The organism is Kitasatospora viridis, from assembly GCF_007829815.1.
Lineage (GTDB): Bacteria > Actinomycetota > Actinomycetes > Streptomycetales > Streptomycetaceae > Kitasatospora > Kitasatospora viridis.
In genome coordinates this window covers 4636815-4693756 of the sequence record NZ_VIWT01000001.1, presented here as the reverse complement: position 1 = coordinate 4693756, position 56942 = coordinate 4636815, and the positions used below count along the sequence as shown (strand labels likewise).

Genomic DNA, 56942 nt, shown 5'->3' with positions numbered 1-56942 from the left:
CGGTGCCGATCACCCGAGCGCCGAGCGCGACCGCGATCTGGGTGGCGAAGCTGCCCACCCCGCCGGCCGCCGCGTGGATCAGCACCGTCTCGCCGGGCTTGACCGCGAGCGCGTCGCGCAGCCCCTGGTAGGCGGTCAGCCCGGCCAGCGGCAGGCCGCCGGCCTGCGCCCAGTCGAGCGAGGCGGGCTTGTGCGCCAGGGTCCGGACGGGAGCGGCGACCAGCTCGGCGTAGGTGCCGTGCTGCACGGAGTCCTTGCGGACGTAGCCCATCACCTTGTCGCCCACCTGGTACTCGGTGACGCCGGGGCCGACCCGCTCCACCACCCCGGCCGCGTCCCAGCCCAGGACCAGCGGGAAGTGCACGTCCAGGACGGCGTCCACCAGGCCCTCGCGGACCTGCCGGTCCACCGGGTTGACGCCGGCCGCCCGGACCCGCACCAGCACCGCGTCGGGGGCCAGTTTGGGGTCCGGCAGGTCGAGGTACTCGACGACCTCCGGGCCACCGTAGCGATTGATCGCGATTGCCTTCATTGCTCCAGCAAACACGCTCCCAGGGCACCCCGCACCGGCTGCGCGGGGCCACTACAGACCGCACAGACGATCGCGTCACATCGACACGATGTCCATCGTCAGAGTGACGCGAACGGGTTATCATAGATAACGTCAGATAGACGAGAAGGCTGGGAGCGTCCGGCCGCACAGGAGGGCACCCGCCCGTGACCACCACCGTTGACACCAGCTTCGCCGAGCCCGCCGCCACGCCGCTCGCCCTGCTCCTGCTCGGCCGCCAGGCCGACCCGAACAGCGAGCGCGGCGTGGAGTGCCCCGGCGACCTGCCTCCGGCCTCCGACCCGGACCTGGTCGAGCGCGCCCGCGCCGCCAAGGCCAAGCTCGGTGACCGCGTCTTCATCCTGGGCCACCACTACCAGCGCGACGAGGTCATCGAGTTCGCCGACGTCACCGGTGACTCCTTCAAGCTCGCCCGCGACGCCGCGGCCCGCCCGGAGGCCGAGTACATCGTCTTCTGCGGCGTGCACTTCATGGCCGAGTCCGCGGACATCCTCACCACCGCCGCCCAGCAGGTCGTGCTGCCCGACCTGGCGGCCGGCTGCTCGATGGCCGACATGGCCACCGCCGAGCAGGTCGCCGAGTGCTGGGACGTGCTGACCGAGGCCGGGATCGCCGACACCGTGGTGCCGGTCTCCTACATGAACTCCTCCGCCGACATCAAGGCCTTCACCGGCAAGCACGGCGGCACCATCTGCACCTCCTCCAACGCCAAGCGCGCCCTGGAGTGGGCCTTCGAGCAGGGCGAGAAGGTGCTCTTCCTGCCGGACCAGCACCTGGGCCGCAACACCGCGGTGCGGGACATGGGCTTCTCGCTGGACGACTGCGTGCTCTACAACCCGCACAAGCCGAACGGCGGCCTGACCGTCGAGCAGCTGCGCGACGCCAAGATGATCCTCTGGCGCGGCCACTGCTCGGTGCACGGCCGGTTCACCGTGGACTCGGTGCGCGAGGTCCGCGAGCGGATCCCGGGCGTGACCGTGATGGTGCACCCGGAGTGCCGCCACGAGGTGGTCGCCGCCGCCGACGAGGTCGGCTCGACCGAGTACATCATCAAGGCCCTGGACGCCGCCGAGCCCGGCTCCAAGTGGGCGATCGGCACCGAGCTGAACCTGGTCCGCCGGCTGGCCAACGCCCACCCGGACAAGGAGATCGTCTTCCTGGACCGCTCGGTCTGCTTCTGCTCCACGATGAACCGGATCGACCTGCCGCACCTGGTCTGGGCGCTGGAGTCGCTGGTCGAGGGCCGGGTGCCGAACGTGATCACGGTGGAGCCGGAGACCGAGAAGTACGCCAAGGCAGCGCTGGACCGGATGCTGGCCCTGCCGTAGGCGCCGCCCGCGCACGCCGAGAGGGGCGGCACACCGTTCGGTGTGCCGCCCCTCTCGTTCGGTACGTGCTCGGACCTACTCCGGGATGCCCGGGATCAGCCCGTCGCCCTCGGCCCGGAGCAGTTCGCGGACCTCCTCGATGGTGGCGCCGTCCTGCGGCAGGATCGAGTCGGACGGGCCCAGGTAGTCGGCCGCCACCGGGGTGGCGACCTCCCGGATCGCGCCGAGCAGGTTGTCCAGGGTGCTGCGGAACACCGTCTCGTTACCCGAGTCCAGCGCCGCGAGCAGCTCGTCGTCGAGCTGGTTCAGCCGGTTGAGGTGCTCGTCGGCGACCTCGAACTGGCCCTCCCCCATGATCCGCATGATCATGCCGGTCTATCTCCCTGCGTTCGGAGCTGGCTGGACGTCACTTCTGGTAGTTGATGGTGCCGGGCGGGGTGTCCTGCTGCCCGTGGCCCGGCTGCTGCTGGTGCTGCGAACCGCCGTTGCCCTGCTCGATCGCGGCCGGGCCGGACGGCCCGCCGCCCAGCTCGGCCTTCATCCGGGCGAGCTCCAGCTCGACGTCGCTGCCGCCGGCCACCCGCTCCAGCTCGGCCTCGATGTCGTCCTTGCGGCCGAGGCCGGAGGAGTCGTCCAGCGCGCCGGAGGCGAGCAGCTCGTCGATCGCGCCGGCCCGGGCCTGCATCTGCGCCGTCTTGTCCTCGGCCCGCTGGATCGCCAGGCCCACGTCGCCCATCTCCTCCGAGATGCCGGAGAACGACTCGGCGATCCGGGTCTGCGCCTGGGCGGCGGTGTAGGTCGCCTTGATGGTCTCCTTCTTGGTGCGGAAGGCGTCCACCTTGGCCTGCAGGCGCTGGGAGGCGAGCGTGAGCTTCTCCTCCTCGGCCTGCAGCTGCTGGTACTGCACCTGGAGGTCGTTGATCTGGGACTGCATCGACGACTTGCGGGTCAGCGCCTCACGGGCCAGGTCCTCCCGGCCCAGCGAGAGCGCCTTGCGGCCCTGGTCCTCGTACTTGGCCGACTGCTGCTGCAGCTGGGTCAGCTGGAGCTCCAGGCGCTTGCGCGAGGTGGCCACGTCGGCGACCCCGCGGCGGACCTTCTGCAGCAGTTCGAGCTGCTTCTGGTACGAGTAGTCGAGCGTCTCGCGGGGATCCTCCGCCCGGTCCAGGGCCTTGTTGGCCTTGGAGCGGAAGATCAACCCCATACGCTTCATGATTCCGTCGCTCATGGGCCTCGGGTGCCCCCTTCTCCGGGCTGCGGATTGCTATCTCGTACCGAATTATCTACTGCGAGTGTAGGTGCAGCGTGGCAATGACCGCAGTACACCTACCTGCAACAAGACTGCTACGACGGGACCGGTCCCGGCGTCCTCCCCGAGGTGGATCCGGACCCTCACCCGTGGTCGGGCCGCCCCTGGGGTCCGTCGTCCGGGACGGCCACCCCGTACCCTGGTCGTGTGTTCCGACGCCGTTCAGATGAAGCCCCCTCCTCCGCCACCGCACTGGCCGAGCAGGACGCCGCGCCCCAGTCCCGCGATCCGCAGGCGAAGAAGGGCCGCCCCACCCCGAAGCGCAGCGACGCCGAGGCCAATCGCCGCCAGCGGGTGACCGTGCCCAAGGACCGCAAGGAGGCGGCCCGCCAGTCGCGCGAGCGCCTGCGGGTGCAGCGCGAGAAGCAGCGCGAGGCGCTGCTGAACGGCGACGAGCGGGCGCTGCCGGCCCGCGACAAGGGCCCGGTGCGCCGGTTCGCCCGCGACTACATGGACTCCCGCTGGTCCGTCGCCGAGTTCTTCCTGCCGTTCGCGGTGCTGATCCTGGTGCTCAGCGTGCTCCGGGTGCCGCTGCTGCAGCTGCTCTCCACGCTGCTCTTCCTGCTCTTCCTGATCCTGGTCGTGATCGACTTCGCCCGGCTCAGCTTCGGCCTGCGCCGCGCGCTCGCCAACCGCTTCCCGGAGGAGAACGCCCGCGGCGCCGTGATGTACGCGCTGATGCGCAACCTCCAGCTGCGCCGGCTGCGGCTGCCCAAGCCGCAGGTGAAGCGGGGCGAGCACCCCTGACCGCGGAACCGCTGCCGTACGACCGGCCGCCCGCCAGCCCGGTCAACGGCGGTGGGCCCGGTCCGTACGCGCTGCCCGGGCAGGCCGGCGGGGGGCACGACCGCGGCCACCAGCAGGCCGGCCACGCCGCCCACGGGTACGCCGGGCAGCACGGCCTGCCGGCCCGCAGCGGCTCCTTCGCCGGCGGTGCCGGCGCCTGGCTCGACCGGCAGGGCGGCCTGCACAACCTGGTCCGCCAGGAGATGGTCGGCCGCCAGCTGGCCGAGCAGCTGACCGGGCACTTCGGCGAGCGGGCCACCAGGGCCCCGCTGCGGGTGCTGGACGTCGGCTGCGGCCAGGGCACCCAGGCGGTCCGGCTGGCCCGGGCCGGCCACTGGATCACCGGCCTGGACTCCGACCCGGTCACCCTGGGCGCCGCCCAGGCGATGCTCGGCGCCGAGCCGCCGCAGGTGCGCGAGCGGGTCCGGCTGCTCAGCGGGGACGGCCACCACTGCGGGCGCTGGTTCGCGCCCGGCAGCTTCGACGTGGTGCTCTGCCACGGCGTGCTGATGTACCTGCCCGACCCGGGCCCGCTGATCGCCTCGCTGGCCCGGATGGTCGCGCCCGCCGGCCTGCTCTCGCTGCTCGCCCGCAACCGGGACGCGCTGGCCATGCGGGCCGGCCTCACCGGTGACTGGCGGGCCGCCCTGCAGGCCTTCGACTCGGACCACTACACCAACCGGCTGGGCCTGACCGCCCGCGCCGACCGGCTGGCCGACCTGGCCACCACGCTGCGCGAGGTCTCGGTGCCGCTGCGGCACTGGTACGGCGTGCGGGTCTTCACCGACGCGATGCCGGACCACGCGGCCCCGGTGGACGGGCGCCAGCTCGGCCAGCTGCTGGACGCCGAGGACCGGGCCGGCCGGGCGGACCCGTACCGGCAGGTGGCCGCGCTGATGCACCTGGTCGGCACCAAGTAGCCGACCGGCACGGCACGCCCCGGTGACGCCCCGTCAGGACTCCTGCAGGCTCATCGTGTAGATCTCGGCGCCATCCTCCAGCAGCACCACGCGGTCCACGCCGTCCGCCTTGAGGGTCTTCCACTCCTCGCCGATCCAGCTCTCGGCGTCGCCCTGGCTGCCGAAGTCCTCGGCCGGCTCGGCCGGACCGGCCACCGCGCCGTCCGCCGCCAGGTACTTCCAGGTCCACGCCATGGTCCGCTCCTTCTGTCGACTGCTCAGCAGGCAGGCTGCCCGCCCTGCCACCGCTCAACCCCGGTGGGCCAGGATGGAGCGTATGACACGCACCCTGATCCTCGGCGGGGCCCGCTCCGGCAAGTCGACGAGGGCCGAGCAGCTGCTCCTGGACCACCCCGACGTGCTCTACGTGGCCACCGGCGGAACCCGGGCGGACGACGCGGACTGGGCCCGGCGGGTCGAGCTGCACCGGGCCCGCCGACCGGACGGCTGGCGCACCGCCGAGACCTGGGAGCTGGAGCGGGTGCTGGCCGACGCCGCCGACCCGGCACCGGTGCTGATCGACTGCCTGGGCCTGTGGCTGACCCACGTGATGGACGGCGCCAACGCCTGGGACGACGACGAGTGGGCCCGCTGGGCGGAGACCTCCGTGACGATGCGCTGCGCCGAGCTGGCCGAGGCCGTCCGGCTGACCCGGCGCCGGGTGGTGCTGGTCAGCAACGAGGTCGGGCTGGGCGTGGTGCCGGCCACCGCGGCCGGGCGACGGTTCCGGGACACCCTGGGCCGGCTCAACATGGCGGTCGCCGAGTCGGCCGACCAGGTGCTGCTGGTGGTCGCCGGTCAGGCGCTCACCATCAAGAACGCCGCCTCCTGACCCCCCTGCGGGGCGGAGCCGATTGGTAAGGTTCCCCGCGATGGACACCACCGTGGATCTCGATATGTTCGCCTCCCGCGTCGAGCGCCCCGACGACGGCGCCCGCCGCACCGCCGAGGAGCGCTGGCAGGAGCTGGACCAGCCGCGCGGCGGCTTCGGCCGGCTGGAGGAACTGGGCAGCTGGCTCGCCTCCGTGCAGGGGGCCTCGCCGGTCCGCCCGGTCGGCGCGGCCAAGGTGCTGCTGTTCGCCGCCGACCACGGCATCGCCGAGCTCGGCGTCTCCCGGCTGCCGGCGGCCGGCGGCACCGCCCGCCGGGTGCGCGAAGTGCTGGAGGGCACCGCGCCGGTGGCCAAGCTGGCCCGCCGGTACGGCGCCGAACTGCGGGTGGTCGACCTCGCGGTGGACGCGCCCGAGGACGAGTTCCCCGAGGAGGTCACCCGGTTCCGGGTGCGCCGCGGCTCCGGGCGGATCGACCGGACCGACGCGCTCACCCCGGACGAGGCCGCCCGGGCCTTCGCCGCCGGCGTCGAACTGGCCGACGAGGAGGCCGACCTGGGCACCGACCTGGTGCTGCTCGGCGACCTCGGGGTCGGCTCCACCACCGTGGCCGCGGTGCTGATCGGCGCGCTCTGCGGCACCGACGCGGCCGCCGTCTGCGGGCGCGGCTCCGGCATCGACGACCGGGTCTGGATGGTCAAGTGCGCGGCGATCCGCGACTCGCTGCGCCGGGCCCGGCCCGTGCTCGGCGACCAGCTGGCGCTGCTCGCGGCCACCGGCGGCGCCGACTTCGCGGCGATCACCGGCTTCCTGCTGCAGGCCGCGGTGCGCCGGCTGCCCGTGGTGCTGGACGGCGTGGTCTCCGCCGCCTGCGCGCTGGTCGCCCAGCGGATCGCGTTCCGGGCACCGGAGTGGTGGCGGGCCGCCGCGCTGACCGGCGAGCCGGCCCTGGCCAAGGCCTACGACCGGCTCACCCTGACCCCGCTGCACGAGCAGCAGGTCACCACCGGCGAGGGCGTCGCCGCGGTGCTGGCGCTGCCGCTGCTGCAGGCCGCCTCCGACACCCTGGCCGAGGAGCTGTTCGAGCCCGCCCACCCGGCCGCGAAGCGCACCCCGCCCCGGCTGCCCACCGCCGCCGAACTGCTGGGCAAGCTCTGAGCGGGTCCGCCCTGCGGCTGCCCGGCCTGCGCTTCGCCTTCGGCACCCTGACGGTCTTCCGGGTCCGGGTCGAGCGCTGGGACCGGGAGGCCGGCGGCCGGGCGATGCTGGCCGCACCGCTGGTCGGCCTGGTGCTCGGCGCCCTGGCCGGCGGGCTCGGCGCGCTGGTCGCGCCGCGCGGCGGGCCGCTGCTGGCGGCCGTCGCGGTGCTCGCCGTGCTGGCCGGGCTGACCCGGGGTCTGCACCTGGACGGGCTGGCCGACGTGGCCGACGGGCTGGGCAGCGGCAAGCCCGCCGAGGACGCCCTGCGGATCATGAAGCAGTCCGACATCGGCCCGTTCGGCGTGCTCACCCTGGTGCTCCTGATCGTCGGTCAACTGGCCGCACTGGAAGAGCAGTTCGCCCACTCGGCGGAGCGTGGCCTAGTGGCCGCGGTGACCTGCGCGGTGGCCGGGCGGTGCGCACTGGCCTGGGGCTGCCTGCGCCCGGTGCCGGCCGCCCGGCCGGGCGGACTGGGCGCCATGGTCGCCGCCACCGTGACGCCCCGGGCCGCGCTGGCCGGCACCGCGCTGGCGGCCCTCGCGGTGGCGCTGATCGGCCGTCACCCCCGGTACGCGCTGGCCCTGATCCTCGGTCAACTGGCCGCCGCCGCACTGCTGCGGCGCTGCGTGCGGCGGTTCGGCGGGGTCACCGGCGACGTGCTCGGCGCACTGGTGGAGACCGCGGGCACCGCGGCACTGCTGGCGATCACGCTCGGTCCCTGACCGGATCGCCAGCGCAGTCACCGGTTTTCGGGACCGCTCCCACGGGGCACACCATCCCAACATGCGGACTACCATGCCTGGAGCACCGTAGCCCTGCGCCGTCACCACGGAGCATGCTGGGGCTTGTAGCCATCTGCCGCACATCCGGCCGTGGACCGCGAAAGAACAGGACGCAATTACGTGACTGCACTGTCTGTGAGCACCTCCTCCCCCACCGCGCTGCGCGCGGACGCCCTGGTGGTCGGCGTGGCGAAGGGCCCCAAGGGCCTGGTGGTCGCCGCCGGCGCGGAGGCCGTGACCGAGGCGTTCGAGGGCCGGCTGGCCGACCTGCTCAGCACCCTGGGCGCCACCGGCGCCGAGGGTGAGGCCGTGAAGCTGCCGGCGCCCAGCGGTGCCAAGGCGGGCTTCGTGCTGGCCGTCGGCCTGGGCGAGGCCGCCGAGTCCTACTCGGCCGAGACGCTGCGCCGGGCCGCCGGTGTGGCCGGCCGCACCCTGGCCGGGGCGAAGAAGGCCGGTCTGGCGCTGCCCGCCGAGACCGCCGAGGAGGTCGAGGCGGTCGCGCTCGGCGCCCTGCTGGGTGCCTACGACTTCTCCGCCTACCGCACCGGCGAGGGCGGCAAGGAGCCGGTCGGCGAGCTCACCGTGCTGACCAGCCGCAAGGGCAGCAAGGACGCCAAGGCCGCGATCGAGCGCGCCACCGTGCTGGGCGAGGAGATGAACCGGGCCCGCGACCTGGTCAACACCCCGCCGAACGACCTGAACCCGAAGTCCTTCGCGAGCATCGCCCAGTCGGTCGGCAAGGAGCACGGCCTCAAGGTCGAGGTGCTGGACGAGAAGGCGCTGACCAAGGGCGGCTTCGGCGGCATCCTGGGCGTCGGCAACGGCTCGGCCAACCCGCCCCGGCTGGTCAAGATCGCCTACACCCACCCGAAGGCCAAGAGCACCCTGGCGTTCATCGGCAAGGGCATCACCTACGACTCGGGCGGCATCTCGCTGAAGCCGGCCGGCCACAACGAGACCATGAAGTGCGACATGGCCGGCGCCGCCGCCGTGTTCGCCGCCGTGGTCGCGGCCAAGCGCCTGGGCCTCGCGGTCAACGTCACCGGCTGGCTGGCGCTGGCCGAGAACATGCCGTCCGGCACCGCCACCCGCCCGGGTGACGTGCTGCGGATGTACGGCGGCAAGACCGTCGAGGTGCTGAACACCGACGCCGAGGGCCGCCTGGTGCTGGCCGACGCGATCGTCCGGGCCGGCGAGGAGGGCCCCGACGCGATCGTCGACGTGGCCACCCTGACCGGCGCGATGGTGCTGGCCCTGGGCGACCGCACCTTCGGTGTGATGGGCGGCACCGACGAGTACCGCGACAAGCTGCACGCGGTGGCCGGCCGGGCCGGCGAGCAGTCCTGGCCGATGCCGATGCCCGCCGAGATGCGCAAGGGCATGGACTCGCCGATCGCCGACATCGCCAACATGGGCAACCGGATGGGCGGCGGCCTGGTGGCCGGCCTGTTCCTGAAGGAGTTCGTGGCCGAGGGCATCGACTGGGCCCACCTGGACATCGCGGGTCCGGCGTTCCACGAGAGCGCGCCGTTCGGCTACACCCCGAAGGGCGGCACCGGCAGCGCGGTGCGGACCCTGGTGCAGCTGGCGGCGGAGACCGCGCAGGGCTGATCCCGGCGTGCGCCCCACAGGGCCCGGTGCGGTTTCCGCACCGGGCCCTGCCGTTCTCCCCCTTGACTTTTCGCCCCGGTTACCGATCGGTAGGCCACTGGCGCCGTACAGACGTCTGTTCGCCTCCGGCGAAACTTTGTTCCACTGAGTGGAAGAACCATCCGTCACACGCGGCCCGGGCGAGCCCGAAGGCCCCCGATTCCAGGCCTGTGACCTGCGCTGACGGGCCCCGCAGCGGGTCCCGCCGGGGTGCGGGTCCACCAGCTGGACCCCCCGGGGAGTGGACCCGGACACCAGTCGCGTTGAACAAGTGCGAAGATGTATTTCCGGCACGGCTGGGGCGCCCCACAAGGGCTTTCCGAAAGCTGGACGATCCAGCACAGGCGGAAACCAGCACCGGCCCGGACGATCCACACCCATTGCATGGAGGACGTGACGTGGCGAACGACGCCAGCACCGTTTTCGACGTAGTCATCCTCGGAGGCGGAAGCGGCGGTTACGCCGCGGCGCTCCGTGCCGCTCAGCTGGGCCTGAGCGTGGCCCTGGTCGAGAAGGGCGAGCTGGGCGGTACCTGCCTGCACCGGGGTTGCATCCCCACCAAGGCGCTGCTGCACGCCGCCGAGATCGCCGACGAGACTCGCGAGGCCGCCGAGTTCGGCGTGCTGGCGACCTTCCAGGGCATCGACATCAACGGCGTCCACAAGTACAAGGACGACGTGGTCAGCGGCCTGTACAAGGGCCTGCAGGGCCTGGTCGCCTCCCGCAAGGTCACCTTCATCCAGGGCGAGGGCCGCCTCTCCTCGCCGACCTCGGTGGACGTCGACGGCCAGCGGGTCGAGGGCCGCCACATCGTGCTGGCCACCGGCTCGGTGCCGAAGTCGCTCCCCGGCCTGACCATCGACGGCGACCGGGTGATCTCCTCGGACCACGCCCTCAAGCTCGACCGGATCCCGAAGTCGGCCGTCATCCTCGGCGGCGGCGTGATCGGCGTCGAGTTCGCCTCCGTCTGGAAGTCCTTCGGCGTCGACGTCACCATCGTCGAGGCGCTGCCGCACCTGGTGCCGCTGGAGGACGAGAACTCCTCCAAGCTGCTGGAGCGCGCCTTCCGCAAGCGGGGCATCAAGTTCGAGCTCAAGGCCCGCTTCTCGGGTGTCGAGTACACCGAGACCGGTGTCCGGGTCTCCACCGAGAACGGCAAGCAGATCGACGCCGACCTGCTGCTGGTCGCGATCGGCCGCGGCCCGGTCTCGCAGGGCCTGGGCTACGAGGAGGCCGGGGTCGCGATGGACCGCGGCTACGTCCTGGTCGACGAGTACATGCGCACCAACGTGCCCACCGTCTCCGCGGTCGGCGACCTGGTCCCGACCCTGCAGCTGGCCCACGTGGGCTTCGCCGAGGGCATCCTGGTCGCCGAGCGGCTGGCCGGCCTGAAGGCCGTGCCGATCGACTACGACGGCGTGCCGCGGGTCACCTACTCCAACCCCGAGGTCGCCTCGGTGGGCATCAGCGAGGCCAAGGCGGTCGAGCTGTACGGCAAGGAGAAGGTCGTCACCGTCAAGTACAACCTGGCCGGCAACGGCAAGAGCAAGATCCTCAAGACCGCCGGTGAGATCAAGCTGGTCCAGGTCAAGGACGGTGCCGTGGTCGGCGTCCACATGGTCGGCGCCCGGATGGGTGAGCAGGTCGGCGAGGCCCAGCTCATCTACAACTGGGAGGCGCTGCCCGCCGAGGTCGCGCAGCTGATCCACGCGCACCCGACGCAGTCCGAGGCGCTCGGCGAGGCGCACCTGGCGCTGGCCGGCAAGCCGCTGCACGCGCACGACTGATCCGCTCTCGCCCCCCACTTGTCCGAGAATTCCTGAACGCAAGACTTGATAGGAGTCGCTGAAACCATGGCGGTCTCAGTAACGCTGCCCGCGCTGGGCGAGAGCGTGTCCGAAGGTACCGTCACCCGCTGGCTGAAGGCCGAGGGTGACCGAGTGGAGGCCGACGAGCCGCTGCTTGAGGTGTCGACCGACAAGGTCGACACGGAGATCCCCGCGCCGGCCTCCGGCATCCTCGCCTCGATCAAGGTCGCCGAGGACGAGACCGTCGAGGTCGGCGCCGAGCTGGCGATCATCGACGACGGCTCGGGCGCCCCGGTGGCCGCTCCGGCGCCGGTCGTCGAGGCCGCGCCGGTCGCCGCCCCGGCCCCGGTCGCCGAGGCCCCCGCCGCCCCCGCTGCTCCGGCCACCCCCGCGCCGGTCGCCGCCCCGGTCGCGCCCGCCGCCCCGGCCGGCGACGCCACCCCGGTGCTGCTGCCCGCGCTCGGCGAGTCGGTCACCGAGGGCACCGTCACCCGCTGGCTGAAGGCCGAGGGCGACACCATCGAGGTCGACGAGCCGCTGCTTGAGGTCTCCACCGACAAGGTCGACACCGAGATCCCCTCGCCGGTCGCGGGCACCCTGGTGAAGATCCTGGTCGGCGAGGACGAGACCGCCGAGGTCGGCGCCCAGCTCGCGCTGATCGGCGCCGCCGGTGCCGTCGCCGCCCCGGCTGCTCCGGCCGCTCCCGCCCCCGCGCCGGTCGCCGCCGCTCCGGCCCCGGTTGCCGCGCCCGCCGCCCCGGCTGCCCCGGCCCCCGCGCCGGTCGCCGCCGCGCCGGCTCCGGTTGCTCCGGCCGCCCCGGTCGCCGCCCCGGCCCCGGTGGCGCCCGCCGCCCCGGTCGCCGCGCCGGCTGCTCCGGTCGCCGCCGCGCCGGTCGCCGACTCGGGTGACGCCTACGTGACCCCGCTGGTCCGCAAGCTCGCCGCCGAGCAGGGCATCGCGCTCTCCTCGGTCGCCGGCTCGGGCGTCGGCGGTCGGATCCGCAAGCAGGACGTGCTCGCCGCGGCCGAGGCCGCCAAGGCTGCGGCCGCCGCCGCTCCGGCCCCGGTCGCCGCCGCTGCCCCGGCCGCCGCGCCGAAGGCCGCCGCCGCCCCGTCCCCGCTGCGCGGCCAGACGGTCAAGATGACCCGCATGCGCAAGGTCATCGGCGACAACATGATGAAGGCGCTGCACGAGCAGGCCCAGCTGACCAGCGTGGTCGAGGTGGACATCACCAAGATCATGTCGCTGCGCGGCAAGGCCAAGGAGGGCTTCGCCGCCCGCGAGGGCGTCAAGCTCTCCCCGATGCCGTTCTTCGTCAAGGCCGCGGCCCAGGCGCTGAAGACCAACCCGGTCGTCAACGCCCGGATCAACGACGCCGAGGGCACCATCACCTACTTCGACACCGAGAACATCGGTATCGCGGTGGACTCGGAGAAGGGCCTGATGACCCCGGTCATCAAGGGCGCGGGCGACCTGAACATCGCCGGCATCGCCAAGAAGACCGCCGAGCTGGCCGGCAAGGTGCGCGAGAGCAAGATCACCCCGGACGAGCTGTCCGGCGCCACCTTCACCATCAGCAACACGGGCTCGCGCGGCGCGCTGTTCGACACCGTGATCGTCCCGCCGAACCAGGCCGCGATCCTGGGCATCGGCGCGACCGTCAAGCGCCCGGTGGTCATCGAGTCCGACGGCGGCACCGCCATCGGCATCCGTGACATGACCTACCTCTCGCTCTCCTACGACCACCGCCTGGTGGACGGTGCCGACGCGGCCCGTTACCTGGTCGCCGTCAAGGAGATCCTTGAGGCGGGCGAGTTCGAGGTCGAGCTCGGCCTGTAAGGCTGTACGAACGCCGTCGGCCGGCGCCCCGTCAGGGGGCGCCGGCCGACGGCGTTCCGGCACCCGATTGCCCCGTTCCGGCGAGCGTGCGGGTGGCGGGTACGGCGCGTGGGCATGCGTCCGCGCGCCCCAGCGACGATGCTTGGGGGCGTGATGTACGAGACCGACTTCTGGCAGATCATCGACGAGGCACGGGACGCCGCGGACGGTGATCCGGAGGAGCAGGCCGACCTGCTGGTGGAGCGCCTGGTCCAGCTGACGCCCGATGAGGTGATCGACTTCGCCCGGCTGTTCGAGGCCCGCTTCCAGCGGGCGTACACCCGGGAGCTCTGGGGCGCCGCCCACCTGCTGCTCGGCGGAGCCTCCGAGGACACCTTCGACTACTTCCGGTGCTGGCTGATCGCGCAGGGCCGGGAGGTCTTCGAGGGCGCGGTGCACCAGCCGGACGACCTGGCCGACCTGGTGCCCGACTTCGACGAGGAGGAGGACGGCGACGCCGAGGAGATCGGCTTCGCCGCCGACGAGGCGCACGAGCAGCTCACCGGCCTGCCGCTGCCGGACCTGGGCACCGCGCAGCCCCGCGAACCCGCCGGCCCCCGCTTCGACTTCGACGACCCGGGCGCGATGGCCGAGCACTACCCGCGGCTCTGGGACCTCTACGGCCGCTGACGGCCCGTCCGCTCCGCTCCGGCGCTCACGAGGCGTTCGGCGGCAGCGAGGCCCGGCCCGCCGGCTGGATCGCGGCGACCAGGTCGTCCAGCGCGCCCGGGCGGGGCGCCCGGGGGTCGTCGTCGGCCGACGCGACCATGGTGGTGAAGCCGCCGCTCGGGGCCGGCACCGCGACCAGCAGCAGGAAGCCCTGGGCGCCCTGCTGCGGGGTGACGTGCCAGCGCACCGCGAAACCGGCCAGGCCGGCCACCGCCGTCGGGCCGCTGCTCAGCTCCTGGTGGTCGTCGAGGGTGCCGAAGAGCTGCGGCGCGTAGAGCGCCATGGTCTGCCGGGCCACCGTCTCCGCGTCCGGCCCGGCCGTCGGGCGGGCGTCGATGGAGAAGTTGCCGCGCACGCAGCCGCCCTGGTTGGCGCACGGGTACTGGCCGGTGACCAGCAGCACGGTCGTGTTGGCGTCGTGGTAGGCGGTGTCCCAGCCGGCCGGCACCGGGACGGTCCAGCCGTGCACCTGGTCCTGCACGGCCGAGCCGGCGGCCGGCGGCTGGGTGTCCGGGGTGCCCGGCAGCGGCGTCGTGGGCGTCGGGGCCGGCGTGGGCGCGGCGGTGGGCGGCTGGCTGGGCGCGGGCGCGGCGCCGACCGGCGGGGAGGCCGCCGGCGCGGGGGCGCCCATGGCCGGTGCCCGGGAGGAGGAGCCCTGCAGCGCCACCGTGACGAGCCCGCCGGCCAGCACCACCAGCGCCAGCGTGCCCACCAGCACCGCGGCCAGCAGCCCGGGGCGCCGGCCCGGCGGGGGCAGCGGCGGTGCCAGCGGCGGCGGTCCCGGGGGCGGGAGTTGCGGCGGGAGTTGCGGCTGCTCCGGCGCGGGATAGGGGTAGTTGAAGGAGGAGTGCCCCTGGTAGCCGTACCCCGCCGGCTCCACCCTGACCAGTTCCTCCGGCACCGCCGGGTGCCCGTAGGCGGGCGAGGCGTCCGAGACCACCGAGCCGGTCGGCGCGGGCGCCGGCGGCGCGGTGGGCGGCAGTGGCCTGGCCCCGCTGCTCCATCCGCGCCCGTCCCAGAAGCGCTCGTGCCCGGGGGCCTGCGGGTCCGGGTACCAACCGGGTGGAGTGGAGTGGGTCACCCCCGTACCGTATCGGGCCGAGCCGCCGGCCAGACAGGCCGGGCGACCTGAGCTGGGGCCCCGGCCGAGGGTTGAGGGCGGGTCAAGGGCGCTCCGGCCCGTACCGGCTGCCAGGATGGGCCCATGCGCATCGCTGTCACCGGTTCCTCGGGCCTGATCGGCTCCGCCCTGGTCCGTTCGCTGCTCGCCGACGACCACGAAGTGGTGCGGCTGGTGCGCCGTCACAGCGCGCTCGGCGTGCAGCCGGACGGCTCGATCGGGGTGGGCTGGAACCCGGACCGCGGCGAGCTGGACCTGGCGGGGCTGGCCGGCGTCGAGGCGGTGGTGCACCTGGCCGGCGCCGGGGTGGCCGAGCACCGCTGGACGGACGCCTACAAGGAGCGGATCCGGGAGAGCCGGGTGCGCGGCACCCGCACCCTGGCCGAGGGGCTGACCCGGCTGGACACCCCGCCGTCGGTGCTGGTCAGCGCGTCCGCGATGGGCTTCTACGGGCAGACCGGCGACCGGGTGATCGAGGAGTCGGCGCCGGCCGGCCAGGACTTCCTGGCCGAGGTCTGCGTGGCCTGGGAGGGCGCGGCCCGGCCGGCCGCCGAGGCCGGGATCCGGGTGGTGCACCCGCGCACCGGCCTGGTGCTGAGCGCCGCGGGCGGGGCCGGCGGGCGGCTGTTCCCGCTCTTCCGGCTGGGCCTGGGCGGCCGGCTGGGCGACGGCGGGCAGTACTGGAGCTTCATCTCGCTGGCCGACGAGCTGGCCGCGCTGCGCTTCCTGATCGACCGTCCGGAGCTGAGCGGTCCGGTGAACCTGACGGCCCCGCACCCGGTGACCAATGCCGAGCTGACCGCCGCGCTGGGCCGGGTGCTGCGCCGGCCGACGCCGTTCCCGGTGCCGGAGGCGGTGCTGCGGCTGGTGCTGGGCGAGATGGCGATCGAGGTGGTGGGCAGTCACCGGGTGCTGCCGGCCAAGCTGCTGGCGGCCGGCTTCGAGTTCGCCCACCCGGAGGTGGAGGCGGCGGTGCGCGCCGCGCTCTGAGGCGAGCCGGAGCACGCGCACGAGGGGCGCACGCGACGGCGCACGACGCCGGTGCATGCCCCCAGGGCGTGCCACCGGCGGGACGCGGCGCTCGCCGATCCAGGCCGGTACGACAGCCTGATCAAGCTACTGACGGGGCATCACCCCCTGGACCGTCCCGGGCACGCCCGCAGCCGTCCGCCGGCCGGAGCTCCGGGACCAGGGAGGGAGCTCGCCCGTGACCCCTAACGAATTCACCCGCCGGATCCGACCGGAGGACCCCGACGTGGTCGTGGTCGGCGCCGGACTGGCCGGACTCGCCGCCGCCCGGGCACTCAGCGCCGCGGGGCTGCACGTCCAGGTGCTGGAGGCGACCGACCGGATCGGCGGCCGACTGGCCGGCCACCGGCTGGACGGCTACCTGCTGGACCACGGCGGCCAGTTGCTCGGCACCGGATTCCCCGGCCTGATCCGCCGGCTCGACCTGCCCGACCTGCCGCTCAGCCCGCTGGCCCCCGGCGTGCTGGTGCACAGCGGCGGCCGGCGCCACCGGGTCGGCGCCGACCGCGCCCAGGGCGCCCGGCCGCCCGCCCGGTCACCGCTCGGCAGCCCGCTGGAGAAGGCCCGGCTGGGCGCCACCCTCAGCCGGCTCGCCGCCACCCCGGTGCCCAAGCTGCTGGCCCGGCCGGAGACCACCACCGCCCGCGCGCTGACCGAACGCGGCCTGCCGGGCCGGGTGGTGGAGGGCTTCCTGCGCCCGCTGCTCACCGCGCTGCTCAGCGATCCGGCCCTGGGCACCAGCAGCCGGATCGCCGACCTGGCGCTGCGCGGCTACGCCCGGGGGCGGCTCGCGCTGCCCTCGGCCGGCACCGGCGAGGTGCCCGCGCGCCTGGCCGCCGCGCTGCCGCCCGGCACCGTGCGCCTGGACACCCGGGTGACGGCCGTCGGCGCGGACGGCGTGCGCACCGCCGGGCACGGGTGGATCGCCGCCCGGGCGGTGGTGCTGGCCACCGACGCCCGGGCCGCCGCCGAGCTGCTGCCGGGACTGCGACTGCCGGACTTCCACCCGGTGACCACCTACTACCACACCTGCGCGGACAGCCCGTTGGCCGAGCCGGTGCTGCTGCTGGACGGCGACCGGACCCTGGGGCCGGCGCCGATCTCGCACTCGCTGGTGCTCAGTCAGGTGCACGAGTCCTACGCCCCGGCCGGGCGCACCCTGGTCGCCACCACCGTGCTGGGGCGGCGGGCCTTCCCGGGCGGACCGGCGGCCGCCGAGCCGGCGGTCCGGGAGCGGCTGGCCGAGCTGTACCAGGGCTCGACCCGGGACTGGGACTTCCTGAGCGTGCGTCACCTGCCGGACGCGGTACCGGCGATGCCGCCGCCCCACAACTTCCGCCGCCCGGTGCGGCTGCTGGCCGGCCTCTACGTCTGCGGGGACCACCGGGACACCAGCAGCGCCCAGGGGGCCCTGGTCTCCGGCCGCCGGGCCGCCGCCGCGGTGCTGCGCGACCTCGACGTGGCCCCGGCGCAGCCGCGGCAGGACCAGGCGGCGGCCTGAGCCGGCGTCACCGTGCGGGCGACCGCCACGAGGTCGCCCGGCGTCGGTCCCGGGCCCCACACCGGGACCGTGCAAATATGACGAAATGTCCACTGCCTCCGCTCTCCTCGACCAGCCCGAGACCCTGGTGCTGATCCCGGCAGCCGCGCTCGCCGCGCCGCTGCTGGCCGACCGGGTGCAGCGCTGGCTGGCGGTGCCGAGCCTGGTCTTCGAGCTCGCGCTCGGGGTGCTGATCGGACCCGACGTGCTCGGCTGGGCCAGGACCGGCGGCCTCTCCGAGGTGTTCTCCCAGTTCGGCCTGGCCATGCTGATGTTCATGGCCGGCTACGAGGTCGAGTTCGTCCGGCTGCGCGGCACCCCGCTGCGCCGGGCGCTCACCGCCTGGGGGGTCAGCGTGGCGCTGGCGCTCGGGATCGGCGCGCTGGTCAACCACTCGGCGCTGACCGGCGTGTTCACCGGGCTGGTGCTGACCACCACCGCGCTGGGCACCGTGCTGCCGATCATCCGCGACTCCGGCGAACTGCCCACCCCGTTCGGCTCGCTGGTGATGGCCACCGGGGCGGTCGGCGAGTTCGGCCCGATCATCGCGGTGGCGCTGCTGCTCAGCGGCGACTCCCCCGGCAGGGCGGCGGTGGTCCTGCTCGTCTTCGGCGTGATGGCCGGCGTGGCGCTGGCCTACGCCCGGCTGCACCGCCCGCCCTGGATGATCCGGCTGATCCGGGCCACCCTGCGCACCTCGGGCCAGTTCGCGGTGCGCGGGCTGATCCTGGTGCTGGCCGCGATGGTGGCCGCCGCGGTCTGGCTGGACCTGGACATGCTGCTCGGCGCCTTCACCGCCGGGATCGTCGCCAACCTGATGCTCTCCGACGTGTCGGAGCCGACCGCGGAGGTGATCGACGCCAAGCTGGAGGGCATCGGCTTCGGCTTCCTGGTGCCGGTCTTCTTCGTCTACAGCGGCATCACCTTCGACCTGAAGTCCCTGCTGAACGATCCCGGCACGCTGCTGCTGGTGCCGCTCTTCCTGCTGCTGCTGGCCGCCGTCCGGGGCGGGCCGGCCGGACTGCTCGCCCCGCCCGGGCTCTCCCGGCGGGACCGCACCGCACTCGGCCTGTACGCCGCCACCGCGCTGCCGCTGATCGTGGTGATCACCACCATCGAGGAGCAGGACGGCCACCTGAAGTCCTCCACCGCGGCCGCCCTGGTCGGCGCCGGCATGCTCTCCGTGCTGCTCTTCCCGCTGCTCGCCGGCCGGCTGCGCGGTGCGGCCCGCCCGCCCGGCGCGCGACCCGACGAGCCCCGGGTCCGGGCCGAGAGCTGGTGAACCGGCGGCCCCTATGATCACCGCGTGCAGACCTCCTGGATATCCCGTGGCGCCCGGGCGCGCACCGGCGCCGGCCTCCTGTGCGCGGCCGCCGCGCTGAGCGGCTGCGGCACCAGCGGCGGCCCGGCCTCCGACATGCCGCCGCCCTCGCCGGTCTCCTCCGCCCAGGCCGCCCAGGCCGGGCAGCAGCTGCTCGGCGAACTGCTGCCGGTGCCGCCGGGCGCCCAGCCCTGGAGCCGGAACCCGACCGGCCTGCTGGACCAACTGACCGTGGTGCACAACTACTTCGGCCAGCAGGACTGGGACCGGGTGAACGCCGAGACCACCCGGCGCGGCTTCGTCGCCGCCGCCCGGCACGGCTGGAGCAACCCGGACGGCAGCGCGAGCGACGTGCTGCTGATCGAGTTCGCCACCCGGGGCGGCGCCAACAGCATGGCCCAGAGCATGAGCGAGGGCTGGAAGCTGGCCGAGGACGGCACCCAGGACGAGGACCAGGAGGTGCACGGCACGGAGTTCACCGAGGCACGCCCGGGCCCCGACGGCCTGACCGCCAGCGAGGTGGTCGCCATCCACGGCTCGGTGCTGGTCTACGTCGCGTTCCTGGCCGACGGGAAGCCGGACCGGACCGCCGCCGAGAAGCTGATCAAGGATCAGGTCGATACCCTCGGCGGCGTCTGACCGGCCGTCGGACCCCAGGACCTCAGGGCCCCAGGGCCTCAGACCACCCCCGCCTGCCGGGCCGCCTCCTCGAAGGCGCGGGCCGCCGGGCTGCCCCGGTAGGGGGCGAGCCGGCGGTGGAAGTCCCGCAGGTACTCGACGCTGCGGGCGGAGCGCATCTCGCCGGCCGCCCGCAGCGCCTCGGTGGCCAGGCCGCAGGCCTCGTCCACCTCGCCCAGGCCCAGCCGGGCGGCGGCCAGCACCATCCGGCAGAACACCCGGCTGCGGGCGTAGCCCGCCGAGCGCAGCCGCAGCGACTTCTCCGCGTGCTGGACCGCCGGACGCCACTGCTGCAGGTCGCGGTAGCAGTGCGCGAAGTCGTCGGCCAGCTGGGCCTCGTCGAAGAACCGGGCCCAGGACGGCAGGTCGTCGCCGGTGCGGGCGAGCGCCAGCGAGCGCTCGGCCCGGACCAGGGCGGTGGTGCAGGACCGCACGTCGCCCAGCACCCCGTGCCCGCGCGCCTCCGCCGCGTGCAGCAGCGCCTGGATGGTGGCCGGCGCGGAGGTGCCCACGCCCTGCTGGGCCACCCGGGCCAGCTGCACCGCCTCCCGGCCGTGCCCCAGGTGCACCGCCTGCTGGCTCATGGTGATCAGCACGTAGCCGCCGAGCACCCGGTCGCCGGCCGCCTGGGAGAGCCGCAGCGCCTGCACGAAGTAGCGCTGGGCCAGGCCGTGCGCGGCGATGTCGAAGCTGGTCCAGCCGGCCAGCCGGGTCAGGTCGGCGACCGCGCCGAACAGCGCCCGGCCGATCTGCTCGCCGTACCGGCCGCGCAGCATCGGCTCGGCCTCGCTCTCCAGGTAGCGGACCAGCGCCTGCCGGGCGTGGCCGCCGCCGTAGGCGTTGTCCAGCGCGCGGAACAGGTCGCCGACCGCGCGCACCGCCGCGATGTCGCCGCGCCCCACCCGCAGGCCGGCCCGGGCCGGCCGCGCGCGCTCCTCGGCCCCGCCCTGGCCCGGACCGGGCAGCGGCACCGTCCGGGTGCCGGAGACCAGCGGGCGGCGGGCCTGCGAGGGCACCCGGCCGGCCGGCGTGCCGCGCGGGACCTGGCCCGGGCGGGCGGCGGCGGGCTCGGTGCGGTCGCCGTGGTCCAGCCCCGGGTCGACCCGGGCCAGCGGTCCGTCCGGGCCGGCCACGTAGATGCCGGCCGAGCCGTCCCGGGCCACCTGCTCGTCGGCCCGGCCGATCAGCCAGTCGCGGCTGGGCACCACCAGGCCGGCCGGGGTGAAGGCGATCCGGCGCAGCTCCGACTGCGGGCCGGTGTCCTTGCGCCACATGCTGGCGACGATGTCCACGGCCTCCTGCGGGGTCTCGGCGAACTCCAGCCCGGCGTAGACCGGGGCGCAGGCGTCCAGGCCGATGTCCTGGGCGGAGAGCCGGCGGCCCAGCCGGCGGGTGAACACCTCGGCGATCAACGCCGGGGTGGCGCCGCGCGGCTGCTGACCGCGCAGCCAGCGGGTCACCGAGGTCTTGTCGTAGCGCAGGTCCAGCCCGTGCTCCAGGCCGAGCTGGTCGACCCGCCGGGCCAGGCCGGCGTGCGAGAAGCCGGCCTCCTCGATCAGCGCGGCCAGCAGCGGGTTCTGCGCCCGGCCGGCCTCCGAGTGCCCGGCGGCGTCGGCCGCCGGGCCGTCCGGGCCGTCCGGATGGTGTCCGGCGTCCTGGCGTTGGCCGGGCAGGGCGCTGCCGCGGTGGGCCGGATCGGCGTGCGGCACGTGGTCAGGGTGCCGTTCGTGCGGCTCCAGCTGGTCCACCGGGTCGAGCGGACCGTAGGCCGGACTGTCGGTTGCAGGCTGTTGGGGCATGATCAGTCAACACCTCTCGGACGCCGCCGTCCGGGCCCCCGGTGCCATGCGCGACGCCCCTATCGGGAATCGGCGTGAATGTAGCGAGCATTCGGGCGCTATGGGCGGATCTGGCCGGGCAATCCTCCGAACGGGTGAAGGATGGGCGCCCGATCCGCTGAAGTAGGGGCGCTCGGGGTTTGACGGGGCGCGGGCCCCGCGGCCACCGCCCCGGGGGTGCCGGCGGGCCGCCGCCGAGCGCCCCGGCGGCGTCGACCGGAGCCCCGGCGGCCGGTCGCACCGGCCTACCACGGGACGGGCGGAGCTGCTCTCGGACGCCTGAGCGAGCAGGCGTACAGTGGCGAGGTTGGCTAGTGGGCCGTTCGGCCGCACGCGCGCACGTCAACCGGCTAGGAGCAGTGGTGAGCGAGAACGTTCGGTTCGTCCGGATGGGCATCGGCAGCGGACCCGTGCCCTACCAGGAGGCCTGGGAGGAGCAGCAGCGGCTGCACGCGCTGCGGCTGGCCGACGAGATCCCCGACACCGTGCTGCTGCTGGAGCACCCGCCGGTCTTCACCGCCGGCAAGCGCACCAAGCCGGAGGACCTGCCGCTGGACGGCACCCCGGTGGTGCAGGTCAACCGCGGCGGCGAGGGCACCTGGCACGGCCCCGGCCAGCTGGTCGGCTACCCGATCGTCAAGCTGCCCGAGCCGATGGACGTGGTGGCCTACGTCCGGCGGCTGGAGGAGGCACTGATCCGGGCCAGCGCCGACCTGGGCGTGGCGACCAGCCGGATCGAGGGCCGCAGCGGGGTCTGGGTGCTCGGCGCGGAGCTGCCGGACGCCCGGGTGGACCCGGCGCAGGTGATCGACATCGGCAAGCTGACCCTGCGGATGGGCCTGCCGCTGGGCATCGACCCCCGGCTGGCCGGCCCCGAGTACGCGCCGTCCAACGCCGGCCAGCGCGGCGACGACCGCAAGCTGGCCGCAATCGGCGTGCGGGTCGCGCGCGGCGTGACGATGCACGGCTTCGCGCTGAACTGCAACCCGGACATGACCTGGTTCGACCGGATCATCCCGTGCGGCATCCGGGACGCCGGGGTCGGCTCACTCTCCACCGAGCTGGGCCGCGAGGTCACCGTCGCGGACACCGCCCCGGTGGTGGAACGCCGCCTGGCCGAGGTGCTGGCCGAGCTGCCGGAGCCGGCGCTCAGCCACTGAGGACCTGCCCGCGGCGCCCCGGCGCCCGGGAATCTACTGGCCGGTAGCGCTGTTGCCCTGCGAATGCGGGGCACAGGCCCGGCGCTGACCGTACAAGCACAGGCGTACCCTGGGGGTACTCCCGTCTACTTCTAGGAGCCGCACGTGTCCGCTGTCGCACCCGACGGCAGGAAGCTTCTCCGCCTTGAGGTCCGCAACAGCGAGACCCCGATCGAGCGCAAGCCGGAGTGGATCAAGACCCGGGCCAAGATGGGCCCGGAGTACAACGCGCTGCACTCGCTGGTGAAGAAGGAGGGGCTGCACACGGTCTGCCAGGAGGCCGGCTGCCCCAACATCTTCGAGTGCTGGGAGGACCGCGAGGCGACCTTCCTGATCGGCGGCGACCAGTGCACCAGGCGCTGCGACTTCTGCCAGATCGACACCGGCAAGCCCGCCGACTTCGACGCCGACGAGCCGCGCCGGGTCGCCGAGTCGATCGTCACCATGGACCTGAACTACGCGACCATCACCGGCGTCGCCCGTGACGACCTGGCGGACGGCGGGGCCTGGCTGTACGCCGAGACGGTGCGCCAGGTGCACGCGATGACCGCCGAGCGGGCCGCCGGCCGGACCGGCGTCGAGCTGCTCATCCCCGACTTCAACGCGGTGCCCGAGCAGCTGACCGAGGTCTTCTCGTCCCGCCCCGAGGTGCTGGCGCACAACGTCGAGACGGTGCCGCGGATCTTCAAGCGGATCCGCCCGGCCTTCCGCTACGAGCGCTCGCTGGACGTCATCACCCAGGCCCGGGCCGCCGGACTGGTCACCAAGTCCAACCTGATCCTGGGCATGGGCGAGACCCGCGAGGAGGTCAGCCAGGCGCTGGCCGACCTGGTCGGCGCCGGCTGCGAGCTGATCACCATCACCCAGTACCTGCGCCCCTCGCTGCGGCACCACCCGGTCGAGCGCTGGGTCAAGCCGCAGGAGTTCGTGGAGCTGCAGGAGGAGGCCGAGGAGCTCGGCTTCGCCGGTGTGATGTCCGGCCCGCTGGTCCGCTCCTCCTACCGGGCCGGCCGGCTCTACCGGCAGGCGCTGGAGCACCGCGCGAGCGCGGCGAGCTGAGAACCACCGGCCGGGGCCGGGCCGACCACCGGCCCGGCCCCGGCGGCGTTTCAGGATGTTGCCAGGGGTGGACGACTTCACCAGGGGTTGACGACCAGGCCATCGGCCCTTAACAGCGGCCACCGAGAATGGACGCACAAGACTCGGCGAGGGGAGAGGCCGGACATGCGCACCACCATCACGACGGCGATCAGGCTCGCGGAGAGCGTGCTGCTGGCCCCCGGCCGCAAGCAGGCCCGGCTGAACGCCTGGACGGCGGTCTGCGAGAACCGCCGGCACGCGGCCGACCGGGCCGCCGCCCGGGCCGAACTGGCGGCGGTCGCGCACCGCTGACGGGGTCCCGGCGGGCCCGCCGCACGGCCGCGCAGCGCCGGACGGCGCAAGGCGCGCCGCCGGGGGATTACGGTTCGGCCCGAATCGGGACCGGGCTTCGTTGTCCGCAGGTCGCGCCACGTACCATGACCCTCATGGCGAGGGAAAAATCCGATACTCCTGGGCGGCTGAAGCAGATCCGCCAGGCGTACATCATGACCAAGCAGGTCGACACCAAGATCGGCCTGATCCTCGGGGGCATCGGCCTCCTGACGTTCGGCGTGTTCCTCGCCATCGGCTTCCTGATCGGCCACCCCATCTACCTGGGGATCCTCGGCTTCATCGTGGCCTTCCTGGCCACCGCGATCGTCTTCGGCCGCCGCGCCGAGCGGGCCGCCTTCGGTCAGATGGAGGGTCAGCCGGGCGCCGTCGCGGCCGTGCTGAACAACATCCGCCGCGGCTGGAGCGCCAACCCCACCCCGGTGGCGGTCACCCGCAACCAGGACGCGGTCTACCGGGCCGTCGGCCGGGCGGGCATCGCGCTGATCGGTGAGGGCAACCCGAACCGGGTGCGCCCGCTGCTCGCCTCCGAGAAGCGGAAGATGGCCCGCGTGGTGGCCGACGTGCCGGTGCACGACATCATGGTCGGCGACGGCGAGGGCGAGGTGCCGCTGAAGAAGCTGCAGATCACCCTGATGCGGCTGCCGCGGGCGATCACCCCGGCCCAGGTCACCGAGACCAACGACCGGCTGCGCGCGCTGGGCGACCTGCTCTCCAAGGCGCCGATCCCCAAGGGCCCGATGCCGAAGGGCGCCCGGATGCCCAAGGGCGGCCAGGCCCGCTGACCCCCTCCCCTGCGACATGCGAAAGGCCCCGCCGAGCGGCGGGGCCTTTCGCATGTCCGGGTCGCCGGGTCGGATCCGCAGTCAGATCCGGACCTCGACGGTGGCGACGGCCTTGTCGTGCAGCCCCCGGGTGTCCCGGTCCCAGATCGCGGCGGGCACGACCAGGCAGAGCAGGAAGGTGCGCAGCAGCATCTGCGGGATGCTCGCCCGCCCGCCGTCCAGCCGGATCACCCGCAGGCCGAAGAGCCGCTTGCCGAAGGTGGTGCCGGCGGTGGCCAGCAGCACCGCGTTGACGGCGAAGAAGACCGCGATCCCGTACAGGTTGGCCTTGGCCACGTCGCCGTGGGCCAGCAGTCCGTAGGAGATCAGGTTGGCGATCCAACCGTCGACGAAGAGCGCCCCGATCCGGCGGCCCGGGCCGGCGATCGAACCGGAGCCCTCCTTCGGGCGGCCGAGCCGCTCACCGCGGTAGCCGAAGTCGGCCCCCATGTGCTCGGCTGCGGCCTTCGGGCCCTCCAGCCACGATCCCAGTACTTCTCTGCTGTCCACGAAATCCACAGTAGCCGGACCTGCGGCCCGTTCCGGCGGCGACTCCCCCTGCGGGTGAATCCCGTCGGACACCCCCTCGACGGTGGTCCAGACCACTTGGCAGGCGCGGCCCGGCCGCAGACACGTTTTGCCCTCCGCTGTCCGGCTTTGACGTCCGTTCGGGCGAGCTGGTTAACATGGCGGAAACGATTGGGTCACCGTCAGGAAACGGCCCCTTCCTATCGTGAGCCCACCCTGGGCCGGTTGGGACGGCCGGCCGCCGGACGGGTAGAGGAGGCTCCGATGTTCAGCAATGCGGACGAAGTGAAGCAGTACATCGCGGAGAACGACGTGAAGTTCGTCGATGTCCGGTTCTGCGACCTGCCCGGAGTGATGCAGCACTTCGCGGTGCCGGCGGAAACCTTCGACCCGGCCGAGACCCTGATGTTCGACGGCTCGTCGATCCGCGGCTTCCAGGCCATCCACGAGTCGGACATGGCCCTGGTGCCGGACCTCTCGACGGCCCGCCTGGACCCGTTCCGCACCGAGAAGCACCTCAACATCAACTTCTTCATCCAGGACCCGATCACCGGCGAGGCCTACAGCCGCGACCCGCGCAACATCGCCAAGAAGGCCGAGGCCTACCTGGCCTCCTCCGGCATCGCCGACACCGCCTTCTTCGGGCCCGAGGCCGAGTTCTACGTCTTCGACTCGGTCCGCTTCGAGACCAGCGCCAACGCGTCGTACTACCACATCGACTCCGAGGCCGGCGCCTGGAACTCCGGCTCCGCCGAGGGCGACGCGCGCGGCTACAAGGTCAAGTACAAGGGCGGCTACTTCCCCACCCCGCCGGTCGACCACTTCGCCGACCTGCGCGCCGAGATGTCGCTGGAGCTGGGCCGGGCCGGCCTCCAGGTCGAGCGCCAGCACCACGAGGTCGGCACCGCCGGCCAGGCCGAGATCAACTACCGCTTCAACACCCTGCTGCACGCGGCCGACGACCTGATGCTGTTCAAATACATCATCAAGAACGTGGCCTGGCGCAACGGCAAGACCGCGACCTTCATGCCCAAGCCGATCTTCGGCGACAACGGCTCCGGCATGCACGTGCACCAGTCGCTCTGGGCCGAGGGCGCGCCGCTCTTCTACGACGAGCAGGGCTACGCGGGCCTGTCCGACACCGCCCGCTTCTACATCGGCGGCCTGCTCAAGCACGCCCCCTCGCTGCTCGCCTTCACCAACCCCTCGGTGAACTCCTACCACCGCCTGGTGCCCGGCTTCGAGGCGCCGGTCAACCTGGTCTACTCGCAGCGCAACCGCTCGGCGGCGATCCGGATCCCGATCACCGGCTCCAATGCCAAGGCCAAGCGCATCGAGTTCCGCGCGCCCGACCCGTCCTCCAACCCGTACCTGGCCTTCGCCGCGATGCTGATGGCCGGCCTGGACGGCATCAAGAACAAGATCGAGCCGCTCCAGCCGGTCGACAAGGACCTCTACGAGCTCGCCCCCGAGGAGCACGCCGGCGTCCCGCAGGTGCCCGCCTCGCTCTCCGCCGTCCTGGAGGCCCTGGAGGAGGACCACGAGTACCTGCTCGCCGGCGGCGTCTTCACCCCGGACCTGATCGAGACCTGGATCGACTTCAAGCGCACCAACGAGATCGCCCAGATCGCCCTGCGCCCGCACCCGCACGAGTTCGAGCTGTACTACGACCTGTGAGATTCGGCGCCCCGACCGGGTGACCAAGGGCCCTTGCCCCGCTCTGCGGCAAGGGCCCTTGGCGTCGGGCGGGGAACCGCCGATGGGCCGTCAGTTATGGCCGCCGTCGGGGCGCGCCTATGTTGGCTCCACGTGGACCGACATAGGACTAGACCAATTCAGCACTCCCGCCGGATCCGGCGGGGCCTGCTCGGCGTCGGCGCGGCCGGGGTGCTGGCGCTGACCGGGTGCCGGGCGACCGCGGACGGCGCCGGTACGCCCGCGCCGCAGCCGAGCCGCAGCGCGACGGCCGCGCCCACGCAGGCGCCGTCGAGCACGACCAGCGCTCCCGCCGAGACACCGACGCCGACACCGACATCAACTCCGGCGTCGACGCCGCCATCGACCCCGCCATCGACGCCGCCGCCGGCGCGCACCGTCGAGAGCGCCCCCGTGACACCGGTCACGCACGAGGCGGCCGGGGCCGGGTGCACCACCGATTCGCGCGGGAACTGCATCGTGCGCGGGCGGCTGTGCCCGAAGGCCGCGCACGGCGGGACCGGGACGGACGCCGGCGGGCGGGTGCTGGTGTGCCGGGACAACAACGGGTGGCGCTGGGAGTGAGCGCGGTGCTTCGCGGTGGTCCGGGCCCGGAAATCGGCCAGTTCGAGAGTCGAACCCGAACGGGCGCCCGGGTGCTTCGCCCACGGGCTTCACAGTCGGCGCTCATAAGGGTCGGATATCGTGGCAGATCGTCCGGGCCGAGGGTCGGTCCGGGCCGTCTCTACAGGGGGTGCCGTCCCAGTGCGGAAAGCTGACCGGGCTCGCTGGGACAGAACGGGAGACGGGGCCGCGGAAGAGAGACCCGCGGGCCTGGCCGGGCAGTCCTGGGTGGTCCTCGCGGCCTGTGTCGGGGCCGCGTCGCTGATCGGCTTCGCGATCTGGCGGCACGTCTACGGCTTCTCGATGGTGGACATGCTGGTCTACCGGGCCGAGGGCGCCGCGGTGGTGCACCACCAGGACCTGTACGCGATGCGGCTGCCCGGTTGGGACCTGGCCGCCACCTACCCGCCGTTCGCGGCGATCCTCTTCGCGCCGAGCTCCTGGCTGAAGGCCGCGACCCTGCGCATCGTGGTGATGCTGTTCAACACCGCGCTGCTGGCGCTGACCGTGCACCTCTCGGTCAAGCTGGCCGGCTGGCCGCGCAAGCGCTTCCACCTGGCGACGGTGCTGCTCGGCACCGGGCTGGGCGTCTGGCTGGAGCCCGTCTGGACCACGTTCCAGTACGGCCAGATCAACCTGGCGATCCTCTGCCTGGTGCTCTGGGACATGACCCGCCCGGACCGCGCGCCGACCAAGGGCGTCGGCATCGGCCTGGCCACCGCGATCAAGATCACCCCCGGCCTGTTCGTCGTCTACCTGCTGCTCACCAAGCGGGTGCGGGCGGCCCTGGTCGCCGCCGGCACCTTCCTGGGGGCCGGGCTGATCGGCGTGGTCGCGCTGCCCAGCGCCTCCTGGGGCTTCTGGACGAACTACCTGTGGGACTCCAAGCGGGTGGGCGTCGTCGAGCTGGTGGACAACCAGTCGGTGCGCGGCGTGGTGACCCGGCTGATGCACACCCCCGGCCACCCCGGCACCATCGCCGTGGTCGCCGCCGGCCTGCTCGGGCTGTTCGGCGTGGCGGTGGCGGTGCTGGCCGGCCGGTCAACCCGGATCCTGCGCCGGGCCGAGGCCTGGGGCACCGTGGCGACCGCGCTGACCGCGCTGCTGATCTCGCCGATCAGCTGGACCCACCACTGGGTCTGGTGCGTGCCGCTGCTGGTCCTGCTGGCGGCCGAAGCGCGCAGCTGGCGTACCCGTACCCTGTTCGGGGTGGTGCTGGCGGTCTTCCTCAGCTACTCCATGTGGCTCGCGCCGAACCAGAACGGTCAGGGCGTGCCCTGGAGCTGGCAGCTTCCGACGTCGAGTTACGCGCCGGTGGCGGTGGCCGTGCTGCTCCACCTCGGCCTGAAGCTGCGTCAGGCCAGGAACCGCCCGACCGCCGAGGCGGCCGACGCGGACCTGATCCTGCAGCAGGCCGGTTTGGAGTCGATCGATCCACCGATGACCAGGCAGGGATGACTTGAGCACGCAAGCTGAGCCCCGGCTCGCCACCGACGGCGGGCCGGTCGCCGAGGGCGCCCTGCTGCACCGGCTGCGCCGGCTGCCCCGCCCGTCCCGGCGGACCCTGCTGCTGACGCTGCTCTGTTTCGCGGTGACCTTCGGCACCGGGATGCGGGCCTGGTCCTCGGTCGGGCTCGGCGGCTTCGACCTCGGCATCTTCGACCAGGGCGTGCGCGGCTACGCGCACTTCCAGCTCCCGGTCTCCACGCTGAAGTGGTACCACCACAACTTCCCGCCCGGCTTCTCGCTGCTCGGCGACCACTTCTCGCCGGTGCTGGCGCTGCTCGCCCCGCTCTACTGGATCTGGGACGACCCGCGCTCGCTGCTGCTCGGCCAGGCGCTGCTGTTCGCCGCCGGTGTGCCGCTGATCCGGCGGATCGCCCGGCACAACTTCGCCCACGCCGACCAGCGGCTGCGCGACCGGGCCGCCGACCTGGCCGGCCTGGTCTACGGGTTGGGCTGGCCGCTGCTGGTCGCCTCCCAGGTGGGCTTCCACGAGGTCGGCTTCGCGGTGCCGCTCAGCCTGCTGATGCTGGAGCGCGGGATGGCCCGCCGCTACGGCACGCTGCTGGTGGCCGCGGTGCTGCTGTGCTGCACCAAGGAGGACATGGGCCTGGCGGTCAGCGCCTACGGCGTGGTGCTGCTCTGGCGCCACCGCCGCACCCCCGAGCAGCGGCGGGCCCGGCTGGTCGGCGGCGTGCTGCTCGTCATGGGCGTCACCTTCACGGTGCTGGCCGTGCAGTGGGCGATCCCGGCGATGGGCGGTGAGCCCGGCTACTACTGGAACTACCAGACGCTCGGCCCGAACGCCTCCGGCGCGGTGCACAACGTGCTGCACGACCCGGCGCTGCTCTGGCACGCGGCCACCGACCACGCGCTCAAGCCGCTGCTGGTGCTCTGGCTGTTCGGCACCCTGGCGCTGCTGCCGCTGCGCTCGGCCACGGTGCTCTGCGCGCTGCCGCTGCTGGCCGAGCGGGTGCTCTCCACCAACCCCAACCACTGGTCGGTGGCCCGGCACTACGACGCCTTCCTCTGGCCGTTCCTGCTCACCGCCGCGATCGAGGTGCTGGCCCGGATGCACGCCCGGGGCCGGACCACGGCGGTGCCCCGGCTCGGCGTCTCGCTGGCCGCGTTCAGCCTGCTGGCCTCGGTGCCGCTGGGGCTGATGGAGCTGGCGATCCCGTCGAACTGGACGGCGCAGCACGACGAGAAGTCGCTGATCAAGGCGGCCTCGCTGATCCCGAGCGGGGTCTGGGTGGAGGCCGACAACCAGATCGCACCCCGGCTGACCGCCCGCGACCACGTGGTGCTGGTGGACCAGGTGCCGCGCGGCTGCGAGTACGTGCTGATCCGCACCAAGAACCGGTCCTTCCCGTTCGCCAGTCCGACCGAGCAGGCCGCCCGGGCGCAGCTGCTGCTGGCCAACGGCTACCAGCAGGTGTGGTCGAGCGCGGACGGCGGCGTGCTGCTGCTGCACCGGGTGGGCGACCAGCCGATCCCAGGCGAGCACGTGCCGGGGCCGGGCAGCAAGCCGATCCAGGACGTGGTGCCGGGTGACGTCGGCCACGACCTGTTCAAGGGCTGACGGTCACTCAGACCGCAGGGGCCAGTGCCAGCAGCGCCAGGTCGTCGTCGGCCGCCGCCCCGGTGTGGTGCGCCAGGTCCTCGGTGACGAAGGAGACCAGCTGCTCCGGGGAGACCGCCGAGCGGCTGTGGAAGCGGGTGGCCAGCCGGGCGGCCAGCGGGTAGAAGCGGCCCTGCGCGTCCCGCGCCTCGGTGAGCCCGTCGGTGTGCAGCAGCAGGGTGCGTCCCGCGGTGAACGGGATGCTGCCGGCGGCCGGGGCCGGCTGGCCGCGCAGGTGGCCCAGGCCCAGCGGCAGGTCGGGCCGGCTGTGTACGGTCTGCACCCGCCCGTCGGCCAGCAGCACCGGGTCGAGGTGGCCGCGGTTGACCACCGAGAGCTCCTCGGCGCCCGGCCGGTGCTCCAGCAGCACGGCGGTGACGAACAGCTCCTCGTCGCCGTACTCCAGCGCGCAGCGCCGCACCTGACGGTCCAACAGGTCGGCCAGCTCGCCCAGGTCGGCCACCTCGTGCGCGGTGGCCCGGAAGGCGCCGAGCAGGTCGGCGACCGTGCGGACCGCCTCCAGGCCCTTGCCGCGCACGTCGCCGAGCAGCACCCGGGTGCCGAACCGGGTGCCGGCCAGCTCGTAGAGGTCGCCGCCGATCGCCACCTCGGCCTGCGCGGCCCGGTAGCGCACCGCCGCGCGCAGCTCGCCGACCTGCTCCGGCACCGGGTGCAGCACGGTGCGCCGCAGCGCCTCGGCGACCGTGCCGGCCAGCACCAGGTGGCGGGCCTGCCGCACCCGTTGCAGCGCCAGCATCACGCCGGCCAGCGAGGCGAGCGCGGTGGAGAGGTAGACCCAGAGGTGGTGGTGCTCGTAGAGGTGGCCGGCGTGCGCGGCGAGCAGCACCTGGAGCAGCAGCGCGCCGACGCCGGCGAGGGCGGTGCGCCAGGGCCCGGCGCCGAAGGCGACCAGCACCGGCAGGGCGGTGAGCAGGAACCCGGCGGCGGTGGCCTGCGGGAACGCCACCTCGATGACCAGGTCGGTGAGCACCAGCAGGAGCGGCAGGAAGCGCACCCAGCGCGGCGGCGCATCGGCCTCGGCCGGCGTGTGCGAGCCGGCGATGCGGCGCGCTTCGGCTCCTCCGGACACGGTGGTGCTCCTCTCGGGCCTGGCGGGGATCGGCGGTCCCTCCATGCTCGCCGACCGGGCCACCGGCCGTCCGAGGCCCTTCGGCACCGGCGAACGGGACCAAGGTCCCGGTTTGCGAGTGCCGCCCCTAGGCTTGGGGCATGGAGATCTGGATCAACCCGCGCTGCGGCAAGTGCCGGGCCGCGGTCAGGGAGCTGGACGCGGCCGGGCTGGAGTACACGGTCCGCCGTTACCTGGAGGTGCCGCCGACGGTGGCGGAGCTGGAGGCGGTGCTGGGCCGGCTGCTGTTGGAGCCCTGGGACATCACCCGGCTCGACGAGGCGCCGGCCAAGGAGCTGGGCATGCGCGGCTGGGGGCGGACGGAGGCCGACCGGGCGCGCTGGATCGAGGCGCTGGCTGAGCACCCGATCCTGGTGCAGCGCCCGATCATCACGGCCGACGACGGGCACGCCGTGGTCGCCCGCACCGAGGAGGCGCTGCGCTCGGTGCTGCCCTCGTGACGACGACCTGGGTAGCGCTGCTGCGGGCGGTCAACGTCGGCGGCCGCACGGTGAAGATGGAGCGGCTGCGGGAGCTGTTCGCGGACGTCGGCCTGGTCGACGTCCGCAGCTACATCCAGAGCGGCAACGTCTTCTTCACCGACCCGGCCGGGCTGGACCGGGCGGAGCTCGGCCGGCGGATCGAGGCGCACCTGGCCGAGGCGCTGGGCTGGCCGGTGCCGGTGCTGCTGCGCACCGTCGAGGAGCTGGCGGCGGTGGTGGAGGCCGACCCGTTCCGCGGCGTCGAGGTCACCCCGGACGTCCGGCTGCTGGTGGCCTTCCTCACCGAGCCGCCGCCGGCCGACCTGGAGCTGCCCGCCCGCACGAAGCGCGGCGACGTCGAGGTGATCGCGGTGACCGACGCGGAGGCCTTCGCGGTCGGGCGGATCATCGACGGCCGACCGGTCGGCAAGCTGGAGCCCGTCCTGGGCAAGGGCTGGCCCGGGCAGGTGACCGCCCGGTTCTTCCACACCACGGTCAAGATCCTGGCGGCCGCCCGCAAGGGGTGAGCTAGCGCACGTCGCCGTAGCAGCCCACTGGGAGCGGGCCCAGCGCGTGGTCGGCCAGGCCCAGCGCGAGCGCGGCCAGGCCGAGCACCGCCGGCGCGCCCCAGCGCACCCGGGCGCTGCGGCCGTCGAGGGTGAGCCTGAGTGCGGCGAGCAGCAGTACCCAGAGCGCGCCGGAGACCACCAGCCAGGGCGCCCGGTCGCCGCCGAAGCAGGCCCGGCGCACGATCGGCACGCCGAGCAGCAGGGCGATCGGGGCCGCCGGCAGTGCGGAGACCAGGAGCCAGAGCCTGCGCGGCCGATCCATGGGTGGTCTCCTTCCGTGCGCGGTCGTTCAGCGGGAGGAGACGCCGAGCGGGACCGGGCGGTTCCTACCGCGCCGGGTCCCGGGGGACGCCCGGCAGGGTCGCCGGGCAGAGGCGGCGCGGGTGCGCGTCGCCCTTCAGCCGGGCGTCCACGCAGCCGCCCGGCAGGGCGTCGGGGCCGTAGCTGGTGGTGCCGAAGTTGGCGGTGACCTGGAGGTCGCCGTCGCCGAACGTGCTGCGCTGCACCAGGTGGTCGGCGCTCAGGTAGCCGAAGCCGGTCATCGGCCGGGTCCCGGCGGCCTCGTGGAGCGGCGCGAAGTACTGTTGCAGGGCGGCGAGTTGCGTGCCGTCGGCGGTCAGTGTCGGGCCGTCCAGCACCAGGTTCAGCGGGGTGTCCTGCAGCACGGCCTGCAACGCCCGGGTGCCCTCCAGGGCCGGGAACTTGGTGTAGGACAGCTCCCAACGGTCCAGGTTCACCTGGGAGTCGTGCAGCGCCGTCTCCAGCAGCGGGATCCGGTACCTCGGGTCGAACATGGCCGTGGCCAGGTCGGCCGGCAGGGTGACCGGCTTGAAGAAGGTGCCCGGCGCGCCGGCCGGTGCGTAGCCGCCCCACGTGTTCTTGTCCCGCTCCAGCGCCCACAGCCCGCCGGCGGTCGTCGGGGTCAGCGAGCCGTGGCTGAAGGCGAGCACCGGGGCGGCCCAGCTGCGCGCCGACTCCGAGCCGAGCACCAGCTGGTCGGGGCCGGAGAGTCGGCGCATCCGGGCGAGCCGGTTGGCCTCGTCCTGCTGCTGGTTCATCGGGTGACCGGCGCTGAAGTCGTCGTACAGCTCGCCGGCCGCATCCACGTCCAGGAAGTAGCTGTTCGCCCCGTTGGCGGTCAGCTGTGCGGTCCGCCGGGCGAGCAACTCGTCGTGCTGCGCGAAGGCTTGCGAGCTGAGGTAGCAGCCGCGGTCGTGGAAGCCGGCGAGCACCGAGCCGTCCTGCCGGTGGATGCAGTAGTCCGGGTAGACCGGGGCCGGCCAGACGGAGGTCGGGGCGTCGGCGGTGGCCGGGTCCTGCGCGTTGGCGAACGAGTCGTAGGGGCCGACCAGGTAGCCCGCCCGCTCGGCGGCCGCGACCGCCTGCGCGTCCATCGGCTGGTCGTCGGAGTCGTAGCCGAGCCAGAGCCGGGACAGGCCCAGCGCCTGCATCCGCTGGACGCCCTGGGCGGTGCGGGCGGAGCCCCAGAGGTAGGCGTGGAAGGCGCCGAGCAGCTTGCCGACCTCGGGGTTGGCGGCGATCTTGCTGCGCAGGGTGACCAGTTCGCCGTGGTCGCCGAGCCAGCGGCGGTAGTCCTGCGCCGGGGCGGTCGGCGTGGGGGCGGTGAGGGCGATGGTGACCGTGTAGTCCTGGGTGTTCTCGCGCCGGGCGAAGGTGTGCACGGCGGTGCCGCGCAGCCGCCCGTCCTGGGAGGCGAGGCCGAGGGAGGTGCCGATCGGCTGCGGCACCAGGTAGCTGACGCCCGCTCCGGCCAGCGTGTAGCCCCACAGCGGCATGCTCAGGTCCGATTCGAGGCCGTAACTGGCACCCGCCACACCGGTCGTGGCCGAGTTCCAGAACGGATCGGCCACCGGGATGCCCAGCCCCTCGCCGCTCGGCAGCTGGAGCTGGGCGGCGGACGGGTCGGTGCCGGTGACCGGCCAGGCCAGCGTGGCGCCGTCCTGCTCGTCGTGCACGGTGACCTGCAGCCGGCCGGCCACCGCGGCGGCGGTCATGCTGAGGCCGCGCCCGGGCAGCGTCCAACTCGCCGTACCCGCACGGACGGTGACCCGCCCGGGCGACCCGAGGGGCTGGGCGGCGGGCGCGGAGAGGGTCAGCGTCCGCCCGTCGCGGGTCCGGGCGGTGACGGCCAGCGAGTCGGTGCGCAGCTCGGCCACGCCGCCGTCGACCGGGACCTCCAGGACGTTGCCGTGCACGCGCGGCGCGCGGTCCCGGTCGGCGGCGCGGGCGGCCGGGGACCCGGCGCCGGTGAGCGTGGCGGTGCCCGCCAGGGCGAGCGCCGCCAGGGCCGCCCCGCGGCGCGCCGGACGGGGGTGCGGCAGCGGGGCCGAGCTCTTGGTCGTCATGGGGATGAAGGATGCTGACGGAACATAAGAGCCGCTCTTACCCGTCGACCACGGGGCGGCACGACGGAGACGGAGACGGCGATGGGGCTGGTCCAACGCCTCTGGGCGGCCGGGCGGCTGCCGGTCCGCGACGGACTGTACCGGGCGGACGACACCGGGCTGGAGGTGCTCTGCGACGGCCCGGGCGCCTACCACCCGGACGCCGGGCAGCCGATCCCGTGGCGCTTCGGCGCACCGTTCGACGTGGCGCGGGCCGTCGCGGAGGACGGGAGCGAGGAGCCGGACGGCTACTTCGAGGCGCCGCTGCCGGACGGGTCGGGCTGGGTGACCGGCGGGGGCGGCGGGATGGGCAACATCGGGCACCTCGCCCGGCTCGGCGCCGACCGCTCGGTGCGCTGGGTCGCGGTGAGCTCCTGGTCCAACCCTTTCACCGGCGTGCACTGGGAGGGCGGCGAGGCCGTCTTCACCAACGACTGGCGCAACCGGCTGCGGCTCGACCTGGCCGACCCGGCCTTCGGCCCCCCGGCCGGCTGAGCTCACGCGACTCGGCCCGCGCTCCCCTCGCGGAGCACGGGCCGAGTCGTCTGACCGAGCGTCAGACGGCGCCGAGGCGGGCCATCGCAGCGGCGCCGAGGCCGAGCGCGTCGGCGGAGAGCGGCGCCATCGCCTTCTGCACCGCGGCCTGGTCGGGCTTGGCGGCGGTGGCGGCGGTGACCAGGTCGCCGGCGTGCTGGCGCAGGGCGGTCAGCTGGTCCTCGACGCTGGCCACGGGGAGGGTGGCGCGCTGGACCGGGCCGCCGAGCTGCACCCGGCCCGGGCCGGCCGGCATGGGGAGCGGGTTCTCCGGCACCGCGACCCCGGACGGGGCAACGGACGGAGCGACCGACGGAGCAACGGACCCTGACGGCACGCCGGGCGCGGAGGGCACGCCCGACGGCACCGCGACACCCGACGGCACGGCGGGCACGGCCGGCGCCGCCGGCAGCGCGGCCTTGAGCTTGCCCGACGCCGCGTCGAGCTGCGCGAGCTTGGCGTTGAGCACCGCGGGGTCGGCCGCCGCACCGTTCGCGGGCGCCACGGCACCGGCCAGGTCGCCGACCGTGTGGAGCACCGCGCCGAGCGCGCCGACGGCGGCCAGGGTGTGCGCGACGTCCGGTGCCGCGACGTCCGGCGCCGCGGCGGGTGCCTGGACCATCGGGTGGTGGTCCGCGGCGGCGTACCCGGCGGCGACTCCGGTGACGGCGACGGTGCCCGCGACCGCGGCGGTGATCAGGACCGAGGTCCACTTTCTCTGCAGCTGCATGGAGATGGCTGTCCTTCCAAGGTGTGACCGGCTCTTGACGGTCTGTCTCCACCTTGGGCACCGTTGCGCGCGGGCTGCCATCGCGGGTAGCCCGAACGTGCCGGTCGCCGCCGCGGAGGTCGGCGCGAGCCGACGCCCCGTCAGTCCACGCTCGGCACGGTCCCCCACAGCTGCGCCGTGCACCGCGCGTAGACCGCCTGCCAGTGCGGCCACTGACGGGCCATCAGGTCGTCGCAGTCGGCCAGCAGCGCCTCCACCTGCTCGGGCGCCACGCCCTCCAGCAGCCAGGCCAGCGCGTCCGGCGCGCCCGGGCCCTCGGCCAGGCGCAGCAGGTCGAGCAGTTCGCCGAGGGTGCCGACCCGGGACTGCGGGGCGAGCAGTTCGGCCATCACCGGCAGCACCTGCTCCTCCTCGATCCGCAGGTGGGTCTCCAGCCGGGCGGCCAGCTCCTCGACCGCGTAGGCCACCGGCCAGGCGCTGGCCGGGTCCCGGGTGCCGATCCGCATCAGCGTGGTGGTGCGGGTGAAGGAGTGGTCCAGGTTGTGGTGGTCGTCCTCCAGCCAGTTGACCAGCAGCCGCAGTTCGGGGGCGAAGCGGCGCAGCATCGGCCAGATCCGGACGTCCTGCTGCTCGTGGTGGCAGGTGAGCATCGCGGTGAGGAAGTCCCAGTGGCGCATCAGCGCCTCGCCCTGGGCCTCGTCGGTGGGCTGCAGCAGGCGCAGGGCGGTGGGGATCCTGGCGAGGTCGCGGCGCAGGGCCGCATGGACCAGCCTGAGGCCGGCGAAGCGGACGGGTCGCACGGCTGGGACCGCCTCACTGGGACCGCGCTGGGCGGGGACGGAAAGCAGATGCGGCTGCATGACACTCTTCTCAGGCACGGTCAGGACGGGCTCGGGGGAACGGACCTCTCGGCGGCGCCCCGCGGTGAGTCGGAGTGGCGATGCCGTGCGGCCAGCTTGCTCCCAGCCGATCAGAACCGAATCAATGCCCGATTGCCGCGCAGGTCAGAGCCCTGTCCGGACGAAAAGGGGCGGTGCTGACAGTTCGTCAACACCGCCCCGTGCAGCGGGACCGGACATCCGGTCAGGGGGCGGTCGGCCCTTGGAGGTTCTGGGTCAGCCACTGCAGGGTGTCGGGGATCATCTTCTTGAAGTGCGAGGTGAGGTGCTTCCCGCCGGGCTGCTCGTAGTAGTCGATCTTGGTGGGCGGGGCCGCCTTGGCGACCCAGGCCTTGACCAGCTTGACCTCGTCCGGGGTGGCGCCGCCGGCGGTGGCCAGCATCCGCACGTCCGCCTTGCCCTGGCCGACCAGCACGTCCGGGCTGTTGGCCAGCCGCTCGGTCTCGTGCCCCTTCCAGAACGAGGAGTCCGGGTCGAAGTAGCCGTCGATCGGCACCGCGGCCTTGTACTGGTCCGGGTGCTGCAGCGCCATCTTGGCGCTGCAGAACGCGCCGGTGGAGGCGCCCATCAGGCCCCAGCCGTCCCGGCTCTTGATGGTGCGGAAGTTGGCCCGGACGAAGTCCGGCACGTCCTGCGACATCCAGGTGTCCATCTTGGGCTGGCCCGGGATGTCGCTGCAGTCCAGGCTCTGGCTCTCGTTGGAGACCAGGTTCTGCACCGGCATCACCATGATGAAGGGGTGCGCCTTGCCCTGTTGGACGAGCTGCTCGTCCTCGACCTGGATCGGCAGCTGGTCGTCGGTCCAGGTGTTGTAGCCGTTGCTCTGGCCGCCGGCGTAGAGGGTGAGCACGGGGAAGCCGTAGTTCGCGTACTTGGGGTCGTTGTACTCCGGCGGCAGCCAGATCCACACCTTCGCCGTCACCCCGGACTTCTTGCCGGTCAGCGTGGTCATCATGATCGGGCCGGCCGCGGTGTCCCGGGCCTTGGTCAGCGGGGTCGCCGGTCCGGTCGGCAGCTGCACCTTGCCGCTGCTGTTCGGGCTCGCGCTCGCACTCGGCGCGGCCGACCCGCTCGCGGCGCCGCCGGACGGCGCGGCGGCGGCCGGACCCTTCGGCGCCGAGTCGGCCGCCGGCTTCTTGCTGCCGTCCGAACTCCCGCAGGCCGACAGCGCGGCGGCCAGCGCCAGTGCGACGGCGGTGGAGAACAGGTGACGGGGACGGACGGGGCGCGGCTGCACGGTGAACGGACTTCCGACTGGTGGGTGGCACCCGACCGGAATGCGGCCGGGCCGTGCCGGGCCGCCGGAGAGGGGCGGCGCGCGGTGCTGCTGATCCTATGACGTGGCCGGGATCCGTCTCGGTTGCGACCGGGCGGCCCTCCACCCAATCTTTGGTACTGGTTCGGCAAAATCAAGGTCCCCGGCCCAGAACCGGCCGGTCGGCGGGGTGGACACCCCGTCAGACGGGGGGACAGCCCGGCTCGGTCAGCGCCCCGCGCCACAGCGGCACCACCGCCGGGTGGCGCAGGTCGGGCTCGTCGCCCAGCCCGGGGCCGGCCGGCAGCAGCAGCTGGCCGCCGCTGATCCGCTCCCCCGCCCGCAGCAGCCCGGCGCGCCGCTCGGCGGCCACCTCGCCGAACGGGTACTCCAGCGGCTCCCCCGGGAGCGCGGCGGCCAGGTGCGCGCTGTGCAGGGTGGCGATCGGGCCGCTCGGGTTGCGCAGCCCCACCCGGGCACCGGACGCGGCGAGCTCCAGCACGGCGGCCGGGCCGCCGGCCCGGCGCGCGTCGACCAGCAGCAGGTCGACCAGGCCGGCCGCCCGGGCGAGCTGCCCGGGGCCGGCCGAGTCGGCCCGGGCGGCCAGCGGGAGCGCGGTGCGGCGGCGCAGCTCGGCCAGCTCGGCCGGGCGGGCCAGGCTCGCGCCGTCCTCCAGCCGGTCCACCCCGAGCCGGGCGAGCGGGGCCAGCAACGGCGTCAGTTCGCCGAGCGGGAGCCGCTGGTGACAGTCCACCAGCAGGCGCACCGAGGCGCCGACCGCGGCCCGCACGGCCCGCACCCGGGCCAGCCCGAGGTGGCCGAGCCGGTCGCCGCCGGGGCTGTCGAAGGGCGCGATCCGCACCGTGGCGAAGCCGGCCGCGACGGCGGCCCCGGCGTCGGCGGCGGCCGTGCCCGGGTGCGCGGTGCGCCGCAGCAGGGCGGTCAACTCGACCGGGCCGGGCGGGCGGTGCGCGCCCAGCCACTGCCAGAGCGGCTGCCCGGCCCGCCGGGCCGCCTGGTCGGCGAGCGCCTGCCGGACCGCGCCGCGCACCGCGCGGCAGGTGGCGGCGTCCGCCGCCTCCCCCGCCAGCACCCGCAGCACGGCCGCGAGCGGCCCGGCGTCCGAGCACTCGCCCCAGCCGGTCACCCCGTCCGGATCGGTGAGCCGCAGCAGCAGCCAGTCGGTGTGCCCGCCGGCCGCGCAGTGGTACAGCTCGGCGTGCTGGGTGTGGGTGGCGAACGGTGCGACGACAGTGGTCACAGCAGCCCCAGGGAGGTGAACGGTTCGGTGATCACCCGCTCCAGCACCGGCACCGCCGAGGACCGCACCAGGGTCCGGGCGCCGAACACGGCGGGCACGATGTCGGCGGCGACCGCTGCGCCGCGGTGGCTGCGCGCGGCGACCTCGGCGCGCAGGTCGTCCAGGTACTCCTCGGCCACCAGGATGCCGCCGGCCAGCACCACCCGGCTCGGGTTGACCAGGTCGACCATGGTGGCGATCGCCCGCCCGGCCCGCCGCGCCCGGCGGCGCAGCAGCTCCTGGGCCCGCTCGTCGCCGCTGCCGGAGCCGGCCGGGCGGGCGATCGCCACCAGCCGCTCCAGGTCCAGCGAGCCGCCCGGTCCCGGCGGCGCCGCGTCGTCCAGCAGCCCGGCCGCGCGGGCCTCGGCGACCAGCGCCAGGTCGCCCGCGGTGGCGCTCAGGCAGCCCACCCCGCAGACCGGACATCGCACTGACGGGTCGTCGGTGGCGAGCAGGTGCTCGATCGCGCCGGCCGCGGCGCCCGGGCCGCGGTGCACGGTGCGGTCCACCACGATCGCCGCGCCGAGCACGTTGCCCAGGAAGACCAGCACGAAGTCGTCCACCTCGCGGCCGGCGCCGAACCAGAGCTCGGCCCGGGCGATCGCCCGCACCGTCTGCTCCAGCACCAGCGGGCCGGGCAGCCGGTCGGCCAGCTCGCCGAGCAGCGGCACGTTGCGCCAGCCGAGCGGGCCGTGCTCGACCACCAGACCGCGGGCGCCGTCCACCCAGCCGCCGATGCTGACGCCGGTGCCGACCAGGCGGCGGTCGCCCAGCCGCTCGTCGAGGAACCGGTTGACCGCGCCGGCGGCCAGCTCGGCGAGCCGCGCCGGGGTGAGCCGCGCCGGGTCGGCGGGGTGGGCGACCTCGCGCTCGGCCAGGATCCGGCCGTCCAGCCCGACCAGCCCGAAGGTGGTGCGCAGCAGGCCGATGTGGATGCCGAGCGCCACGGTGCGCTCCGGGTCCACCCGCAGCGGCACCCGGGGGCGGCCCTGGGTCGGCTCCAGCGGGGCGAGCTCGCCGAGCAGGCCGCACTCGATCAGACTGCTCGTCAACTTGGTCACGCTGGGCGCGGACAGGCCGGTGTGCCGGGCGATCTCGGCCCGGGAGACCGGGCCGTAGGCCAGCACCGCGCGGAGCACCGCGGAGGCGTTGCCCTGCCGCATGTACTCGGCGCGCTGGCCGGGAGTGATCAGGCCCTGGGGCTGCTGGTCGCTGCGAACGTTCACGGGTGGTCGCCTCCTCCCGGGCACTCTATCGCTTGGCGTTCGGACTAATTTTCGGAAACTTAATCAGTGAACCTAACCATGGACCGCACTCCTGACAAGCCCCTGTTCCGTGTACTCCTACCAATGACACCCGCCGAGCCGCTCGGCGATCATCGATGCCACCACCAGCCCCAGGGAGCACCGCAATGCCGCAGCAGATCGCCGTCGTCACCGGAGCCGGCACCGGAGTGGGCCGCGCGGTCGCACTGGAACTCGCCCGCTCCGGCTGGCGGCTCGCGCTGGCCGGCCGCCGGGCCGAGCCGCTGCACGAGACCGCCCGGCTGACCGGCGCCCCGGCCGCCGTGATCCCCACCGACGTCACCGAGCCGGCCGCCGTGGACGCCCTGTTCGCCGAGGTCGCCGAGCGCTTCGGCCGGCTCGACCTGCTCTTCAACAACGCCGGCAGCTTCGGCGCCCCGGTCCCGCTGGAGGACCTGTCCTACCAGGACTGGCGCGCCGTGGTGGACCTCAACCTGACCGGCGCCTTCCTCTGCGCGCAGGCCGCCTTCCGGCAGATGAAGGGCCAGCGCCCGCAGGGCGGCCGGATCATCAACAACGGCTCCATCTCGGCCCACGCGCCCCGCCCCGACTCGGTCGCCTACACCGCGACCAAGCACGCGGTCACCGGCCTGACCAAGTCGCTCTCGCTCGACGGCCGCCCGCACCGGATCGCCTGCGGCCAGATCGACATCGGCAACGCCGCCACCGACATGACCGCCGCCATGACCACCGGCGTCCCGCAGGCCGACGGCCGGATCGCCCCCGAGCCCACCATGGACGTGGCCGACGTCGCCCGCACCGTCCGCCACATGGCCGAGCTCCCGCTGGAGGCCAACATCCAGTTCGCCACCGTGCTGGCCACCACCATGCCGTACATCGGCCGGGGCTGACGGACCGTCAACCCCGGGCGCGGAGCTCCGGCAATGGCTCCGGTGACGCTCCGTCAGATCGCGTCCGGGCCGCGTTCGCCGGTGCGGACCCGGACCACGGTGTCGACCGGGACGGCCCAGACCTTGCCGTCGCCGATCTTGCCGGTGCGGGCGGCCTTGACGATCGCCTCGATCACGTGTTCGGCGTCGTCGTCCGGCACGACGGTCTCCAGGCGGACCTTCGGCACCAGGTCGACCCGGTACTCGGCGCCGCGGTAGACCTCGGTGTGGCCGTGCTGGCGGCCGTAGCCGGAGGCTTCGGAGACCGTCACGCCGTGCACCCCGAGGTCCTGGAGGGCGGCCTTCACGTCGTCCAGCTTGTAGGGCTTCAGGATCGCGGTGATCAGCTTCATACCGCGTGATGGTAGGCGCTCGGGGTGGCCGGGCGCGGGAACCGTCCCGCGCCCGGCCACCGGGTCGGTCAGGGCTGGACGAAGACCGCCACGGTGCGCGCCGGGACGCTGAAGGTCCCGGTCGCCGGGTCGAACGCGGCCCGCTTGACCACCGGGTCGGTGCCACCGGCCTGGGCCGGGTGCAGCCGCTCGGTGGTGCCGCGCAGGGCGGGCAGCTGCTGGGCCTGGGTGGCCGGGGTCGCGTTGAAGACCACGGTCAGGCCGTGCTCGGCACCGGGCAGCCCGGTGCCGTCCAGGTGCATGGTGATCACTCCGGGGGTCTGGCCGGCCGTGCCGGAGAGCGGGAAGCTCAGCCGGCGCTGCACCTCGGCGGCGGTGGACAGGGCGAACAGCGGCGAGGACTGCTTGATCGTCAGGAACTGGCGGTACTGCTCGGCGGTCGCCAGCACCTGGTCGCAGCCCATGGTGAGCGCCGGGTTGTCCAGCAGGGACTTGTCGGTCGGCCACATCGACCGGTTGCCGGCGGCCGGCGGCAGGCCGTGGTCCCAACCGGTGCCACTCGCACAGCTCCAGTGGATCGCGTTGAACCAGTCGCCGGAGTCGTAGGAGTTGCTGTCCAGCGACTTGGAGCGGAGCAGGTCGCTGCCGGCCACCGCGAAGCCGGGGCCCTCGGTGAGCGCGGTGAGCGAGAGCCCGAGGGCCTGCATCCGGGCCCGGTCGGCGGGGCTGGTGGTGGTCGGCAGCTTGTAGGCGAGCGCGTCGAACAGGTCGGTGTTGTCGTGCGCGTCCAGGTACTCGACGGCGTCGCCGGGGTTGGCGGCGTAGCCGGTGGGCGAGCCGTTGTAGTCCACCTGGGCGCCGGTGACGGTCTTTCCGGAGCTGTCGGTGAAGGAGTAGCCGGCCAGGTCGCCGGTCAGGCCGACCTGGATCTGGTCCGTCTGGTGCAGCAGCGCGGCCTTCTGCTGGTCCGCCGTCCCGTTGGCGGGGTCGCCGTTCGGGTCGGTGTAGAGCCCGGAGGCGAAGCCCTGCTGCGGCGCGGAGGAGAGCGTGAAGTTGCCGCCCCGCCCGGCGTCCCGGATCCGGTCGTCGAAGGTCGCGATGCCGGTGCCGGCCATGTGCTGCTGGGTGGCCTGGACGAACCGCGCGTCGTTCGCCACCACGCCGAAGTTCCAGCCCTCGCCATAGAGGAACTCGGCGGCGCCGTCCACCCCGTCGTGCTGCGGGGTGAGCCGGTGCAGCGCCGACTGCACGTCCAGCATGGTCGACTTCGGGTCCAGGCCCATCAGGTCGAACCGGAAGCCGTCCACCTTGTACTGCGCGGCCCAGGTGGTCACCGAGTCCACCACCAGCTTGTTCATCATGGTGTGCTCGGGCGCGGTGTCGGCGCAGCAGCTGTCCGTGGTGACGGCGCCGGTGTCACTGAGCCGCTGGTAGTAGCCGGGCACGATCCGGTCCAGCACCGAGTTCGGATCCTGGCCGGCGGCGGCGGTGTGGTTGTAGACCACGTCCAGCACCACCCGCAGGCCCGCCTGGTGCAGCGCCTGCACCATCTGCCGGAACTGCACCGTGGGCTGCATCCCGCTCGGGTCGGTGGCGTAGGCGCCCTCGGGGACGGTGTAGTGCCGCGGGTCGTAGCCCCAGTTGTAGGCGTCCTGGGCCGACACCTTCGCGATGCAGTCCTGCTGGGCCGGGCCGTCCTTGGGCAGCGCGGCCAGGTCGCAGGGCGGCAGCTGCTGGTCGGCGGCCGGCGGGATCGAGGCGATGTCGAAGGTGGGCAGCAGGTGGACGGTGGTGACACCGGCCTCGGCGAGGTCCTTCAGGTGCTGCATGCCGGCCGACTGCGGGTCGGTGAAGGCCAGGTAGCTGCCCCGCTCGGCGGCCGGCACGGTGCTGTCGGCGGACGAGAAGTCACGCACCTGCAGCTCCTGGATCTGCTGCTTCGTGGGCGGCACGGGCGGCGGGGCCTTGGTCTGGTCCCAGCCGGCCGGCTTGGTCGAACGGTCCGTCAGGTCGGCCACCAGGCTGCGCCCGGCGTCCGGTGACAGGCCGACCGAGTAAGGGTCCGTCACCTGGTTGGTCACCAGCTGCTGGATGCTCGGCGCCCAGACCTTGACCTGGTAGGTGTAGTACTTGCCGTTCAGCTGCTTCTTGTCGGCAGTCAGCGACCAGACGCCGGTGGCGTCGTCCCGCTTCATCGCCACGGTCTTCGGGCTGCCGCCGGTCGGGCCGTCATAGAGCTGTGCCGAGACGTCCTGGGCGGTCGGCGCCCAGACCGCCAGGGTGACCTTGTCGCCCTGGTAGACCGGCCCCAGCGCGGCCTTCGCCGCCTTGCCGCCGTACAGGTCGTCCAGCACGCCCGGCAGTTGCACGCCGGTGGCGGCCAACACCGCGCCGTCGGGCAGGTGTTCGGTGAAGGCCAGCTGGGAGCGCAGGGCCGGCCGCACCCGGGCGGTGTCGCGCTGGTCCACGCTGAACGCGCGGTAGCCGGCCAGGTTGGGGTACTTCTGCCGCTGCGCGGCGGTCAGGCCGCCCGCGACCGGGTTGAGCCGCAGCCAGTAGCCCTGCTTGCTCAACACGCCCTTGTCCAGGGTGATGCCGCCGGCCGGGTCGTACACCAGCTGCGCGCTGGTGCCGCCGGCCAGCGTGGCGTCGTCGGCGCCGTAACCGGCCGGGACGGCGACGGTGTTGGCGTCCAGCCACTGCGCCTTGGCCGTGCTCAGGTCCAACTGCGCGCTGGGCGTGGCGGTTTCGGGCAGCACGTAGCCCTCGGTGCCGCCGTTGATCCAGACCTCGCGGCCGTTGGCGAGCGGAAGCGACTGGTCGTCGGGCAGGTCCTTGGTGTCGCCGTTGTGCACGATGTAGCTCAGGCTGGTCGCCCCGGCGGCCAGCGGCACCTCGAAGACCTCGCCGAAGGCGTCCTGACGGGCCGGCGGCAGCGGGTGGGTCCAGTCGGTCGGGGTGGCCGCGCCGGTCCAGACGTGCAGGCCCCAGCCGGCGTAGTCGCCGTCGGCCCGGTGGTAGTGGATCACCGCCGTGTTCGTCGGCGGGCTGCTGGTCGGGCCCGGGTCCGCGGTGTACACGGTCGGGTCGCCCTGCTTGACCCAGACCTCGCCGGTGCTGCCGATGTCGATGTGCCGGTCCTGCGCGACGTCCTTGGTGCCGTTGTCCTCCACGATGAACCCGACGTCGGAGGCACCTGGCTTCAACTTGACGTAGGCGAAGGCCCCGTAGGCGTCCCGGCCGACGAACGGGTGCCCGGCGGGCCAGCTGGTCGACTCGCCGTCGGCCAAGTCGCCCCAGGCGTAGAGGTTCCAGCCGTCGTAGTTGCCGTCCGGGCGCTGGTAGTGCACCACCGCGTACTGACGGGAGTCGGTGGTCGGCGGGAGCTGCGGGGCCGGGGTGCCGGTGGTGAAGCTCGCGGTGGCGGCCCGCAGGTGGCCGGCGTCGTCCTGCACCACGGCCTTGTAGCGGACCACGGTGCCCGGCGCCACGCCGGTCAGGTCCTGGGTCACCTTGTCCACACCGGTGTCCGAGGTGCCGAGCAACTGCCACTTGCCGTTGCCGACCTGCGCGGCGTACCCGACCCGGTGGTAGCCGCCGCCGTCCACCTGCGCGGCCAGCGTGACCGGGCCGACGCTGCCGTCGGCCGGCGGGGTCAGCGCGATCCCGGGCGCGGCCGCGGACGGGGCGAGCTTGCCGGCCGCCTCGTAGACCACCGAGGAGAGCGGCGGCACGGTGACGGTCAGCTCGGCGTCGGCACCCGTGGCGAGCCTGCCCCCGGCGCTCGGGTAGATCCGGTCGAAGCCCGTGCCCGCCGAGCAGGTGGGCAGTTGCACGGTCTGCGCGGTCGTCGCGTTGTTGACGGCCACCAGGTACTCGACCTGCTGCTTGGCGTCGATCCGGGAGAACGCGTACACCCCGGGCCCGTTGGCCGCGTACCGCTCGACCTGCGCGCCGTCCTGCAGCGCCGGGTTCGCCGCGCGCAGCTTGGCCAGCTCGGAGATCCCCTGGTAGAGCGGCACGTTGGTGCCGTACCGGTCCATCGAGCCGGCCTGGCCGCCGATCACCGGATCGGCCGCGTACTCGGCGGTCCTGGTGGCGAACATGTCCTGCCGGGCGTCCTTGTCACCGCCCGGGCCGGTGAACCCCTGCTCGTCGCCGTAGTAGACCACGGGTTGACCACGGGTCAGGAACTGCAACTGGTCGGACAGTTGGTCCTTGGCCAGCAGGGTGGCCTGGTCGGCGCCGGGGTTGTCGGCGAGCAGGAAGGAGCCGATCCGGCCCATGTCGTGGTTGCCGGTGAAGGTCGGCAGCTCGTAGGCGTTGCTGTCGGCCGAGGTGTAGCGGTAGTCCTGCGCGTAGAGCGCGGAGAGCGCCTGGGCCGAGCCACCCTGCGAGACGTAGCGGCGGGCCGCGTCCTGGAACGGGAAGTCCAGGGTGGCCTGCAGCTTCCCCTTGGTCACGTAGGGCGAGGTGACCGCCGGGTCCGCGTCGTACACCTCGCCGAACATGAAGAAGTTCTTGTTGCCCTGCTTGGCCGCGAACTGCTTCAGCGCGGGCGCCCACTGCTGCCAGAAGGCCATGTCGACGTTCTTGACGGTGTCGATCCGGAACCCGTCCACACCGGTGGTGCGCACCCAGTCCTGGTAGACCTGCTCGAAGCCGCGCACCACCCGGGGGTCCTGGGTGTCCAGGTCGTCCAGCCCCGAGAAGTCGCCCTCGGTGGCCGACTCACCGGCGAAGGTCGAGTCGCCGCGGTTGTGGTAGAGCGTCGGGTCGTTGAGCCAGTCCGGCTTCTTCACGCCGGGCTGGGTCACCACGGGGGTGTAGGGAAAGGAGTTCGGCGTCAGGTCGGGGTAGTTGGACGCGTGGTTCGCGGCATTGGCGTTCGCTATCGCGGTGGTGTCCACCGGCGCGCCGTTCTTGTCCAGCACCGGGTAGGCGCCGGTGGAGCGGTAGTCGTGGCTCCCCTCGGCGTAGTCGATCACGTCCGCGGTGTGGTTGGTGATCACGTCGAAGAAGACCTTGATCCCGCGCTGGTGCGCCTTCGCGATCAGCTCCTTGAGCTGGGCGTTGGTGCCGAAGTGCGGATCCACCTGGGTGAAGTCGGTGATCCAGTAGCCGTGGTAGCCGGCCGAGGCCGAGTCACCGGTGCCCTGCACCGGCTTGTTCTTGAAGATCGGCGCCAGCCAGATCGCGGTGGTGCCCAGCCCCTTGATGTAGTCGAGCTTGTCGATCACGCCGGCCAGGTCGCCGCCGTGGTAGAAGCCCTTGTCGGTGGGGTCGAACCCGGTGTCCAGCCGGCCGCCGGTGATGCCCCCGGTGTCGTTGCCCGGGTCGCCGTTGGCGAACCGGTCGGGCAGCACGAAGTAGTACTGCTCCCGGGTCAGGTCGTGCCGACCGGCCTGGTCGGCCACCGCCCGGTCGGACGGTGGTGGCGGAGGTGCGGCCGCCGCGGCGAGCGGCAGGGGACCCAGCGCCGCGGCCGTGAGCGCGACCGCGAGCAGCACCCCCGTCCGACTCGGTCTCGTTCGGGTGGTCCTCCGTCGCTGAAGAACGGGCACAGCGGCTCCCTTGCCGGCGTCTCGTCGTGCGGGTGGCGAGGACGCTAGCGGGCTGCAACTACTTTCAGCAAGATGCAGAAAGGCCATTCATCGCCGTTTCCGCCACCCCTTCCGGCCCGACAGCCACCTCGCCGCGCCCGTTGCCGACGCGTAACAATGGAACGCATGTGTGTCCCTCCGTCGCGCCGCAACCGCGCGTCCCGTGCCGACGCACCCCTCCCCGCAGGGGGACGTCACCTAGTACCGCGGGAGGACTACCGGTGACGAATCCACGACCAGAGGATGATCGGACGGCCACGGAACGTCTGGCAGACTCTTCGCCCATGGGGGAATCGACCACTCATGTGCCGGGCGACGACGACGCCCCTACCACCGGCGGCGATTCCGTCCAGGCAGCCGTGGCGGCCCCCGCCCCGGCGGTGGACGGAACCAGCGGCGGCAGCACCGCGGTCAGCTCGCCCGGCTCGCTCCGGCGCCGGATCGCGCTGGCCCGCCGCGGCCCGAAGCGGCCCCGGCTCTGGTTCGAGATCGCGCTGATCGGCGTCAGCTACTGGCTGTACAACATCGTGCGCAACGCCGTGCCCCAGCAGGGCGCGATCGCCCAGCGCCACGCCGCCTGGGTCTGGCGCACCGAGCAGACCCTCGGCATCGCCGTCGAGCGCTCGATCAACCACGCCTTCGACAAGGTCGGTTGGCTGATCACCGGGATGAACTACTACTACGCCACGCTGCACTTCATCGTCACCGTGGTGGTCCTGGTCTGGCTCTACCGCAGCCACCCCGGCCGGTACGCGGCCGGCCGCCTGGTGCTCGCCGTCACCACGCTGATCGCCCTGGTCGGCTTCTACTTCTTCCCGCTCGCGCCACCCCGGCTGATGAACAACGGCGGGTTCGTCGACACCGTGCTCACCCACCACACCTGGGGCTCACTGGCCTCCGGCGCGGCGACCAGCGTGACCAACCAGTACGCGGCGATGCCCTCGATGCACATCGGCTGGTCGCTCTGGTGCGGGCTGACCGTCTTCTGCCTGGCCGAACGCACCTGGGTGCGGGCCCTCGGCCTGATCTACCCGGCCGCCACCCTGCTGGTGATCATCGCCACCGCCAACCACTTCTGGATGGACGCGGTCGGCGGGATGGCCTGCCTCGGCTTCGGGTTCCTGGTGGCCCGGGTGGTGTACCACCGCTGGGCCTACCAGTTCCCGCAGATCCCGGCCTCCTGGCAGAGCGAGGCGGCGCTGCCCGAGCAGCGCCCGACCCCGGTCGGCGCCCGGCTCGGCCGCTGAGCCCGCCCGGCCCTCGCGCGGGCACCGCTCACTCGTAGAAGACGTGCTCCACCACCGAGCGGGCCCGCCGGGTCGCCCGCCGGTAGTCGTCCACCAGCTCGCCGGTGTGCCCCTCGCCGTACCCCAGGTACCGGGCCACACCGGCGAGCTCGCGCGCGTCGCTCGGGAAGCTGTCCCCCGGTCGGCCGCGCACCAGCATCACCGCCGCGCGCACCCGGGAGGCCAGCACCCAGGCCTCGTCCAGCACCGCCGCGTCCTCGGCCGCCAGCAGCCCGGCCTCGGCGGCGGCCCGCAGCGCCGGCCTGGTCCGGGTGGTGCGCAGGCCCGGCAGCTCGTGCCCGTGCCGCAGCTGGAGCAGCTGCACCGTCCACTCCACGTCCGCCAGGCCGCCCCGCCCGATCTTGGTGTGGGTGGTCGGGTCGGCGCCGCGCGGCAGCCGCTCGCTCTCGATCCGGGCCTTGATCCGGCGGATCTCCAGCAGGTCGCGCTCGGCCAGGCCGGTCACCGGGTAGCGCAGCGGGTCGATCAGCTCGGTGAACCGGGCGCCCAGCTCGGCGTCGCCCGCCACCGGCTCGGCCCGCAGCAGCGCCTGGCTCTCCCAGATCTGCGACCAGCGCTCGTAGTAGGCCCGGTAGGAGCCGAGGGTGCGCACCAGCGCGCCCTGCCGGCCCTCCGGGCGCAGGTCGGCGTCGACCAGCAGGGCCGGCTCGGTGGACGGCGCGGCCAGCAGGGTGCGCAGCTCGTTGCAGACCGAGCGGGCCGCGGCGGTGGCGTCCCGGTCGGTGTCCGGCAGCGGCTCGTGCACGAAGAGCACGTCGGCGTCCGAGCCGTAGCCCAGCTCGTGGCCGCCGAACCGGCCCATCGCGATCACCGCGATCCTGGCCGGCAGCGGCTCGCCGTGCTGCTGCTCCCAGCCGGCCGTGCAGGCCGCCAGCGCACCCGCCAGGGTGGCGGCGTTCAGGTCGGTCAGCGCGGTGGAGGCGCGGTCCAGGGCGTCCGCCGCGCCTTCGAATGTCGCTGTGTCGCCGTAGCGGCCCAGCAGGTCGGCGGCCGAGGTGCGGAAGAGCTCCCGGCGGCGCACCGACCGGGCCGCCGCCACCCCGTGGGCCGCGCTCGCGGCCCGGCCCACCGCGGACCGCACCTCCTGGTCCAGGGCGACCCGCCCGCGCGGCTCCAGCCCCTGCGGGTCGCCCAGCATGGCCACCGCCTCGGGCGCGCGCAGCAGCAGGTCCGGGGCCAGCCGGCCGGCCGAGAGCACCCGGGCCAGGTTCTCCGCCGCCTCGCTCTCGTCCCGCAGCAGCCGCAGGTACCAGGGGGTGCGGCCGAGCGCGTCGGAGATCTGCCGGAAGGCGAGCAGGCCCGCGTCCGGGTCGGCCGAGTCGCTGAACCGGGCCAGCAGCACCGGCAGCAGGGTGCGCTGGATCGCCGCCTTGCGGCTCACCCCGCTGGCCAGCGCCTGGAGGTGGCGCAGCGCGGCCGCGGGGTCGGCGAAGCCCAGCGCCTCCAGCCGGGCCCGGGCCGCGTGCTGGCTGAGCGCCGGGGTGCCCGGGGTGAGCAGCGCCTCGCCGCCGGAGAGCGCGGCGACGGCGGTGAGCAGCGGACGGTAGAAGAGCTTCTCGTGCAGCCGGCGCACCTCCAGGGCGTGCCGCTTCCACTCCCGCTGCAGCGCGGCCACCGGGTCGGCCCGGGTGTCGTCGTTGATCATCGGGGCGAGGGAGCGGGCCAGGCTGCGCAGGTCGGCGGGGTCGGTCGGCATCAGGTGGGTGCGGCGCAGCCGGTGCAGCTGGATCCGGTGCTCCAGGGTGCGCAGGAACCGGTAGGCGGCGTCCAGCGAGGCGGCGTCGGCCCGGCCCACGTAGCCGCCCTCGGAGAGCGCGTGCAGGGCGCGCAGGGTGTTGCCGCTGCGCAGCGCCGGGTCGGTGCGGCCGTGCACCAGTTGCAGCAGCTGGACCGAGAACTCCACGTCGCGCAGGCCGCCCGGGCCGAGCTTGAGCTGCCGGTCCACCTCGCCGAGCGGGATCGCCTCGATCACCCGGCGGCGCATCTGCTGCACGTCGGAGACGAAGTTCTCCCGCCCGGCCGCCGACCAGACCAGCGGGGCCAGCTCGGCCACGTAGGCCTCGCCGAGTTCGGCGTCCCCCGCCACCGGGCGGGCCTTGAGCAGGGCCTGGAACTCCCAGGTCTTGGCCCAGCGCTGGTAGTAGGCGAGGTGGCTGGCCAGGGTGCGGACCAGCGGGCCGTTGCGGCCCTCCGGGCGCAGGTTGGCGTCCACCGGCCAGATGGTGCCCTCGGCCGTGCTGTCCGAGCAGATCCGCATCATCGCGGCGGCCAGCCGGGTGGCGGCCTGCAGCGCGCGGCCCTCCTCGACGCCCTCGCGGGGCTCAGCCACGAAGATCACGTCCACGTCGGAGACGTAGTTGAGCTCCCGGCCGCCGCACTTGCCCATGCCGATCACGGCCAGCCGACAGGCGTCGGCGGCCTCCGGCTGCTGCTCAGCGGCCAGCTCCAGGGCGGTGCGCAGGGTGGCGCCGGCCAGGTCGGCCAGCTCGGCGGCGGTCTGCTCGAAGTCGGCGGTGGCGCTCAGGTCGCGGGCGGCGATGGTGAGCAGGCAGCGGCGGTAGGCGGCGCGCAGCGCGTCGGCCGGCGGGGCCGCCGAGTCGCGGATCCGCTCGTCGAGCTCGCGGCGGAACTCGCCGGTGCCGGGGTGCATGTCGCGCAGCTCGAAGGTGACCAGCGCGTGCCAGTCGCGCGGGTGCGCGGCCAGGTGGTCGCCGAGCGCGGCGGAGGCGCCGAGCACGCCGAGCAGCCGGTCGCGCAGCGGCTTGGAGGTGGTGAGCGTGTCGCGCAGCGCGTGCCGGTCGCCCTCCGGCAGCGCCTCCAGCAGCCTGGCCAGGCCGAGCAGGGCCAGGTCGGGGTCGGCGGTGCCGCCGAGCGCGTCGAGGAGGATCGGGTCGTCGGCCAGCCCGGTCAGCGCGGGGGCGCCGAGTCGGCGCACGGCCGCCTCCGGGTCGGTGAAGCCCCGGCGGACCAGGCGGGCTTCCGGGGTGCTGAGCCGGTTTCCGGCGGCGGGCATGGGCCCTCCCTTCGGTTCCTCCGATCATCCCGTACCCGGGGCGCGCGTGGGGCCCGACCGTGTGCACGGTCGGGCCCCGTCGGGGTCGCGCTCAGCGTGGAGTCACCCCGGGTGCCGCGTCAGTGGCGGCGGGTGCGACGGCGGTTGAGCAGCAGCAGGGTGCCGCCGCCGAGCACCAGCGCGGCCGCCGAGCCGGCCAGCACCATGGTGCCGTCGGCGCCGGTGTGCGCCAGCTGGCCCGGGTGGTGCGGGTGCTCGTGGTGCTCGTGGTGCGGGGGCGGCATCTTGCTGGGGGTGGGGGTCGGAGTCGGGGTGGGCGTGGGCAGCTGGACCACCACGTGCGCCTTGCAGCGGGCGTCGGTGGAACCCTGCTGGCAGTCCGTCGACTTCGCCGAGGTGATGGTGTTGTCCAGGAACTTGTCGCCGTAGTACGGGTCGTTGACCTTCACCTGGTAGGTGAACTGACCGTGCTGACCGCTCGTCAGCTGACCGGTCCAGGTGATCGCCTTGGCGGACGGGTCGAAGGTCGCGGTCGGCACCGTCGAGCTGAGCGAGCCGGCCACGAAGGTGGAGTGCTGCAGCACCTGGCTCAGGTCGTCGGTGAGGACCGGGAGTTCGCCCGTCGGGAACTGGTCGTTGCCGGTGTTGGCGTACTGCACCGTGTAGGTGAGCACGTCGCCCGGCATCGCGTGGTCGTGGTCCACCTGCTTGGAGACGACGAAGTTGGGCTCGTCCGCGTCCACGTAGCAGGCGTCGGTGGCCGGGTCCACGTTGCAGGCGGTGATCTGGCCGTTCGCGCCGACGGTGTCCCGCTTCTGCGCGGTGCGGTGCGCCGGGCCGTTCACCGGGCGGCTGTTGGCCTGGGCGAGGTACTGCTCCTCGCGCGGGCCCTGCGGCGGCAGCGGGTTGCTCAGGTCGGTGCCGCCGTGGTGCGGGTAGAGCGCGCGGACGATGTTCACCAGCTCGGTGCTGCCCGGCTTCAGACCCTCGGCCTTGATCGACAGGTGGATGTTGATCGTCGCACCGGCCGGCAGGTCGCCCCGCCAGACGACGAAGGCCGGCGCCCGGAAGCTGACGGTGCCGAAGTCGGCGGTGGCGTCGTAGTCGTAGGCCGACTCGCCGACGATCTGCGACATGTCGTCCTCCAGGCCCGCCTGGCGGGCGCCGGTGAAGTCGACGGTGCCGTCGTTCGTCGCCGTGATCGTGTAGCGGATCGTGTCGGCGGGCTCGACGTCGCTGCGGTCCTCCCGCTTGGACACCACCCAGTGCGGGGAGCCGAGGTTGAGGTGGCAGCCGTCCTCGGTGCCGGTCGGGCAGTTGCTGAAGGACGGGCCGGTCACCGCGTCGATCAGGTGCTTCGGGCCGTTGTCCGGGTTGTCAGCGGTGACGCTGTAGACGATCTCGGTGCTCTGGCCCGGCCGCAGGTCGCCGACCCAGGTGAGGATCGGGGCGTTGTAGCTCAGCGAGCCCCGGCCGACGTGCGCGTCGTTGTCGTAGACGCCGTCCTGCAGGTCGCCGCTCAGGTCGTCGGTCACCACGGCGCCGGTGATCCGCTGGTCGCCGTCGTTGGTGAGGGTGATCGTGTAGGTGACCTTCTGGCCGGGCAGGTAGAAGTCCCGGTCGGCCTTCTTGACGATCTTCAGGTGGCAGTTGCTGCCGTCCCCGTCACCCTCGTCACCGCGATTGCCGTTCTGCTGCACCGGCTGGGACTGCGGGACCGGGGCGGCGGCGGACGGCTGCGCCGGCGCGGACGCGGCCTGCGGGGCGGGGGCGGACGGCTGCGCGGGCACCGACGCCGACGCCGGTGCCGACGCCGGGGCGGACGGCTCGGCCGGGGCCGACTCCGACGCGGGGGCCGACGCGGGGGCCGAGGCCGAAGCCGGGGCGGACGAAGATGCGGACGCCGACGCGGGCGCGGAAGCCGACTCTGAAGCCGAGGCGGACGCCGATGCCTTGGCCGACGGTTCGTCAATCCCCGCGGCCAGCGGGCTCACCGCTGCCGGCTTGTCCGCGTGCCCCGGGTCCGCGTTGGCCGGCAGACCGGCGGCCAACAGCCCACCGCCCGCCGTGCCCAGCGCCACCAACGGCACGATCCAACGACGTACCCCTCTCATCGGCTCACCCACCCACTCCGACGAGCCACTACCTGACGACTACTCACTGAGACTCCCTCAAGACACTGAGCGAACGGTGTCTCAGATCATGAGGAGCCCCACCCTGTTAATCCGATAAGCACGCCGAGTGTCCGCCAGATAACCGTCAGCATTCACCCGGTTCGCCTACCGAGCACCCTCACCCCGTCATGCACCCGCACCGCCGGCGCCCCCTCGCCACTCACGGCATCCAGCATCCGCACGGCGTAGACCTCGGCCACCCGCTCCCGCACCTCGTCCGCCGTGAACCACTCCACCGCCGTCGACTCCGCCGACACCCGCTCGCCACCTCCCTCCGGCTGGCACCGGAACACCAGCGCCACAATCCCGCGCGCCACGTTCTTGTACACCCCGGTCAGCCGCTCGACCTCGACCTTGACCCCGGTCTCCTCGTACACCTCCCGGCGCACCCCGTCCTCGACCGCCTCCGCAAGCTCCAACACACCCCCGGGCAGCTCCCACGCCCCGTTGTCCGCCCGCCGGATCACCAACATCCGACCGTCCTCACGCACCACCACCCCAGCGACGGAGACGGAGTGAAGCGACGGCGTTGACTGCCCATCAGAGCTGCTGCTACTCGTCTTCGGGACTATAGGAGCCGATGAAGCGCCATGACGAACCCCTCCGCCGACGAACTCCCCCACGACCGCGACTCCCACGGCATCCTCTGGTCCCGCATGACCCTCCACCCAGGTCGCGGCCGTCCCGAGTACGGCCGCGTCCACCCGGGCCGCCAGCGCCGCGCGATGCAACGGCTCCTCTGCCAGGTCTGCGGCAAGCCCGCCGACCAGAACGAAGCCGGCACCCTCTGGCTCCTCAAGAACGACCACACCGACTGGCCCGCCTGGCCCGAAGACATGGCCGCCACCCACCCCCCGATCTGCACCCCCTGCGCCGACCTCGCCCCGCGCCTCTGCCCCCACCTGCGCGAGGACCACGTCCTCATCCGGGTCCGCGACTGCTCGGCCCTCGCCATCTACGGCGCGCTGTACCGACCCGCGCCACTGGGCCCGGAGCCGGTCAACGACGTGACCGTGACGCCGGATGACCCGCGCGCCCGCTGGATCCTCGCGGCACAGCTCGTTCGCGCCCTCCGTGGATGTACAACCGAACCATTCACGAGGCGCGAAGTCTGACAATCCCTCGATGGGACACGTCCTCGATTATGGCGTTCGCAAGCCCTCGGAAGCCCTGTCCGCGATCAGCTTGGAGACTCCCGGCGGGGCGCTGTTATCGACTCCGAGGAATTATCAGCGAAGTTGACCACCGACTTGACGGCCTCATCCAACAGCTTGGGGCCCACCGCATTCATCAATTTCAGTCCAAGACGAAGAGTCTTGTATGCCTCGGAGGTGTCTTCCCTCGAAAGACTGTCGACGTCCTTGCGGAGCTGCTGGGCCTTAGCGGCTGGCATATTGGGCATCAGCTCGATGCAGTGCTCGACAAGCGGCCGGTAGGAGGGGGTGAAAGAGATGGGAGCCATGATGGGGGCGACGATCCTTGCCCGTCGGGCACCATGCCTTCTGTCCACACTTTCCTCAGCCACGCGAAGGAAGGCATCCAGAATTGCCCCCGGCCCGAGGAGCTTCACCTTTCCCTCGACCTTGGGATTGGCGAACGAGCTGCGCAGGAACGCCATCGCACCCAGTCCGGAGACAAGAATCTGCAGAATCATGCGCGACTGCTCGTCCTGAGCACCGAAAGATAGATCGAAGGAGCGCGTCAGCCACAGCGCGAGGACAGCGGCGGCAGCATTGATCGCGATGTAGAACCAAGCTCCCCACGCTGCGAATACTCGCATCGGCTCGTCCCTGTATCTACTGATCAGCTCGGAAACACCCACGAGGACTCCGATCGCGGAACAGAGTACGTAGTTCACGCGAGCTCGCCCCCCTTCGAGCTCCGGGCGCTCGGCGCGTCCAGTTTGCGCAGTTCATGCTCGCCCGATTTCAAATAGGCGTCGAGTTCACCTGGGGGGATCCCTTCCTCCAAGGACGGACCCCTGGCGTCCGCGCCACGCGTCGCATCGCGCGGAAGTCCAATTCTCCCGACCAGCATAAGAAGGAGCGGTGGTGAGATACCGGCCGCAATCGCTCCCCCGGGGCCAGCGATCTGACCAGTGGACGCAAGCAGGCTGGCAGCGGTGGCACCGAGGATCACACGGGTCAGGGCGGCCAGCAGGTCGGGGACAGGATCTATGAAACTGGTCCACCTGACACCACTTCCACGAATTCGGCGACTGAACAACCAGTCCCCGACCCGTCGGCCCGTGATCAATAATTCCATGAATAAGAT

50 protein-coding genes (1 of these 50 only partly in view) are annotated in these 56942 nt (G+C 73.4%); 28 read left to right on the top strand and 22 right to left on the bottom strand.

Annotation, left to right across the window (positions count from 1 at the left end; all coding sequences use genetic code 11):
* Window positions 1–532, bottom strand: partial view of an NADP-dependent oxidoreductase gene (locus tag FHX73_RS21160; RefSeq protein ID WP_145906495.1) — the 5' portion only. 395 nt of this gene lie to the left of the window's left edge; the window shows 532 of its 927 coding nt (coding positions 1–532); it begins with the start codon at window positions 530–532; its stop codon lies beyond the left edge, outside the window.
* 185 nt (window positions 533–717) lie between these two features.
* Between FHX73_RS21160 and nadA the strand changes: the two genes are divergently transcribed.
* On the top strand, window positions 718–1899 hold the full coding sequence (gene nadA, locus FHX73_RS21155; RefSeq protein ID WP_145906494.1) for a quinolinate synthase NadA: 1182 nt from the start codon (window positions 718–720) through the stop codon (window positions 1897–1899).
* A 75-nt stretch (window positions 1900–1974) separates the two neighbouring features.
* Here the strand turns inward: nadA and pspAA are convergent, their stop codons facing one another.
* Both pspAA and FHX73_RS21145 read right to left on the bottom strand, forming a co-directional pair.
* Window positions 1975–2268: a PspA-associated protein PspAA gene (gene pspAA / locus FHX73_RS21150; protein WP_145906493.1), complete on the bottom strand. Its 294-nt coding sequence runs from the start codon at window positions 2266–2268 to the stop codon at window positions 1975–1977.
* A 37-nt stretch (window positions 2269–2305) separates the two neighbouring features.
* Window positions 2306–3112 (bottom strand): PspA/IM30 family protein, encoded by an 807-nt coding sequence (locus FHX73_RS21145; protein WP_145908426.1) that lies wholly within the window; start codon window positions 3110–3112, stop codon window positions 2306–2308.
* Between the two features lie 243 nt (window positions 3113–3355).
* Between FHX73_RS21145 and FHX73_RS21140 the strand changes: the two genes are divergently transcribed.
* Both FHX73_RS21140 and FHX73_RS21135 read left to right on the top strand, forming a co-directional pair.
* Entirely contained in the window at window positions 3356–3955 is a 600-nt protein-coding gene (locus FHX73_RS21140) for a DUF3043 domain-containing protein (protein WP_145906492.1), read from the top strand.
* 242 nt (window positions 3956–4197) lie between these two features.
* Window positions 4198–4914 carry a class I SAM-dependent methyltransferase gene (locus FHX73_RS21135; RefSeq protein ID WP_145906491.1) on the top strand — a complete coding sequence of 239 codons (717 nt, stop codon included), beginning with the start codon at window positions 4198–4200 and terminating at the stop codon, window positions 4912–4914.
* A gap of 33 nt (window positions 4915–4947) precedes the next feature.
* On the opposite strand, the gene FHX73_RS21130 is transcribed toward FHX73_RS21135, so the two are convergent.
* Window positions 4948–5148 (bottom strand): hypothetical protein, encoded by a 201-nt coding sequence (locus tag FHX73_RS21130; protein WP_145906490.1) that lies wholly within the window; start codon window positions 5146–5148, stop codon window positions 4948–4950.
* A gap of 82 nt (window positions 5149–5230) precedes the next feature.
* On the opposite strand from FHX73_RS21130, the gene cobU reads away from it, so the two are divergent.
* The 7 genes from cobU (at window position 5231) to FHX73_RS21095 (ending at window position 13731) form a co-directional block, all read left to right on the top strand.
* On the top strand, window positions 5231–5785 hold the full coding sequence (gene cobU / locus FHX73_RS21125; RefSeq protein WP_425461406.1) for a bifunctional adenosylcobinamide kinase/adenosylcobinamide-phosphate guanylyltransferase: 555 nt from the start codon (window positions 5231–5233) through the stop codon (window positions 5783–5785).
* 40 nt (window positions 5786–5825) lie between these two features.
* The gene (locus FHX73_RS21120) at window positions 5826–6941 is read left to right on the top strand and encodes a nicotinate-nucleotide--dimethylbenzimidazole phosphoribosyltransferase (RefSeq protein ID WP_145906488.1); all 1116 of its coding nucleotides are present in this window, start codon (window positions 5826–5828) and stop codon (window positions 6939–6941) included.
* Window positions 6938–7705, top strand: a complete 768-nt coding sequence (locus FHX73_RS21115) for an adenosylcobinamide-GDP ribazoletransferase (protein WP_246213872.1) — start codon at window positions 6938–6940, stop codon at window positions 7703–7705. The genes FHX73_RS21120 and FHX73_RS21115 overlap by 4 nt, the downstream gene beginning before the upstream one ends.
* Before the next feature lie 180 nt (window positions 7706–7885).
* Window positions 7886–9376 (top strand): leucyl aminopeptidase, encoded by a 1491-nt coding sequence (locus FHX73_RS21110; RefSeq protein ID WP_145906487.1) that lies wholly within the window; start codon window positions 7886–7888, stop codon window positions 9374–9376.
* A 437-nt stretch (window positions 9377–9813) separates the two neighbouring features.
* Window positions 9814–11202: a dihydrolipoyl dehydrogenase gene (gene lpdA, locus FHX73_RS21105; protein ID WP_145906486.1), complete on the top strand. Its 1389-nt coding sequence runs from the start codon at window positions 9814–9816 to the stop codon at window positions 11200–11202.
* A 66-nt stretch (window positions 11203–11268) separates the two neighbouring features.
* On the top strand, window positions 11269–13062 hold the full coding sequence (sucB, locus tag FHX73_RS21100; protein ID WP_145906485.1) for a 2-oxoglutarate dehydrogenase, E2 component, dihydrolipoamide succinyltransferase: 1794 nt from the start codon (window positions 11269–11271) through the stop codon (window positions 13060–13062).
* A 153-nt stretch (window positions 13063–13215) separates the two neighbouring features.
* Window positions 13216–13731 (top strand): DUF4240 domain-containing protein, encoded by a 516-nt coding sequence (locus FHX73_RS21095; protein ID WP_145908424.1) that lies wholly within the window; start codon window positions 13216–13218, stop codon window positions 13729–13731.
* A gap of 25 nt (window positions 13732–13756) precedes the next feature.
* On the opposite strand, the gene FHX73_RS47265 is transcribed toward FHX73_RS21095, so the two are convergent.
* The gene (locus FHX73_RS47265) at window positions 13757–14851 is read right to left on the bottom strand and encodes a DUF2510 domain-containing protein (RefSeq protein ID WP_281292693.1); all 1095 of its coding nucleotides are present in this window, start codon (window positions 14849–14851) and stop codon (window positions 13757–13759) included.
* 123 nt (window positions 14852–14974) lie between these two features.
* Between FHX73_RS47265 and FHX73_RS21080 the strand changes: the two genes are divergently transcribed.
* From FHX73_RS21080 to FHX73_RS21065, 4 genes are all read left to right on the top strand, one after another.
* Window positions 14975–15880 carry a TIGR01777 family oxidoreductase gene (locus FHX73_RS21080; RefSeq protein WP_145906484.1) on the top strand — a complete coding sequence of 302 codons (906 nt, stop codon included), beginning with the start codon at window positions 14975–14977 and terminating at the stop codon, window positions 15878–15880.
* A gap of 217 nt (window positions 15881–16097) precedes the next feature.
* Window positions 16098–17420, top strand: coding sequence for an NAD(P)/FAD-dependent oxidoreductase (locus FHX73_RS21075; protein WP_246213624.1), 1323 nt, complete (start codon window positions 16098–16100; stop codon window positions 17418–17420).
* Between the two features lie 85 nt (window positions 17421–17505).
* Window positions 17506–18741 carry a cation:proton antiporter gene (locus tag FHX73_RS21070; RefSeq protein ID WP_145906483.1) on the top strand — a complete coding sequence of 412 codons (1236 nt, stop codon included), beginning with the start codon at window positions 17506–17508 and terminating at the stop codon, window positions 18739–18741.
* A gap of 24 nt (window positions 18742–18765) precedes the next feature.
* Window positions 18766–19419: a hypothetical protein gene (locus FHX73_RS21065; RefSeq protein ID WP_145906482.1), complete on the top strand. Its 654-nt coding sequence runs from the start codon at window positions 18766–18768 to the stop codon at window positions 19417–19419.
* A 38-nt stretch (window positions 19420–19457) separates the two neighbouring features.
* Here the strand turns inward: FHX73_RS21065 and FHX73_RS21060 are convergent, their stop codons facing one another.
* The gene (locus tag FHX73_RS21060; RefSeq protein WP_246213623.1) at window positions 19458–21257 is read right to left on the bottom strand and encodes an NsdA family TPR-like regulatory protein; all 1800 of its coding nucleotides are present in this window, start codon (window positions 21255–21257) and stop codon (window positions 19458–19460) included.
* 428 nt (window positions 21258–21685) lie between these two features.
* On the opposite strand from FHX73_RS21060, the gene lipB reads away from it, so the two are divergent.
* The 4 genes from lipB to FHX73_RS21045 all read left to right on the top strand — a co-directional run bounded on the left by lipB (window position 21686) and on the right by FHX73_RS21045 (window position 24711).
* On the top strand, window positions 21686–22456 hold the full coding sequence (gene lipB / locus FHX73_RS21055; protein ID WP_246213871.1) for a lipoyl(octanoyl) transferase LipB: 771 nt from the start codon (window positions 21686–21688) through the stop codon (window positions 22454–22456).
* Window positions 22457–22600: 144 nt separating this feature from the next.
* Window positions 22601–23554 (top strand): lipoyl synthase, encoded by a 954-nt coding sequence (lipA, locus tag FHX73_RS21050; protein ID WP_145906480.1) that lies wholly within the window; start codon window positions 22601–22603, stop codon window positions 23552–23554.
* Between the two features lie 165 nt (window positions 23555–23719).
* Complete coding sequence (locus FHX73_RS44830; RefSeq protein ID WP_170304989.1) at window positions 23720–23887, top strand: hypothetical protein; 168 nt, start codon at window positions 23720–23722, stop codon at window positions 23885–23887.
* Window positions 23888–24021: 134 nt separating this feature from the next.
* Window positions 24022–24711, top strand: coding sequence for a DUF4191 domain-containing protein (locus FHX73_RS21045; protein ID WP_145906479.1), 690 nt, complete (start codon window positions 24022–24024; stop codon window positions 24709–24711).
* A gap of 81 nt (window positions 24712–24792) precedes the next feature.
* On the opposite strand, the gene FHX73_RS21040 is transcribed toward FHX73_RS21045, so the two are convergent.
* Window positions 24793–25260 carry an RDD family protein gene (locus tag FHX73_RS21040; RefSeq protein ID WP_145906478.1) on the bottom strand — a complete coding sequence of 156 codons (468 nt, stop codon included), beginning with the start codon at window positions 25258–25260 and terminating at the stop codon, window positions 24793–24795.
* 282 nt (window positions 25261–25542) lie between these two features.
* Between FHX73_RS21040 and glnA the strand changes: the two genes are divergently transcribed.
* A complete protein-coding gene (glnA, locus tag FHX73_RS21035; RefSeq protein WP_145906477.1) occupies window positions 25543–26955 on the top strand; it encodes a type I glutamate--ammonia ligase in 1413 nt (470 codons plus the stop codon).
* 158 nt (window positions 26956–27113) lie between these two features.
* Here the strand turns inward: glnA and FHX73_RS21030 are convergent, their stop codons facing one another.
* Window positions 27114–27401: a hypothetical protein gene (locus FHX73_RS21030; RefSeq protein ID WP_170304988.1), complete on the bottom strand. Its 288-nt coding sequence runs from the start codon at window positions 27399–27401 to the stop codon at window positions 27114–27116.
* Here FHX73_RS21030 and FHX73_RS44825 point away from each other — a divergent pair.
* The 3 genes from FHX73_RS44825 (at window position 27388) to FHX73_RS21020 (ending at window position 30682) form a co-directional block, all read left to right on the top strand.
* Window positions 27388–27558, top strand: coding sequence for a hypothetical protein (locus FHX73_RS44825; RefSeq protein ID WP_170304987.1), 171 nt, complete (start codon window positions 27388–27390; stop codon window positions 27556–27558). The genes FHX73_RS21030 and FHX73_RS44825 overlap by 14 nt on opposite strands.
* A gap of 267 nt (window positions 27559–27825) precedes the next feature.
* Window positions 27826–29055 carry a glycosyltransferase 87 family protein gene (locus tag FHX73_RS21025; RefSeq protein ID WP_145906475.1) on the top strand — a complete coding sequence of 410 codons (1230 nt, stop codon included), beginning with the start codon at window positions 27826–27828 and terminating at the stop codon, window positions 29053–29055.
* A gap of 1 nt (window position 29056) precedes the next feature.
* On the top strand, window positions 29057–30682 hold the full coding sequence (locus FHX73_RS21020; protein ID WP_246213622.1) for a DUF2079 domain-containing protein: 1626 nt from the start codon (window positions 29057–29059) through the stop codon (window positions 30680–30682).
* A 7-nt stretch (window positions 30683–30689) separates the two neighbouring features.
* Here the strand turns inward: FHX73_RS21020 and FHX73_RS21015 are convergent, their stop codons facing one another.
* Window positions 30690–31811 carry a PP2C family protein-serine/threonine phosphatase gene (locus FHX73_RS21015; protein ID WP_170304986.1) on the bottom strand — a complete coding sequence of 374 codons (1122 nt, stop codon included), beginning with the start codon at window positions 31809–31811 and terminating at the stop codon, window positions 30690–30692.
* A 140-nt stretch (window positions 31812–31951) separates the two neighbouring features.
* On the opposite strand from FHX73_RS21015, the gene FHX73_RS21010 reads away from it, so the two are divergent.
* Window positions 31952–32311 (top strand): ArsC/Spx/MgsR family protein, encoded by a 360-nt coding sequence (locus FHX73_RS21010; RefSeq protein WP_145906473.1) that lies wholly within the window; start codon window positions 31952–31954, stop codon window positions 32309–32311.
* Window positions 32308–32859: a DUF1697 domain-containing protein gene (locus FHX73_RS21005; RefSeq protein WP_145906472.1), complete on the top strand. Its 552-nt coding sequence runs from the start codon at window positions 32308–32310 to the stop codon at window positions 32857–32859. The genes FHX73_RS21010 and FHX73_RS21005 overlap by 4 nt, the downstream gene beginning before the upstream one ends.
* A 1-nt stretch (window position 32860) precedes the next feature.
* On the opposite strand, the gene FHX73_RS21000 is transcribed toward FHX73_RS21005, so the two are convergent.
* Window positions 32861–33163 (bottom strand): hypothetical protein, encoded by a 303-nt coding sequence (locus FHX73_RS21000; RefSeq protein WP_145906471.1) that lies wholly within the window; start codon window positions 33161–33163, stop codon window positions 32861–32863.
* A gap of 64 nt (window positions 33164–33227) precedes the next feature.
* Window positions 33228–35267 carry a glycoside hydrolase gene (locus FHX73_RS20995; protein ID WP_145906470.1) on the bottom strand — a complete coding sequence of 680 codons (2040 nt, stop codon included), beginning with the start codon at window positions 35265–35267 and terminating at the stop codon, window positions 33228–33230.
* Window positions 35268–35348: 81 nt separating this feature from the next.
* Between FHX73_RS20995 and FHX73_RS20990 the strand changes: the two genes are divergently transcribed.
* The gene (locus FHX73_RS20990; protein ID WP_145906469.1) at window positions 35349–35801 is read left to right on the top strand and encodes a hypothetical protein; all 453 of its coding nucleotides are present in this window, start codon (window positions 35349–35351) and stop codon (window positions 35799–35801) included.
* Between the two features lie 61 nt (window positions 35802–35862).
* Here the strand turns inward: FHX73_RS20990 and FHX73_RS20985 are convergent, their stop codons facing one another.
* The 5 genes from FHX73_RS20985 to FHX73_RS20965 all read right to left on the bottom strand — a co-directional run bounded on the left by FHX73_RS20985 (window position 35863) and on the right by FHX73_RS20965 (window position 41250).
* Complete coding sequence (locus FHX73_RS20985; protein WP_145906468.1) at window positions 35863–36570, bottom strand: hypothetical protein; 708 nt, start codon at window positions 36568–36570, stop codon at window positions 35863–35865.
* Between the two features lie 140 nt (window positions 36571–36710).
* Entirely contained in the window at window positions 36711–37370 is a 660-nt protein-coding gene (locus tag FHX73_RS20980; protein ID WP_170304985.1) for a hemerythrin domain-containing protein, read from the bottom strand.
* 283 nt (window positions 37371–37653) lie between these two features.
* Complete coding sequence (locus FHX73_RS20975; RefSeq protein WP_145906466.1) at window positions 37654–38706, bottom strand: alpha/beta hydrolase; 1053 nt, start codon at window positions 38704–38706, stop codon at window positions 37654–37656.
* A gap of 220 nt (window positions 38707–38926) precedes the next feature.
* Window positions 38927–39985: an enolase C-terminal domain-like protein gene (locus FHX73_RS20970; protein WP_145906465.1), complete on the bottom strand. Its 1059-nt coding sequence runs from the start codon at window positions 39983–39985 to the stop codon at window positions 38927–38929.
* On the bottom strand, window positions 39982–41250 hold the full coding sequence (locus FHX73_RS20965) for an ROK family transcriptional regulator (RefSeq protein WP_145906464.1): 1269 nt from the start codon (window positions 41248–41250) through the stop codon (window positions 39982–39984). Before FHX73_RS20965 ends, FHX73_RS20970 begins: the two co-directional genes overlap by 4 nt.
* Window positions 41251–41435: 185 nt before the next feature.
* Between FHX73_RS20965 and FHX73_RS20960 the strand changes: the two genes are divergently transcribed.
* The gene (locus tag FHX73_RS20960; protein ID WP_145906463.1) at window positions 41436–42179 is read left to right on the top strand and encodes an SDR family oxidoreductase; all 744 of its coding nucleotides are present in this window, start codon (window positions 41436–41438) and stop codon (window positions 42177–42179) included.
* 53 nt (window positions 42180–42232) lie between these two features.
* Here the strand turns inward: FHX73_RS20960 and FHX73_RS20955 are convergent, their stop codons facing one another.
* Window positions 42233–42571, bottom strand: coding sequence for a P-II family nitrogen regulator (locus tag FHX73_RS20955; RefSeq protein ID WP_145906462.1), 339 nt, complete (start codon window positions 42569–42571; stop codon window positions 42233–42235).
* A gap of 68 nt (window positions 42572–42639) precedes the next feature.
* Window positions 42640–48081 (bottom strand): pullulanase-type alpha-1,6-glucosidase, encoded by a 5442-nt coding sequence (gene pulA / locus FHX73_RS20950; RefSeq protein WP_246213621.1) that lies wholly within the window; start codon window positions 48079–48081, stop codon window positions 42640–42642.
* Between the two features lie 377 nt (window positions 48082–48458).
* On the opposite strand from pulA, the gene FHX73_RS20945 reads away from it, so the two are divergent.
* The gene (locus FHX73_RS20945; protein ID WP_145906460.1) at window positions 48459–49421 is read left to right on the top strand and encodes a phosphatase PAP2 family protein; all 963 of its coding nucleotides are present in this window, start codon (window positions 48459–48461) and stop codon (window positions 49419–49421) included.
* A gap of 28 nt (window positions 49422–49449) precedes the next feature.
* On the opposite strand, the gene FHX73_RS20940 is transcribed toward FHX73_RS20945, so the two are convergent.
* The 3 genes from FHX73_RS20940 to FHX73_RS20930 form a co-directional block, all read right to left on the bottom strand.
* Window positions 49450–52494, bottom strand: a complete 3045-nt coding sequence (locus tag FHX73_RS20940) for a bifunctional [glutamine synthetase] adenylyltransferase/[glutamine synthetase]-adenylyl-L-tyrosine phosphorylase (protein ID WP_145906459.1) — start codon at window positions 52492–52494, stop codon at window positions 49450–49452.
* Window positions 52495–52613: 119 nt separating this feature from the next.
* A complete protein-coding gene (locus FHX73_RS20935) occupies window positions 52614–54284 on the bottom strand; it encodes a DUF7927 domain-containing protein (protein WP_145906458.1) in 1671 nt (556 codons plus the stop codon).
* A gap of 476 nt (window positions 54285–54760) precedes the next feature.
* The gene (locus tag FHX73_RS20930) at window positions 54761–55240 is read right to left on the bottom strand and encodes an NUDIX hydrolase (RefSeq protein ID WP_145908420.1); all 480 of its coding nucleotides are present in this window, start codon (window positions 55238–55240) and stop codon (window positions 54761–54763) included.
* An 18-nt stretch (window positions 55241–55258) separates the two neighbouring features.
* Here FHX73_RS20930 and FHX73_RS20925 point away from each other — a divergent pair, with 18 nt between their 5' ends.
* Window positions 55259–55783 carry a hypothetical protein gene (locus FHX73_RS20925; RefSeq protein ID WP_145906457.1) on the top strand — a complete coding sequence of 175 codons (525 nt, stop codon included), beginning with the start codon at window positions 55259–55261 and terminating at the stop codon, window positions 55781–55783.
* A 65-nt stretch (window positions 55784–55848) separates the two neighbouring features.
* Here FHX73_RS20925 and FHX73_RS20920 read toward each other — a convergent pair whose 3' ends face one another.
* Window positions 55849–56526, bottom strand: a complete 678-nt coding sequence (locus FHX73_RS20920; RefSeq protein ID WP_145906456.1) for a hypothetical protein — start codon at window positions 56524–56526, stop codon at window positions 55849–55851.
* Window positions 56527–56942 lie beyond the last annotated feature (416 nt).

Bases quoted from the DNA above. Each gene is read 5' to 3' on its own strand.
- FHX73_RS21080 (WP_145906484.1), top strand. From the start codon at position 14,975: ATGCGCATCGCTGTCACCGGTTCCTCGGGCCTGATCGGCTCCGCCCTG.
- FHX73_RS21010 (WP_145906473.1), top strand. From the start codon at position 31,952: ATGGAGATCTGGATCAACCCGCGCTGCGGCAAGTGCCGGGCCGCGGTC.
- lipB (WP_246213871.1), top strand. From the start codon at position 21,686: ATGGGCATCGGCAGCGGACCCGTGCCCTACCAGGAGGCCTGGGAGGAG.
- FHX73_RS21095 (WP_145908424.1), top strand. From the start codon at position 13,216: ATGTACGAGACCGACTTCTGGCAGATCATCGACGAGGCACGGGACGCC.
- FHX73_RS21060 (WP_246213623.1), bottom strand. From the start codon at position 21,257: ATGCCCCAACAGCCTGCAACCGACAGTCCGGCCTACGGTCCGCTCGAC.
- FHX73_RS21000 (WP_145906471.1), bottom strand. From the start codon at position 33,163: ATGGATCGGCCGCGCAGGCTCTGGCTCCTGGTCTCCGCACTGCCGGCG.
- FHX73_RS20960 (WP_145906463.1), top strand. From the start codon at position 41,436: ATGCCGCAGCAGATCGCCGTCGTCACCGGAGCCGGCACCGGAGTGGGC.
- FHX73_RS21070 (WP_145906483.1), top strand. From the start codon at position 17,506: ATGTCCACTGCCTCCGCTCTCCTCGACCAGCCCGAGACCCTGGTGCTG.
- FHX73_RS20955 (WP_145906462.1), bottom strand. From the start codon at position 42,571: ATGAAGCTGATCACCGCGATCCTGAAGCCCTACAAGCTGGACGACGTG.
- FHX73_RS21130 (WP_145906490.1), bottom strand. From the start codon at position 5,148: ATGGCGTGGACCTGGAAGTACCTGGCGGCGGACGGCGCGGTGGCCGGT.
- FHX73_RS21145 (WP_145908426.1), bottom strand. From the start codon at position 3,112: ATGAAGCGTATGGGGTTGATCTTCCGCTCCAAGGCCAACAAGGCCCTG.
- cobU (WP_425461406.1), top strand. From the start codon at position 5,231: ATGACACGCACCCTGATCCTCGGCGGGGCCCGCTCCGGCAAGTCGACG.
- glnA (WP_145906477.1), top strand. From the start codon at position 25,543: ATGTTCAGCAATGCGGACGAAGTGAAGCAGTACATCGCGGAGAACGAC.
- FHX73_RS20990 (WP_145906469.1), top strand. From the start codon at position 35,349: ATGGGGCTGGTCCAACGCCTCTGGGCGGCCGGGCGGCTGCCGGTCCGC.
- FHX73_RS21045 (WP_145906479.1), top strand. From the start codon at position 24,022: ATGGCGAGGGAAAAATCCGATACTCCTGGGCGGCTGAAGCAGATCCGC.
- FHX73_RS21120 (WP_145906488.1), top strand. From the start codon at position 5,826: ATGGACACCACCGTGGATCTCGATATGTTCGCCTCCCGCGTCGAGCGC.
- FHX73_RS44830 (WP_170304989.1), top strand. From the start codon at position 23,720: ATGCGCACCACCATCACGACGGCGATCAGGCTCGCGGAGAGCGTGCTG.
- FHX73_RS20995 (WP_145906470.1), bottom strand. From the start codon at position 35,267: ATGACGACCAAGAGCTCGGCCCCGCTGCCGCACCCCCGTCCGGCGCGC.
- FHX73_RS20945 (WP_145906460.1), top strand. From the start codon at position 48,459: ATGGGGGAATCGACCACTCATGTGCCGGGCGACGACGACGCCCCTACC.
- FHX73_RS20940 (WP_145906459.1), bottom strand. From the start codon at position 52,494: ATGCCCGCCGCCGGAAACCGGCTCAGCACCCCGGAAGCCCGCCTGGTC.
- FHX73_RS20985 (WP_145906468.1), bottom strand. From the start codon at position 36,570: ATGCAGCTGCAGAGAAAGTGGACCTCGGTCCTGATCACCGCCGCGGTC.
- sucB (WP_145906485.1), top strand. From the start codon at position 11,269: ATGGCGGTCTCAGTAACGCTGCCCGCGCTGGGCGAGAGCGTGTCCGAA.
- FHX73_RS20925 (WP_145906457.1), top strand. From the start codon at position 55,259: ATGACGAACCCCTCCGCCGACGAACTCCCCCACGACCGCGACTCCCAC.
- pspAA (WP_145906493.1), bottom strand. From the start codon at position 2,268: ATGATCATGCGGATCATGGGGGAGGGCCAGTTCGAGGTCGCCGACGAG.
- FHX73_RS21135 (WP_145906491.1), top strand. From the start codon at position 4,198: ATGGTCGGCCGCCAGCTGGCCGAGCAGCTGACCGGGCACTTCGGCGAG.